We start from the raw sequence: 57,671 nt of genomic DNA on the forward strand, positions 1-57,671 counted from the left end.
GCGTATTGTGAGTAAAAACCGGTCTAACTGAGCATCTGGTAACGGAAATGTGCCCGCTGATTCGAGTGGATTTTGCGTTGCTATAACTAAAAAAGGTTCTGGTAATGAATGTGTCTGTTTCGCAATTGTAACAGTACGCTCTTCCATAACCTCAAGTAACGAAGATTGTGTTCTCGGTACAGCTCGATTAATTTCATCCACTAATACGATATTTGCAAAAATCGGTCCTAACCTTGTTTTAAAATCCGATTCCTTTACATGAAAATATTCAAGACCAATAACATCTCCAGGCAAAGTATCCGCTGTAAATTGTATTCTTTGAAATTTAGCGTCCACACTTTTAGCCAAACTTTTCGCTAATGTTGTTTTTCCTGTCCCAGGTACATCTTCTAATAAAATATGTCCCCTTGCTATTAGAGCAATGGCTGCTAGTTCTATCGATTCGTCTTTTCCTATAATAACCTTCGAAATATTATTAGTAATTTTCTTTAATGTACTCATATAGTAATCTACCACCTTTTAATTATCTAAAAATTAAGAATATATTTTTTTCCAAATTATAACATGTAATTCGAAGATGAAATAGAGTGAAAATAAATCTTTTATTTTTTCTTCATTGCACGCAAAAAAGCACCTATTGTCGTATATTGACAATGAGGTGCTTAACTCAATCCAACAGCCTTCTTTCCCTCTAATTTTTAGTAACAATACATCCTTTTTTCTGCCACGCATGCATTGTTTTGAATTAACTAGTAAAATGCATTCTAATATTACATATAATAAAAACCATTTCGATTTGTTCGTTATAGAACTTCCTCTACATCAACACTCTCAATCTTCACTTCATACATATTTGGGATGTTTGCTTCTTTTGGTACCCATGCATAATAATTTTGATCATTCTCTAACATAAATTGAACTAACTTTGTTTCTGAAACATTCCAGAAATTTTTAAGATTATCAATGTAGTCTTCTAAATCTTCTTTATAGTCCAATTGTAATATATAATCTCTTACCGTCAGGGCAAACACAATTAAACTTCCTAATAGATTTTTTTGCTCATTTTCTTCTTCATACTCTTGTGGTAAAAACCATACTTGACCTATTCCTATCATTTTTTTGTATTTTTCATAAAAACTACTATCATCCATATTCTCATAATCATGTATTAATTCATTGACCAATGAATGCCATTTTGGAGGAATAATATTTTCCAATGCAGGATTATGTTCAATTCCTTCTACTATATCCTCGATTTCTTCTGTCTCATCTTCATAGTGATATTCACTTAGGTCTATATGCTTAAATTTCATTTCATTTTTATAATGTGCCAAATCATAAGGATAGTGATTATTATCTTTTAAACATGTATCATCAAGTTCCAAAATTTTCGCAAGCGCCGCTGTTTCAAAACTCCAATATCCTACATATTCAGGTTCTTTATGCGCATTTTTCCATTCATAATCATAATGGCCTCTAAACCATTCTTTCTCCATATATGTTTGTAATCTTTTAGATGCTTCTTTTTTATCTGTTTGTGCAAGTTCTATAATCTCTCTCGTTTTTGCATATGGATTTTCTTTATAATATCTATTCGTCACTTTTGTGTATCCGATATCACTAGCGTATAAGAGGAAATCAATTACTGCGTCATTCATATTTTCCTTCTCAACTAGCTTAGCTAAACTTACAAGATTCTTTTTCTCCGTCTCTAATAAAATCCCTAGAGATATCATCCAAATTAGATTTAAATATCCAACTTCTTTTTTTCCTATATGCTTCAAATTAATAAGAGCGTTGTCAAAATCTCCTTCTATTGTATGGATAGCTTCTCCTAGGGAATATTTTGCATTAACATTATCCAAATCGTATATAAAATTTGACTGATAGAATTCTTCTATGATACTTATATTATCATTAGGATACCTTTGAATACCTTTTTTTTCATCTTCTTCTAAACTTTTAATTTCAACTCTATTTTCCTCAATAAACTCTTTATTATATTCTATTACTTCTCTACATTTTTTTTCTATACATAAATGATCTCTCATACCTTTCAATTCCTCCTGGCTTCTAAACTTATGGCCATTCTCCAATAATGTCTCCCTTTGCATCTATTCTATAAGTTTTAACGTTCCCAGTACTATCAACTTTTGATAGTACTCTTTCCACTTCACCTTTTTTCAATGCATTCGTAATTTTTATTGATAATTTCATATCTCCATCAACAGCCTTCAATATCCTACTTTTTCGCGTCTTCGCACCATTCAACCAATCATTTGACATTTGTCGTCCATCTTTAGTTTTCCCCAATTGTGAACTACCAAACTTAGCTTCATCTATAACGTATTTGATCTTTGATTCTGCATTTGCATTTTCGTATAATCCATCAATTCCTTTTACTATTTTATCATTTATGCCAGATGGTGCACTTTTTCCGACTGGCTTTAACTCAAATCCAGCTTCTTTTAAACTTTGATTATTCAATAAATTGTCACTAGATTTTATTTCACCATAATTACCTTTTTGTTTATTTGTAGCTGTTTTTGCATCAAAATTTTCTACATTTGTGTTTTTGCTACTGCTAGGTTTACCGTTAGCCGTATCCTAAGTATCATCCTTAGCCCCTTTAACTCAACCAATTTCTTCCTAAAGCTTTGAAATCTTACTTTGAGTATAGGCTTTCGTGTCTTTACGACTTAGGGTGATTGCCTCTTCAAATATTAACTACTATAATTACAAGTAAATTAAAACAAACTTAAAAGGAATGAATTCTTTACTATACAGAATTCATTCCTCACTAGTTGCTTAAAATATTTATCTAACTCGTTAGTTTCAATTCACATTCAATGTCCCCTAAACATACATTAAATTTAAATTTCCCTCCATATTTTTAAATTCCTAAAAATGATGGAAAGCTAGCATACCCTGCAAGCTTATGCTGAATACCACTCTTCCGTAGAAAAATTATCAGCATTTGAATTTCCTTCTAACTCCCATTCGCTAATAAAATTAATTATTTCTCCTAAAATTAGATTTATATCATGATTTTTTATAATCAAACCTCTATGATTATTCCAAGTCAAATCAATTTCGATATTTATATTCAACTCATCCTCACATTTACTTAAAAAGTCATTCATTACTAAGGTAAAACATAAATTTACAAAATTATCAGAAACCCAAATTACGGATGAATCATCATTAACCTTCTCTATTCTAAATCTTAAATTATTGTATGCAATCCACTTTATATTACCTTGTATTTTTTCTTCTTTCATAATTATTTTCCTCCCATACTATGAAATAATCCTGTCAAGACATCCATTGCTGGATTTGTTTTTAAACTGCCATATATCACATCTTCCCATGAACCATACTTTTTATAAAGTTGTTCAGGTGTAGGTCCTTCTGCCCTGCCATATTCAAGAATATTTCTTTCTTTCATTGCATTCAATCCATCTAAATTATTAGATTTTATATACGTTTCCATTCTTCCTTGATTTCGCTCTTCGACTTTCAATCTAGCAATTTCCTCCATAGATAGCCCATCATTTTGAAGATTTTTAATATCTTGTTCTAGTTGTATTCTTTTTTGTTGTATTTTTTCATGATACTTTATTCTTTCGCTTCTTGCATAAGCAACTTCATCACCATTTGTCCAGTCTACCCCAAACTTATTTAAGGCAGATTCCTTCTTAGGTGAATATCCATATACAGCTTCAGTATTTCCCTCAATCTCCTTTGCTATCTTAGGATTATCTAATGGATTTCGAAGTTTAGAATTTATTTCTCTTCTGGTACCACCAGCCTCGACTATATCATCAAGATAATTGCTTACAGTTTCACCCGTACCCTTACCACCATCTTTAGACTTCGCAAACTTATAATAAGCTTCTATCAATTCACCTTGTGGTATTTTGGTTATAATAGTTCCACCAACATTAGAGAATGCATAGGAAGCCTCTTTCTTAAATGATTGTAACATTTCAAGCGTAGGCTTCAATTCTTTTGCTAGTTTTACTGCATTAGCAAATGTACTTACTCCACTTAATGTCTTTGCGATATGACCGATTTTATTTAGCGCCTTTAACTTATTTACTTCTCCTACATAATATATATACTCTGAAATACTCTACTTAATTTACAGAACCATTCCCAAACACAAAAATAGTGGTAGTTGGATTCTCCAAACTACCACTATTTTTAACCTCTTAATTCATTAAATTCCGTATAAATTAGTTTTTCAACATTACTCATGATACACAATGTTTTAATTTGCTTATTATAGAACTTCCTCTACATCAACACTCTCAATCTTCACTTCATACATATTTGGGATGTTTGCTTCTTTTGGTACCCATGCATAATAATTTTGATCATTCTCTAAAATAAATTGAATTAACTTTGTTTCTGATCCATTCCAGAAATTTTTAAGATTATCAATGTAGTCCTCTAAATCCTCTTTATAATCCAATTGTAATATATAATCTCTTACCGTCAGGGCAAACACAATTAAACTTCCTAATAGATTTTTTTGCTCATTTTCTTCTTCATACTCTTGTGGTAAAAACCATACTTGACCTATTCCTATCGTTTTTTTGTATTTTTCATAAAAACTACTATCATCCATATTCTCATAATCATGTATTAATTCATTGACCAATGAATGCCATCTTGGCGGAATAATATTTTCCAATGTAGGATTATGTTCAATTCCTTCTACTATATCCTCGATTTCTTCTGTCTCATCTTCATAGTGATATTCACTTAGGTCTATATGCTTAAATTTCATTTCATTTTTATAATGTGCCAAATCATATGGATAATGGTTATTACCTTTTAAACTTGTATCATCAAGTCCGAGTATCTTTACTATTGCAGCTGTCTCAAAGCTCCAATACCCCACATATCCAGGTTCTTTATGTGCATTTTTCCATTCATAATCATAATGGCCTTTAAACCATTCTTTCTCCATATACGTTTGCAATCTTTTAGACGCTTCTTTTTTATCTGTTTGTGCAAGTTCTATAATCTCTCTCGTTTTTGCATATGGATTTTCTTTATAATATCTGTTCGTCATGTTTGTGTATCCAATATCACTAGCGCATAAGAGGAAATCAATTACTGCGTCATTCATATTTTCCTTCTCAACTAGCTTAGCTAAACTTACAAGATTCTTTTTCTCCGTCTCTAATAAAATTCCTAGAGATATCATCCAAATTAGATTTAAATATCCAACTTCTCTTTCCCCTATATGCCCCAAATCAATAAGAGCGTTGTCAAAATCTCCTTCTATTGTATGGATAGCTTCTCCTAGGGAATATTTTGCGTTAATATCCTCTAACTCATAATTAAAATTTAATAGATACCTTCCTTCTATAAGACTTTTATTATCTTTAGCCTTTCTTTGAATACCATTCCTTTCATCTTCTTCAAAACTTTTAATCTCCTCTCTATTTTCCTCAATAAACTCTTTATTATATTCTATTCCTTCTCTACATTTTTCTTCTATACATAAAGGATCTCTCATACTATTCAATTCCTCCTAGTGCCTTAAATTATGGCCATTCTCCAATTATGTCTCCCTTTGCATCTATTCTAAATGTTTTCACATTTCCACTACTATCAACCTTTGATAACACTCTCTCAACTTCCTGATCTTGTAATGCTTTCGTAATCTTTGATGCTAATTTTGCATCTCCATCAACAGCCTTCAATATCCTACTTTTTCGGGTCTTCGCACCATTCAACCAATCATTTGACATTTGTCGTCCATCTTTAGTTTTTCCTAATTGTGAACTACCAAACTTTGCTTCATCAATAACATATTTAATATTTGAATTTTGATTTGCATTTTCGTATAATCCATCAATTCCTTTTACTATTTTATCATTTATACCTGTTGGTGCACTTTTTCCGACTGGCTTTAAATCAAATCCAGCTTCTTTTAAACTTTGATTATTCAATAAATTGTCACTAGATTTTATTTCACCATAATTACCTTTTTGCTTATTGGTAGCTGTTTTTGCATCAAAATTATCTACAGTTTTATTTTTGTTACTGCTAGGTTTACCGTTAGCCGCACCTCCACCAGAAGACTGGATTTTTTGAATAGTATCCTTAGTATTTTGAATCGATTTATTCCAAACAAATCCACCATGTACAAAAAGACTTGCCCCAGTAGCTGTTGCTACTATATCTAATGGAATAACAATTGGTGATGCTAACCCACCAGTTCCTACTTCTGCCATGATAGTTAAGAAATTAGATCCGCCTATGAGCGAGATACCTTCAAACATTTCTACAATGGACCCGGCTATTTAATAATTTTGCCCTGTTTTTTTTAATGTTTTTTGACATTGAAAAACATACTATATAGCATCAATTGAAGCCTATGTGCCTGTGAAATGTGAGGTACGAAAGTGCATTCGCTCAAATAATAATTTTCAATTGAAATCAACAAAAGAGACCTCAAATGTGAAGTCTCTTTTGTTGAGTCTTTTTCATCTATAACTTCCTCTTTACTTATTCAATATCAGACAATCTTCCTTATTGAAATATAATAAAATCCTAATAAAAACGCGTTCTTCAAAAAGTTCTTTTTCTGCCCTACGAATCTAGTAAAATGGCTATAAGATATTACAAATTTAAGCTACGCTTAACTTGCACTAATAAATCCATTAATCCATTTCTTTCTGGATTTTTTTCCACTTCTTTTTTCACATGTTCTTCCAAATAATTATAAAAAGTTTCAAAATCCAAATACACTTGTTGTTCAGACTCAACAGCTGGAGAATCTAATTCAACTAACACATGCTTATCATCTAAAGGTGTAGGTAGCTGTGACATATCAAATTCATCTAAATCAGACTGAAAATGAACGAATACTATTTCTTGTCCAAACCCCTCTTTTTTTACAAAAAAACTCAAAGCTCTTTCCAAGTACTTACCGTTTATAAAGTTAAAATATATTGACATCAATTCATCATTTTTCTCTTTATCTTCAATAAATTCAAAATTACTATTCATTTTATCCTCCTATAAATATTGTATCTTGATAATATCAGTCTAGAATTGGGAAAAAGTTAGTTATCTCCCCAGCATCATTTAAATAACCTCTGAACTTCAATCCATTTGAAGCAGTACCTTCAACAAGCCTACCATTTATTGTTCCCTTTTGCATCGCTTCTTTTCCCCACTGATATATCTTATCATCACTAATCATTGCTGGATCGTATATTGTTTTAGGCTCCTTAATATTTTTATACGAAACGGGTTCTGCAATATTTCCAGCCATATCTTTTCTAGGTATTTTGTATTCTATCTCATAAATCCCTTCAATTGAAGAATGTGATTTTTTAGATATAATTAATTCTTCTACATCAACACCCTGATTTTTTAAAGCATTGTAAAATTCATCCATGTTATGTCCACCACTAACCCCTTTCTTAGTGCTTATATTCTCAACATTTTTTAAATGATTTTTAGCATTATCTCCAAATTTAAAGTTATTAGCTTTACCCGTACCCTTAGCAACCCCCGCACTCCCAGACGTTGCTTTCTTCACATCTCCAACCTTTTTTAAATTATGAAGTTTATCAACTATTTTTACACCTTTCCCATATGGAGTCATCATCCCAACTGCTAGGAGTTTTTCACCATAGGTAGCTTCTGGGTCAAAGAGTGTGAAAAGATCACCAAAGAGAAAATCGAATCCAAACTTCGCCACACCGATTAAAAAAGGATTGAGTACTGGCCTTCTACCACCGACTGGCTGGCCAAAAATGTTATGCTCCATTTCATAATCATCGGTTTCAACTTGGAAATCCTCACCTATATTCCCTTTTATTGTACCATTTTTAATTCCTTCAAGGTATTTTTGTGTCGCTTGTATCTCTTCTTTTGTAAATCTATTATTGATAGATTGATTTTCGCTGCTTATTCCTTCAATGTCGTTATACACATTGTGCTCTAAGTCTACACTTTTTCCAATACCATTATCAGATTTCCGTATTTTCTCTTCTATAATTATTTGAATTTGCTTTGCCCATTCCATATTTAACTTTTCACTATGAAACGTCCCACTCACAGGACTAAATCCTTTCCCGCTTTGCACTTCAGCGAGTCCGGCTGTGATGCTAGCCGCTAATTGGAGGGCGGTGCTGTAGTTGTTGCTGGATGAATGATTGAATTCATATAGACGCTCTAGTTTTTCTTCTAGTTTTTTTCTCATTGCAATTAAGACTGCAATAATTGCGTCTACTCCAGGCATTGGTGTAAGTACTTCTATTGCTTCTATACTTACAATGGATTGATTGATTTCTTGTATTTGTTGTCTTATTTCATGTTCGATAACATCTGTTGAAGCAACTTTTGCTTGAAAATCGTTTGGAAATGCTTCGTTTTGGCGAATTAATTCTTCACATAAGCATATGATTCCTTGTGCTAATGGCCGAAATGTTTGGACAAGGTAGGCTTTTGCACTACTGTATGTTTGTCCTTGTAATACTGTGTCTATCGCAAATGCATCAATAGATTGAATGGCTTGTTCCATACTTTGAATCGTAGCATTACATATAGCGTTCATACTTTGAGTTTGACTTTGTACTTCTCCCAAATACATGTTTAAACTCATGTATTGGCCTCCCTTTGTAGTTGCTGCTGTTCATAGGAAAGGTTGTTTTCTTTCTCACTGAGATGCCGTTTTTCTTTAAGCAACGTCTCTTTTTCGTTTTCTAATTCGAATGTAAGTTTTCTTTCATACTGCCCGATCTCTTGCCGCATATTCGTAAAAAAGTGAAATGCTTCTTTGTCACCATACCAAGTTTCTAGTATTCGGTTAAATAAACGATTACTTCTATTTTTCCATTCATGAAAACTAGCCTCAGCTCGTTCTTGATTTTGCAGCGCGATTCGGTTTTCATTTTGTTCTTCAAATATAATTCGTAATTTTTGATTACATTGATTGATTCTCGTTTCAATTCCTTGACTCATCTTTTCTCCCTACCTTTTCCCCTTTACGTAGGTTGTTACATTATTGAAAAGTCTTTTGAAGTCCTGTATCCATTTTCTCAAATTCATTTGCTACGGAATGGATATTATCAATTGTTTGTTGAAAAGCAGTACAAAATTGTTTCGTGATCTGTAAATTTTGTTGATTTGCTTCTTGTGCCTTGAAGTTCACAGATAGTGTAGTACGCGTTGCCTTATTTATAGAGCGACTAGTAGCACTTTGCATTCTATCTGAAGCATTTCTCATTTTCGTTGCAAGTTGCGTTGCCGTATGCAAATTACTTTGAAATTCTCCCATTACTTACTCCCCTCTACCTTTTATTTACAAGAAAATTATAACACGGAAAAATATCCCAATAAACCGAATGTTCGAATTTAACATACAATTCACCACAGTTACTGAGGATACGAGCAACACTTATCAATCAACATAACTGAATCCAAAATGGATTCTACTTATACAAAAAAGATGACTTCAGCCATATGCTAAAGTCATCTTTTTCTACCTTATTATTTTACTAATTCTCCATTATAAGCTTTTATATTAAGCGGAGCAGTTAAAAATTGTGCTGCTTTACTAACGAAAGATGTGAAGTGTTCACTCGTATTATGGCTCGCAACTGCTGCTTCATCTTTCCATACTTCTACCATCGTATAAACACTTTCTTTTTCTGTATCTTTATATAAGTCATAAGATACATTTCCACTTTCTTCTCTTGAACTATGAATAAGCGGACGAATTTCTTCTAAAAATGCTTGTTGTTTCGCTGGATCTACTTGAAATATTGCGTGAATAATAATCATGGTGCTTCCCCTCTCATCTTTCACTTATTGAAGTTCTTTTATAAAATCATTTCCACTCTGCAACTTTTTCAATTGGAAGACGTACTGATTGGTAACCACTGTCAGCAGCTTTTCCGATTGAAATTAACATAACTGGTACGTGACGGTCTTTATCTAGTCCGAAAGCTTCTGCGATTTGATCTTTCTCAAAACCACCAATTGGACAAGTGTCATAGCCGTGAGCACGAGCTGCTAGCATAAATTGCATCGCTACAAGACCACCGTCAATTAATACTGTATCTTTCATTACTTCTGGTGTAACCATAGAGAAGTAAGTTGAAAGTTTTTTCATTTGATCTTCTTTTACTTCTGCTGGCATAAGTCCACGCTCTACTGCTGTACCGTAAATTTCTTCTGCGTTATCAAAGTTGTTTAAGTCACCAAATAAAGCGATCATTGCTGAAGATGTTTCTACTTGAGATTGATTGAATTTCGCAAGTGGCGCAAGTGTTGCTTTCGCTTCGTCACTTTCAATCACTACGAATCTCCATGGTTGCATGTTTACTGAAGATGGTGCAAGTGTTGCTTCTGTAAGAATTTCTGTCATTTCTTCTTTGCTAATTTTCACTGAAGGGTCGTACTTACGAATTGAACGACGTCCTGTTAAAATTTCGTTAAAATCATTTGTTTTTACTGAGTTAGTCATAGTTGTATTCTCCCTTTTTTATAATTCTTTTATATTTTCTTGAATGTGATTTAACATATTTAAAAGATTATCGCGTTCTTCCTCACTTAATCCTTTAAATGCAGATGCTGCAAAACGTTCTTTTTCCTCTTGAAATGCTTGAATTTTATTTCGTCCCTCTTCAGTAAGAGAAACTAACGTAATTCTGTTATCATCTGGATTTTTACGTCTTACAATCATTTCATTGGCCTCAAGCTGCTTTAAATGCCTTGTTATCGCAGCATTATCAATATTCACTTCTTGTTGAAGTGCTTTTTGACTAATTTCACCTACTTCATATAACTGAAGTATAAGCTCTAATCGAGACTGGCTCATACCCGTACACCCTTCAAATTTCGAACTTACTTCTTTATTTAGAAAGTGTAATTTATATAAAATAATCGCTTCTTTTGAGCATGAACTTGTCAAATTAACCCTCCTTTACAATCAAAATAAAAATGTTTGATGTATCAATAGTTGATATGTCAATTAATATAATCTATATCGATTTAGAATGCAAGCATTTTGTTTTTATTTTATTTTTTCCAAATTAAGGCGCTTTGTAGCGTTACAAATAATGTTAATTGCACTATAATAATACTAATTTAAAGAACTGGAGAGTGATTGATAATGCGGCAATATACAAATAGAAATGAGGAATTGAAAATGGAAAATGAAATGAGGATATTCACAAATGACAACAATAAATATAGGGATTGTCGCGCACGTAGACGCTGGCAAGACGAGTTTGACTGAGCGTATTCTTTATGAAACGAATGTGATTAAAGAAATTGGCCGAGTAGATAGTGGTAATACACAAACTGACTCAATGGAATTAGAAAGACAACGCGGAATTACGATTAAAGCATCTGTCGTTTCTTTCTTTATTGATGATGTAAAAGTAAATGTCATTGATACACCTGGACACGCTGATTTTATCGCTGAAGTGGAGCGATCATTCCGCGTTCTAGACGGTGCGATTTTAGTTATCTCTGCCGTTGAAGGTGTGCAAGCACAAACAAAAATTTTAATGCGAACATTACAGAAACTAAACATACCGACTATTTTATTCGTTAATAAAATTGATCGTAGTGGCGCAAACAGTGAAAAAGTTATGAAACAAATAAAAGAGGTTCTTTCAAATGAAGCATTCCCCTTCTACTCTGTTCTAAACGAAGGAACGAAAGAAGCCCGGATCATTGAATACAAATCATATGACGATTGTATGGAACTGTTAGCACCATTTAATGAATCGTTACTTGAATCATATGTAAATAACGAAATAATACCGGACGCACTATTAAGAGAAAAACTAGAACAGCAAATACAGCAAGCGAATGTGTATCCAATCTTTTTCGGTTCAGCAATGACTGGTATGGGCGTAACAGAACTTCTTGAAAAACTTCCGGCTCTCATTCCAGCTCTTACATCGGCACAAGAGGAACCATTATCCGGTGTTGTTTTTAAAATTGAACGTGAACCTTCTGGAGAAAAGGTTGCTTATATAAGAGTTTTTTCAGGTAGCTTACATGTTAGAAAATATGTTAATATACAGCGCAGTAAGTCTCTATTCCATAAAGAAAAGATAAAAAAAATGTGCCTATTTCATAATGGAGATACCGTTCAAACTTCTACCGTTCCTAGCGGTGAGTTTTGTAAAGTGTGGGGGCTGAATGATATTAAAATTGGTGATATTATCGGTGAACGTACGGATTATATAAAAGATATTCACTTTGCCGAACCACAAATGGAAGCTGCCATTGATGCGGTACCTAAAGAGCAAATTCATAATTTATACGCTGTTCTTATGAAACTATGTGAAGAAGATCCGCTCATTAAAGTTTGGAAAGACGATGTTCATAATGAACTATATATTCGCCTTTTCGGTGAGGTACAAAAAGAAGTAATTGAAACAACACTTTATGAGAAATATAATTTGCAGGTTACTTTTTCAAATACGCGAGTTGTATGTATCGAGAAACCAATTGGCGTAGGCAATTCTGTTGAAGTAATGGGTGAAAAAGAGAATCCATTTTACGCAACAATCGGATTCAGAGTTGAACGTGGTGAACTTAATTGCGGTATAACATATAAATTAGGTGTTGAGCTCGGCTCACTACCTTTAGCATTTCATAAAGCGATTGAAGATACGGTATTTCAAACGTTAAAACAAGGATTATATGGATGGGAAGTTACAGATATTATCGTCACGTTAACACATACTGGTTATGCTAGTCCTGTTACAACAGCGAGTGACTTTAGAAATTTGACACCGATCGTATTAATGGATGCTTTAAAGCAAGCTGAAACATATGTATATGAACCAGTAAATGAATTTGAATTAACTGTACCGGAGCACGCAATTAGTACTGCAATGTATAAGCTTGCTGCCGTTCCAGCAACTTTTGCAGAGCCTATATTCAATAACAATTCTTATCAGTTAACAGGATCATTACCTGTTGCGAAAACAGAGAGTTTCAAACGAATACTACATTCATTTACAGAAGGAGAAGGCATATTTACAACGAAGCCAGCTGGTTTCACAAAACTTATGGCTCCCTTCCCTACTCGAAAACGTGTTGATTATAATCCGCTGAATCGTAAGGATTATTTACTTCATGTTTTGAAGGCTTATTAAAGTAAAAGAGGTGCAATTCGCACCTCTTTTGCATGTATTAATAGGTTAGTTTGTCCTAACAACTTCTTTAAGTTTTCCTATTATTTTCGCTATAGCCTCAATTGAATTTTCCGTTTCATATCCCCCAACATTTACAGAATGATTTGCATTTTTGACAACTTCAATCTGTAAATTCGTTTTATATAACTGATCAATTTGATCTGCATTGTATTGGTGATCTTTATCCCCAATAACTAAAAACCCTTCGTGTCGACTATGTAAGATAGAATCAAAAATTGTATCAAACGTCAGTAAAGGTGTAAGTAGTATCATTTTTGACTGCGCGAATTCTTCTCTCTTCATTAAATCATTTGCAATCGGAATTGTTCCGAGTGACTTCCCTAAAAACATAGTCTCGTTGTATTGCTCATCTTTTAATACTTCATTTATTACAGGATTAATATCATCCATCATTACTTTCGTTACTTCTTCCATTGGTTTATTCATTAATTGTCCATCATAAGAATAATGAATATGTACAACATCTATTTTATGTTCAAGCATTAACATCGTTGCGTAATAAAATAACGGCTTATCATAATTGTATCCTGAACCTGAAAACATAAAGCAAACGGTACTAGAGCCTTGTTCGATATGTGTGTAATAAATTACTTTGTCATTTATATGTACCTCTTTTTTAGTTCCCTTCACCATTTTCCCCTCCGAATACATTTACTTTTGTAATACGATATGTTCTGTGTGAACTGATACATCCTTTACTTTCTCTTTTATAAATGCAGGCTGTAAGTTATATGTATGCAGTTCTTCTACTGGCACCCATCTAAACAAATACGTTCTACCCTCTTCTTCCAAAATATATTGATCCGCTCCACTCGCAGGTAACTCAAATAGCTCTACTTCATAATAAAAACTAATTTCATGAAACTTTCGCTCAGAAAGTGTAAAGAAATTTTCTACTGACCATATTAACCTTTTCCTTTTAATAGGAACACCTATCTCTTCCGCAAGTTCTCGTTTTAATGCATCTTCACTATTCTCTAGCATTTTTACTCTACCGCCGGGTACATACCAAAAATCTTCACCGTCACCTTGCAGAATGAGTATTTTATTATCATGTTTACAAATTGCTCCAACGCGGTAATTAAAACATGTTTCCTCAACTTTAAACGTAAGATCCATCCGTAACGCCCCCTTATATAAATATCGAATTATTACAAAACAATTATGTAATTACTGTACAAATAAGGTTACTAAATTTATCCACTCCATTCAATGGTTTTCGAATTTTCTAAACTATTATTTTTCATCATTACAAGTGTATATACATATGTTACAATCATATTGCACACTAGAAAACATTATGGGGGTACGGATGGAAACGTTATTAACCCAGCAAACTGAGAAATCAAATAAGTTTTGGAAAATCGTTGTGAAAGAAAAAGACTATGTTGTGTTTTACGGAAAAATTGGCACAGCTGGCAGTGTGAAAGCGAAAGAGTTTGAAACAGAAGAAGAATGTATGAAAGAAGCTAATAAACTAGTTGCTTCCAAACGTAAAAAAGGATATACAGACCCGTTGCCTGGGGAAGATTACATAAAAGAAAAAACGATAACCGAAGAAGAATTTTGGGAGCTACTTCATCGTGCAAAAACGAAAGGTGAGGACCAAGAAGAACAAATAGAATGGCTTACTTCTCACCTTGCTAAACGTACAGTACATGAAATTGTAGCTTTTGATACGCATATGCATCACCTTTTGAAAGACTCCTATACCTCCCGTTTATGGGCAGCAGCCTATATTATTATGGGTGGCTGTTCAGATGATACTTTCGATTACTTCCGCGGATGGTTATTATATCAAGGAAAAGAGACATACGAAGCTTGTATTGAAGATCCAGAACGATTAATTCCTGTATTAGAAAATTTGAGTGAGTATGACGTTCCAGAGATTGAAGAACTTACTCTACATTTCGGGCAAGAAGTTTACATGGAGAAGACTGAGGATGAAGATGATACTTACTTTACACTATACCATGTCTTAACAAATGAAGAGTTTGAGGAAGTTGATATCGAGTTAGATTGGGATGAAGACGATGAGGAAGGTTTAAAAAAGATGTTTCCTAAGCTATGGGAGATGTACGGAGAAGAACCGATTGAGTGGTAGATTAATTATTCATGAAAAAGTGCCTTGTTTCTTTAGTAACAAGGCACTTTTTTTGATACTATATTTAAATTATCATCTTTCCACTCTCCCACCACTCCATAAAAGTCTTTAAAGAAGGAGCAACCCACGTTCTACTATCATTTTCATGGTTCCATACATATATATCATCTCTTTGTACTTTTCCATTCAAAATGGAATAGCCAAACAAATCACCATTTCCCCCATCAGCAAAAAATAATAAACAGTCAAAAGGCATGTATAAATCCTTAAAATCAACTATATTTCTTATACTCATATTTTCAGTTTTAATTTTTGAAGCAGACCATATAAAGTCACCGTATTCACCTTCTATACCGTTTGTTTCCTGTAATAATTGATATAAATCATTCGGTAACTCCACATGTAAACATTTTTGTATATCAGTAAGTTCATCCTTCGTAGCTGGGTTTTTCAAGCTTAAATTTGATGAGATACTGTGAATGGTGTCTTTCCACATCACCTTTTCCTCCTTATGTGCAATCAAGCATATTCAAAGAACTCCGCTAAATTTATTGATACCATCTTTCTAACAATTCCTTCTCCCTCTCGCCTGAAATACCTGCTTTTAATTCCCATTCTTCCGTACTCTCCATCCACTCATACACATCTGTAACTGTCTCGTCTATTCTTCTAAAAGTAAGTCCTTCATTAACCGCACTTTCGATACAAATAGAAAACCCGCCTCTCCACGGCTTCGTCTCACCATCTAATGGGAAAGTTTCTGGAATCCACAAAGGCATTTCTGTCCAAGGCTGCACATTGTGTTCACTCATAAACGATTCGTCTATCCAAACAAATTCAGCATCGCTATTCGTAACTTTTTTACACGTATTTAATAGCTCTTCCATCGTCAATTCATCATTCGGACCTGTTATATTGAATGTACCTGCTTTATTATTTTCTGCCATGTTGAGTCCAAATCTCGCGACATCTTTTATATCAACTATCTGCACTGGACGATTTTTTCTTCCTGGAACTAACACGTTACCTCCTTTTGCTACACGCTGAATCCAGTATGGAAGTCGATCTGTATAATCGAACATTCCTGAAAGAAGTCCTGCTCTTACGTGTAAAACACGCCCCGGCCAATACTTCTCTGCTTCTTTTTCGCATAATACTTTCAGCGCACCATAATGCTCATAAGGAGATATTTCACCATTCTCTACAGCCTTTATTTGCTCTTCCGTCGGTTCAGGTTGTAATATATAGTCTTCTTTTATGTCATGAGGAATCCAATCTTTATATACGGAAAGGCTTGAGATGAATATATAGTGTTCAATATTATCTTTAAGCACTTCTCCAACATTCCTAATGTGATGTGGAGAAAATCCACATGTGTCTATGACAACATCCCACGTTCGATTTTTTAAACTTGATACATCACCATTTCTGTCACCGATTAAATGTTCCACTTCTGGAAAAATTTCATTGTTTGTTCCACGATTAAATATTGTAACTTCATGCCCTCTTTTCAACGCCTCTTCTACAAAAGCTCTTCCTAAAAATCGTGTACCGCCTAGTATTAGAATCTTCATGGTTCTCCCCCATTCGTGATAAAAAATCTATTCTTTTGTTTAACGATTTTTTGTTGTGAAAAGTTACGGGGAATAATTTAATTTTTTCTACAAGTTCAATATATGTAATTTCGACACTTTTTCTTTCTTAAAAACAATAATATGGAAATATTCATTCTGTCGATTTCCATTTCATATATAATTAAAATATCGGATATTCGATTAACCACTTATACATACTTAGGCAGGTGAAAAATATTAATAAACACATAGTTTATCATTCAACATTATGTATTTATTTTCTTACATCACTTGTATATATCATCTTGCTGAACATAGAAAATGGTCGTAATTATTTGGGGTTTACAATGGTTGTTCCGCTTTTAGCAGTTATTTCATATCAAATGTTATATAAGAAACAAAAAATAGTTCATACACTTGGAATTTCACGTCCAAAATTAAAAGCACTAATTTTCTCCATTTTATTTCCACTACTTCTAGGACTATGCCTTCATTTTTATTTTTATATTTATGATATAAAGTTCTTATATCATCATTGGAATGAGTTAGGATTCCTCTTGCTCGTTGGTCTTACAATTGGATCTTTATCTGCATTATTAGAAGAGATTATATGGCGAGGGAATTTTCATTACTATTTACGAAAAAAATATTCATTTATGCAAACAGCTATTATTATAGCTTTGCTTTGGTCTTCATGGCATTTACCAGTAGCTATCTTTTATAAAAATTATAAGTTTCAGTTTGTAGGAATATTAAGTTATCTCTCTTTATTATTTATATTGTCTTTAATTTTGACGTACACGAGAGAATATGGTGGTTCTGTAATATCACCCGCAATTTTACATGGTATGTTTAATGTATTTTATTTAACAGATGTAGTACAACACAAGTGGGATGCCAGCCTAATAGAATTAATTAAATTTACCTTACTAGCAATTGTGCTGGGCACAATGTATCTTATACTTCACAAAGTTAAAAAATAGTTAAACAGCTAAGAAAAAAGATGTTTCTTCTTTTAGTTGAAAGCAGCTTTAATAGATTATAAAGTACTTCAACACCTTGCAATTATTTAATAATCGTATAGGTGTTGAAATTTTATAATCTTAGTTACATAACTTTGTTAACACAATACTTTTTTCTATCATGGAGAACAAAACAAGTTTAACTAAACCTTTCATTCTTATTTTTATAAAAATAACCATATTAATCTTTTAAATAAGGAAGTATGCACCCTTTAATTAATTCCCATCTATCCCGTGCATTCGGCATAGCTTCAGAAGCAATTACTACAACCAATTCCTTCTCTGGAATACAACAAATCATATTCCCACCATCACCCATTGCACAATACGAATAGACACCCTCTTCTTCTCGTAACCACCATAAGTAACCATATTGATTTGAATTCATCGCTATTGATTCTTTTATCCATGATTTTGATAGAACTTGTTTTCCATTATGAATACCTTCATTCAAATACATCTGTCCAAACTTAGCCATATCCCTAACCGTTAACGTTAGTCCCCAGCCGCCCGTCGAAATACCATTTGGATCGTGAACCCATCCTTTCACATCTTTTCCGAATAAGTCATCAAATCCAAATGCTTTCATATTATAGTTTGGAATTTCTCTCATGCCGAGTGGCTGAAATAAGTATTCATTCGCAAATTCACGCGCATTTTTTCCTATTGCGTTCGTTATGATCGCTGATAGTATATGAGCTCCTGCAGATGAATATTTAAAAGCTCCAATCTCTCCACCGTTCCCCATTCTATGAAGTGTATACTGTACCCAGTCTAGTTGTGTACATAATTCTTCTAACGGTTCCTGCCAGTCTACAAAAGGGTATGGAGCTGTCATTGTAAGTAGGTGTCGCACTGTTACTTCAGATGACTTTACTTTATATTCAGGGAAAAACTCTATTACTTTTTGATCAACACTTTTTATATAGCCCTTATCTATACATATTCCAATTAGCGCAGAGATTATCGTTTTTGTAACTGACGCTACATGAAATGTATCATTTTGTCCGTAATCGTTATAATATTTTTCAAAAATAACATTACCTTTCCGCACTACTAACATACCACTCATATTTTCATATTCTTCTTTTATAATCTGATCTAACTTTTCAGCAGTTTTCATTATTCTTTCCCCTTTAACCTGTAATTAAAAAGGTTCGATAGGTACATATATATCAACTATATGTTTATGCTTTGGATGCTGCTTTGGGTCATTTCTATATACTTCAAAAGGATACGAGTCTCTCGGTTTATATCCGCTATTTGGCAGCCACTCACCATATATAAAGTCCCACGCTCCCTTATATTCATCTTGGAATATTTCAAAATGTCCTACTGTATACTTGCCTGAAGGTATTATCATTATTCCAATATCACTCGTTTCTACTGCGGACGCATCCGGAATTGTTATACATAAACTTGTTCTTAAATGATAGTCCTCAGTAAATTCATGATGATTGTGGTAAATGGTTAATACTTTCGTATCCTCAAATACATGATAGTTTTTCTTCGCCGCGTAACGAAATAATTTTTCTATCATTTCTGGAAAAGCTATAGCTAACTCTTCATATGTACCTGTATGTCTTATGTATGCGACGTTTATATTATCCGCTGTTACAATTTCAACATTTCCTCGAACCTTCTTACATTCATTGTATTGAGGAATTCCCCTTACGTCTTTGCAATTCTTGCTATTATCGTTTCGATATTGAGACGGACTTACGCCGTAATAATTTTTAAATGTTCGGGAAAAAACTGCTGAATCTGTGAATCCGAAGTGATACGCAATATCTGTAATCGTCATGTCTGCGCGATATGTAAGTAAATGTGTTGCCCTTTCTAGTTTCAAGCGATTCACATACCGAGATAATGGCTCATCAACTATTCCTTTAAAAATCCGATGAAAATGATACTTCGAAAATCCTGCTATATCAGCTAGCTCTTCAATGGATAATGAACTGTCTATGTTTGATTCTATATAATCTTGAACCTTATGTATGCGTCTTACATACTCATTTCTACTCTGTTTATTCTCCATACTCTTTATCTCCTCACAACAAAAAGAACCATCCTAGAATACTTTTAGGACGGCTTTCTATTCGTAATAGATTCTTCCATATTCTATTGTTAAATCGATATAATTTCACTATATTTTTTAAATTGATGGTAATGTGGCAGTATCCCGATTTAATTGAAAGAAACAACTATTTTTTTATAGCCCTACGCAAATTAATAATATTATTGGGATTTAGCTCCCATTGTCTCATAAGTTCTTTTTGTCTTGTTTTTAAGTCTTCAAATGGTTCTTCCACTATGTCGATTTTATTAAATTTCCCTTCGAAAACTAAAGCATTTTTTATCTTTTTATATCCACCAAAACCTAAGTCGTCATTTAGTAACCAGACTACTCTCTGTATTTTTGCGAATAAAATACCACCTGTACACATTGGACACGGTTCCAACGTGCTATAAATAGTAAACTTCTCATTTTTTATTTTTGCATCAAACATTGCTTCCCCTGCATTGCGAATAGCGTCTATCTCTGCGTGAGCTGTTATGTCTTTTTGTGGATGCACTCTATTTCTTCCTCTTGCAATGACATTATTATTTCCATCAACAATAACTGCTCCTACTGGATATGTATTTTCTTTTAATGCCTTTTCTGCTTCTTCCAATGCCATCTCCAAAAAATATCTATCTCTTTCAAAATGCATATAAATCCCCTTCTTTTGATGAAATTATTTTACAGAAATTGCTTTTGACATCCCACTCACTTCTATTAAATTAACAAAATAAAAAAGGATATCATTATGTCTGCAACAACAGGGCAAGCATGGTGTTTTGATATAAACTTAATTTAATAGAATTTGTGATACAATCCAATCGCCATTAAGCTAAGAAAAACAAATACCCTAAAACGAGAATTTTTGAGGTATCATAAAATTTTCAAATTTTTAATTCTTGTTTTGACGTTTCTTTTGTATGCTACCTATAACCCCAAATACAATCGCTACTGCTAAACATACGATTGAGAAAGTTTGTAATACGTTTGTCGAAAAATAGCCTACCCCTAACACTACTGCTAAAACAATTCCTGCTACTAACATTCTCCGTTGCTGCATATCCATGCAATCATTCCCCTTTTATCTACACATTTTTCAAAAATAAAACTCTACTCAAGCCATTCCCATCATAATTTGTATGTACCGATACACCCTCTACTTCATCATCCCCAGCCTCAATTCGAAAACCGATTTCTTGATGAAACTGTATCGACTTTTTATTAGTTGGTGACGTAATTGCTTTTACAACTTTACGATTATTTGCACGAGCGACATCAAAGAAATAAGAATACAATGTCGATGCGATTCCTCTTCTTCTATACTTCGGATTTACACCGATAAAATGAACGTATGCTTCATCTTTATATGTTTGTGAAAAAAATCCACATAAGAAACCTAACGTTTCTCCTTCTTCTTCAATGATAAAACTCGTTTCTTGAAAGTGAACGAAAAACAATTTTGGCAACATGGCAGCCATGTCTCTCCCGCCCCACCAATCATTTAAAACAGAATGAATCTTTACATAATCTTCCCCTTGGATGTTTCTTACTCGCATATGTTTCTCCCTCTCACTCACTTCATTTTTTCATAAATTTTAATGACTGTTTCTACTAAAAGGATAAATACCCATATCCCGCAAAATACGAGAACAGACTGGAATATCGATCCAATTATCATAACACCAACTGCACCTGTTATTGAAAAGGATATTCCACCAAACCCTGGATCCTGTATAAATGCTCCAGCAGAAATAGCGATTATAATAGATACTATTAAATAAATCACACTCATTATTTTTAATATTTTTATAGAAAGATACGAAGTTTGTTCTTGCTCCACTTGTGATAATTCGATTTCCCCGCTTTTAATTCCTTTTTGCAAACAGTCCTCACATAGAAATTCTTCCTTAATTTTTTTACCACCGTGCAATGTACCTGTAATTTCTTTACAGCGCGTACACTTTCGATTTATCATTTTGTTATCACTCCAATCTCGTAAGATTATACTTATACAATTTTGTTTTACCTTATTATTCCTTTTATGTATTTTATAGAGAGGTGACGTGTTTTATGATATCTAAACTTACTTTTGGCTATAAAAAGCCTACTGAGCAATATGTATTACGACCTAGTTGTTATGCAATTATTTTCAACTCAACTTCTTCAAAGATTGCTGTTATCCAAAAAGGTGACCGTTACTTTTTACCTGGTGGCGGTATGGAAGGTAATGAAACAAAAGAAGAATGTTTGCACCGTGAACTACTAGAGGAATTAGGATGGGCAATTAAAATTGATCAGTATATCGGTAATGCGGCTCGATATTTTTATGCAGAAAAGGAAGATATATATTATTTAAACGATGGATTTTTTTATATTGCGAATATGGTGCAGAAACAAACTGAAAACTGTGAGGAGGATCATGTTCTAAGGTGGATGTCTCCATTGCATGCTATAAAGCTTCTCATACACGATCATCAAAAATGGGCCGTTGAACAAGCGCTTTTATTACAAAAACAAAAAGGATCTCCTTCTATATGAAAGAGATCCTTTTTACTGTTAACTTACTTTTTTCAAATTGAGAGCTGGCTTTTTGATTCCACCTTTTTTTACAACATATAAACCGATGAAGATAATAAGCCCGCCAACTAGTTGCATCAAATTAATTTGCTCTCCAATTGTTACTGCCGCAAAGATCACTGCAAACAATGGCACAAGATACATATAAACCATTACTTTCGTTGAGCCTATTTTACTAATACCGACATACCACATTGCAAGTCCGAATATGGTCGCAAAGACGATTGAATATGCTAGTGATTCCCAGCTTGGTGTATCTACTGGCCACGTTAGTGTGTTTACGTTGAATAAACAGTATATAACGAGAGGTACAATTCCAATTAAAGTAGACCATGATGTGACTCTCATTGCGGAGTACTTTGTAATAAGAGGTTGTGCTAAAATTGGGTACCATCCCCACGCAATTGCTGCGACTAATCCAATTATATTTCCGAGCCACGCATACTCGTAAGTAGCTCCTCCTGTGTGTCCTGTTAATAAAACGAATGCTGCACCAATAAACGCTACGATTGAACCAATTTGTACTTTCATCGAAAAACGTTCTTGTTTGTGCAATACTGCTAATATCCCTGTAAAAATAGGGGACATCGCAATTAATAATGAGGCGTTCGTTGCTGAAGTATATTTCACGGATAGCATAAACATCGTTTGATACATTGTCGTACCAACGATGCCGACTGCTACTAATCGTAACCAATCTTTTCTTTCAATACGTAATGAGCGTTCCATCATAAAAGTAATAAGTAATAATACCGGTGATGCTACTAAAAATCGTAAACTATTAAATTGAATGGATGACATAAATGCCACGCCATACTTTCCTATTGTATAATTTGCTCCCCATACTAACGCAACTGATACTAGGAGCCATTCCATTTGCCATCGTTTCATCCGAATCTCCCCTTCCATATTTAGCATAGTAAAATTGGCTGGATATAACACCGTCCAATTGGCTGTTTTTTTACCCAGCCAATTTGCTATACTGGATTTATATAAGAGATACGGAGGCGTTTTTTATGGAATGGAAGCTAGATAATGACAGTAAAATCCCTATTTATCAGCAAGTTGTTGACTTTATTGAGAAACGTATTACATACGGAGAACTTCCTCCAGGAAGCTTCCTACCTTCCGAACGGAAATTAGCTACGCAGTTAAATGTAAACCGTAGTACAGTAACGACTGCTTATAATGAGTTACGTGCTATGGGAATTGTAGAAAGTACGACTGGTAAAGGTACACGTGTAAGTACACATATGTGGGGCGTTTCTCCAACATTAACGCCGAACTGGAGAAATTTCGTAGAAGGTGGTACGTTTTTACCAAACTTACCGTTACTTCGCCATATTCGGGCAGAAATACAACAAAATGAAAATATTATAGATTTTGCAAACGGAGAGCTCGGCTGTAATCTTTATCCTCACGATCAACTACAAACGATTTTACGAGAACAACCGTTAACGCATTCATTAAGTTATGATCATCCGCAAGGCTATCTCCCGCTAAGACAAGCGGTCGTAAAATATATGAAAGAATATTTAAAAGTTGAGGCGACTGAACAATCCATTATGATTACATCTGGTGCACAGCAAGCACTTCACCTTATCGTACAATGTTTATTAAATCCCGGTGATGCTGTTGCTTTCGAAAGTCCTTCACACTGTTATTCCCTGCCTCTATTCCAATCAGCAGGTATTCGTATTTTCCCATTACCTGTCGATGAACATGGGATTAATCCAGACGATGTACAGGAGTTATATAGAAAACACCGTATTAAAATGATCTTTTTAAATCCAAATTTCCAAAACCCTACGGGAACGATGCTTCATCCAAACCGTAGAAAAACACTGTTATCACTTTGCGCAGATTTACGAATTGCAATCGTTGAAGATGATCCATCCAGCTTGCTGACGCTAGAAAAGAAACAGCCTTGTCCTACTTTGAAATCAATAGATGAAAACGGAACAGTCATTTATGTACATTCTTTATCAAAAATGATTGCGCCAGGATTACGAGTCGGCTGGCTCGTTGCTCCGCAATCTGTAGTAGAAAGATTATCCGACGCACGGCACCAAATGGAATTAGGTATGAGCATATTCCCGCAGTGGCTTATGCAGCAGTTTTTCGAAACTGTACCATTTCAGTCGCATATCGTACCGTTACGAAAACAACTAGCAGAAAAAAGAGACGTTATTGTTCGTGCTCTAAACGAGCAACTTCATGATAAAATCTCTTTTTCAAACCCTACTGGTGGTATTTACATATGGGGAAAATTAAAAGAACCGATAAACGAAAAACAACTCATTATGCAAAGCTTAAAACAAGAAATTGCTTTTATGCCTGGTAGTATTTTCGGCGCGAAAGATGGTTATATTCGTTTATCTTATGGAAAAGTGGATATTGATCAAATTGAGGAAGGTATTTCTCGTTTGCGGGAGGCTATTTTGGTTTGTGGGAAATAAAATAACTTTTTAATACATTTAAAACTTCTTTATTCATTGACTCCAGATAATAAATAAGCAAAAAATAATGAAAAGAAGCTTAATTCCAAAATTAAATTATAAGAAAGCTCCTGATGATTGATACAGGGGCTTTCTTTTCGAAATTTTTCGTTTTTCTTTATCTTTCTTCCCTACTTCTAAGAATGATTCTTATAAATTGTAACTCATTATGATTAATTCACCTTTCCGTCCCATCCTTCTAACCCCATTATCACAAAAACCACATTTTTTATATAAAGATTGTGCAGCTACATTTTTAACGTTTACTGCTAAAATAATTTTATTTATACCTAAGAAGTTATTTCGGACAAAGTCAGGTAATATCTTTAAAGCTTGTTTTGCATATCCTTTCCCTTGATGGTGAAAATCTGTTGAAAATGCTCTTATTAAAATAGATTTTTCATTATTTGTATATGGTTTAACCCCGTCATTTTTATGTAAAATAAAAAACGTTACAAGCTCATTATCTTTCATAGCTAAAATTGAATGCCGATTTGAATCCTCACTCGATAGTTTTACAAGCTTTTTAGGTAAACCTGTATAACAAAGCTGCTCTTCTGACAATGTATATTGATTTATTATATTTCTGAAGTTTTCATTATAAAAATATAACTGCATATAAATATCGCTCTCCTCAATAAATGGTCATTTCTATTTCGTTATCTACAAGTTAAATAATAAAACTCATCCCCTATTTTCTGTAAAATATTCCTCTTTAATATTCTTAACTACACATTTATTATAAATAGAGAAAAGCAACTCTCCATTCTCACAATCTAGCTGTATACTTAATAAATATTATGGGATTTGAAGTTTTTATCTCCACATTCTCACCCTCAAATATATACATTTGTTTATTTTCGATATCAATAAACGCCATAAGTCCATTCTCATTATATGCTTCTGAATATTCACCATCTATTTTTATTCTTTCAAAAGAAGAAAAAGGAGAATGTACTACTTGATATTCGGAAAGCTTCATTATTCGCTTTTCTTCCGGTACGTGCACAATTTTCGGATCATCATCAGATAAATATTCTAGCCCAATTTTATTCGGCGCAACAAAAATTAATAAATGCAATGGTTCTGTTTCATTATTTTTATAGCCATGTATATGGTTCTTCCACCCAAACACTATCTCTCCTTTTGATGCACGAATCATTATTTTATTTGAAATATAATAATCCAAATGACCTGACAACACAACCGCACAATCTTCTCCAAATGGATGGCTATGAGGTGGTATGCCTTCATGCGATTGAAAAATCACTTCATACACCCAATACTTATCATCATTCGTTTTATGAATAAGATCATTTTTTGATATATTAATAGTTGTTTGTGATAAATCGAAACTCCTCATTCGGCCCTCCTGATTAATTTCAGACTTACTTATCTTTTGAAACCATTGCATAGAGCAGTAACATGAAATGATCCTCTAATTTAAAATACATTTTATTTATATATATTCTATTGCTATTTTATCCAAATAAACACTATTAAAAATCAATCCGCAGAATGAAATTCAAATAAAACTTCCTAATACTTTCGTATTAAGAAATTTTCAAATCACTACATATAACCACTTATTAAAATCTATAGTATATTCGTTATTTAGTTCAAAATATTCGTTCATTTTATACAAATACATATGTATTAAATTGTGGAAGATATTACTTGTTTGACAAAACCTAAATCTACCATTATTATCAACACGAACCTAGTTATAGGAGTGATAAAGATGAAAATTTACGTTGATGCAGATGCTTGCCCTGTAAAAGATGTAATTATTTTTGAGGCTACGAATGCAGAAATCCCTGTAACGCTCGTTACTAGCTTTTCTCATTATTCTAATGCTCAGCAACCTAAAGGTGTGGAAACAATTTATGTTGATTCCGGAGCAGATGCTGCCGATTACCGAATTATGCAATTAGCAAAAAAAGAAGATTTAATCGTAACGCAAGATTACGGTCTTGCTTCGCTTGCATTAGCAAAAGGCTGTATCGTTCTACACCATAAAGGCTATAAGTATACGAATGATAACATTGAACAATTGTTACAAACACGATATTTAAGTGCAATGGTTCGAAAAAGTGGTAAACGTACAAAGGGACCGAAACCATTTACAGCAGAAGATAAAGAGAAATTTAGAGCGCTCTTTAAAAGTATGATCGCTCTTTAAAAATGAATCGTCTATTTGCAAGGAAAACTTCGCAACACAAAGAAGAGAATATCGTAATGAACATTCTCTTCTTGAGGTTTACCCGTTTAAAATGAAGGTAAATTATCTAAGTTATTTTCCTTTATTCCATCAGGTTCACTACGTATAATATCTCTGCCATACTTATGAAATACGTCCACATGAGCTAACTTCCCTGATTTTGCTTCACTAAGAGCAGTCATATAATCTAACTCTCTCCCGCTACTTGTTTTAAAAGCAATCAAATCACCTTCATCATTTTTACGAACAGCAACAATTTGTTCTGCTCCTGAAGTAACTTCCTGAGCTATTTCAAATTGAGCTTGCTCTTCCCCTTGATGTAAATAATCATTATATACTTTTTCAAAGTCTTTTTTGTCCATTAAACTCACCTCCAAAACATTTTATTAGTATGGTTGGGAGGTGTTGGTTTTATGTAATTTGCTCTAAACTTTAGTATTTTCAAATGAAAACATAGTACCCTCACTATTTGATTGTAAAGTGTATTTTATGTCGAACATCTTTGATATATCTTCAATATTTTTCAAACCAAGTCCTGTACCTTTACTATTTATATCAAACCCAATCCCATTATCTCTAAAAGAAACAATATTTTCGTCTATATTAATTTTGAGTTTTTTAGCTTTTGAATGTTTAAGGACATTTTGAAAAATATTATCAAATAACCTTTGAATCCATAACTCATTACTATTCCATATCAACTCTTTATCTTGTGGATTATATACTAATTCAATTTTATGAATGCTATACAAATAGCTCCATTTTTTAATCATATTTTCTATTAAATTATGTATATTAACTTCATCATTCACAATATAAGTATTCTCTAAGGTTTCTGTAGATTGAATATTAAATTCGTTAGTTAAATCACTTATATATTGTATCTGCTCATACATTGATTCAAGTACTGGTGCTTGTTCCTTGTACTCACCTTCTAAATAATATAATTGTAATCTGACCGCTGTTAAGGGTGTATTAATATCATGCCGTAATTTATTTAATAGTTCCTTTTTTATTTGTTCCTGTTGTTGTAGTTCTAATTCTCGATAAGTTGTTCTTTCTATAAGCAAGTTCACTGATTTAATCAGCTCTCCCATTTCATCATCGCTTTTAACATTTATTATATTAGGGATTTTTTTATCACTAGCTAAATCTCGAATCGTTTGACTTAATACATTAATTTTATTTAATACTGTGTTAATCGATTTTGAAAATACAAAAGCTAATATTAATAGTGATAATAAAAATATGATTAACATCGTAGGATATGCATAGGATTCGTGAAAAGGAATGTTCTGATTTTTAGTTTTAAAGACAACATTATAAATAACTGATACTAAGATACTAATTGATAACAATAACAGTGGTACGCTAATAATAGCGGAGAATAATAGTAACTGATATTTTTTCTTTAAATTCATTTCTTCATATAGGTATTTAATCTATACCCTTCTCCATATATGTTCTGAATAATATCACCTGTTTTATCATCAATTTTGGTTCTAATTTTCTTTATATGTACGTTCATGATATTTTGATTTCTATCTTCGAGTTGCCATAGGTAATCATAGAAGTGTTCTTTAGATAAAACTCTATCTCTATTTTCATATAAATAAAAGAATATTTTACGTTCAATTGCTGTAAAAGCAACTTCATTACGCAAATCATTAATAAAAACTCTTTTATATTCTGCATCTATAAATAAATGGTTAATTTGCGTGAACGTACCATATTGATTATCTAACATTTTCTGAATCCTTAACAACAACTCTCTAGGGTCAAAAGGTTTTATCATGTATTCTTCTCCAATGGTCAAACCTTTTAGTTTACTATCCATATCATTCCTTGCTGATAGAAATATAATTGGAATATTTAATCCTAGATTTTTTATTTTCTTTGTAATTTGATAACCATCTTCGCCTGGTAACATAACATCCATTACGACTAAATCTATTTCATGAATTATATCAAGAACTTTCCTTCCCTCTTTCTCCCAACACACACTATACTTCTCACGCTGTAAAATTTTTTGTAATAAATCTCCTATAATCAAATCGTCTTCAACAATTAATATATTATATACTTTCATTATGTAAGCCTTTCATCGCTAAAGTTACAATTGTTTAGTTCTTCACTACTTTATTCTTAATAAAATCCATAGCAATTTTGTATATTTCATCAGGAGCATATAAATAAATACTATGTGTACCTTCAATTATTTTTACATCAGCTATTAATAACTTGCTAGCAAACTCCTTATAATCTTCGTTTTTTTGCTTTGTATACTTCGAATCTTTATATTGCCTAGCAATCGCATCTATAAATAACATAGGTGTTTCTTTTGGGATCGATAAAGAATTTGATTTTTTACCGTTAGTGTAGCTTTGTAAAAGTTCTTGCTTCATATCATCATTAAAAGCCCTCTTATACGTAAGCGCTTTATAAATATCTTTTTCCTGTTCGTTTAAAAAGGATTGACGAATGACTTCGGGATTATAAGTAATAGAGGGAGCTAATCTCTGAAAACCAATTTCCGTTAAAATATTCATCCCTTTTATTTTTAATGAATCAACCATACCTATTTTATTAGTCACATACTGTTTAGGTAAACCAATATCTAACGCAATAATCCCTTTTACTTCACTTGGATATTTTTGTGCCCAATAAATAGCCTCTATACCCGATAGAGAGTGTGGTACTAAAATGTAAGGTGGTTTATTTCCACTTCGAATAAGCGCTTCTCTCGTTTGTTCTAATATCGTATCAATATCTCTATCATCTTGAAAAACATCACTGTATCCATAACCAGCTCTCTCAATTACAGAAATCTTGTTTTCTTTCGAAAATTTACTATATAGGCCTTTCAATTCATAAACAGGAGCGGCAATTCCAGATCCGGCCATAAATACAAACGTATCCTCCCCGCTCCCCTCATTATAAACATTCACTTTTTTATTATTGAAATTAACAAGTTCGCCTTCATTCTTCATTAATTTCGATTCCATTTTTAATTGATAGTTATGATATATAAATACAACGCCTGTTCCAAAGAAAATCATACTAACACTCATTAAAAATATTATTTTCACTGCCTTTAATAATTTTTTCATTTGACACCCCTTTCAACCTATAACGAAAGGGTACAATATAAAAATAAATTTCTAATAAATTTTCAAAAATAATATCTATTCATTGTTTCTAAGAATGGACCATTTTTAATACCTACGCAAATCCTTCAAAGTTTCCAATATATCATCTGTAAAGGCTGTACTACCCTCTGTCTCTAAAGCTCTGAAATATAAACTTCTTAAGAAAGCTCTAATATTTTGTACTAAAATATCATATTGAGGATGCGGGATGTCTTCAACAATTGCTATGCTATGTAGCCAATTGCTCCACTCTTCTTCAGTTAAAAGATTTTGGTTACGTAACGACATAATTGGTGCTACTAATCTCTCATCCTCAAAGTGAATGTATACGTAGTCATGTAAGCGTACCTTCTGACGAACAGCTGCAAGAATCGCATACGAAAATTCACGATTTTGGATTGTACGTGCTAACGCATCAAGCGCATCTGCTGCATGTGCAGTAGAGTGTGCCCAGCCTTTTCCTTCTACGTAACCTCTTACATCTTCTTCTAAATATACATATTCCAGCACTTGTTCTGCTACACTGTACAGTTGTTCTTCGGATAACAACGGTTCCCTTTCATGAACAGATAAAATAAGTGGTGGAATTAATACGGAGAATGCACGTTTAAATACAGAGTCTGTTCCCTTTTCACCAATTTTATAAAATAAATAATCAGGACTAATTGCTTGTAGCATTAACCCTCGTAATTCTTTTTGTCTAAACACATCATTTGTAATCCATGTATGAAGCGTACTATAAATTAAATCATCACGTAATTCAGCGTCAGGTGATCCGATATAATCTAGCATCCACTGCGCATATGGATATGCATCTACGTCTTCTGGTACAGCATAATTATTATTTTTAATTTGTAGTAGTTCTTCTTTTAGTTCTAGTACTTCATTCATTCTATTCCCTGTCCCCTTTTTACGTTTTTTTATTGCCTTATCCCCCGTTTTTTACTTTCTAAAGTTAATTTAATTATAAGAGAATTATAACTATAAATAAAAGGCTATACATATAATTTTGATTATGTATTACTTTCGCTCTTGAAATATAACTTCTGGATTTGCTAAATCACTATTCCGAAATACAACATCCGCATAACTTTTTGGATTATGCTCATCTATATACATCTTACAGGCAGCATGATATCTGTTTAAAAACATCTTCTCTGCTTCTTCATAACTTCCAAAAGCTTCTGTCTCCCGCTTTGCACCACGTTTTCTCGCAATCTCAAAATCTGTATCTACAAAGATTTTGTAATCAAATAAATGCGTAACGTCTTTTTTCAATAGAAACGTTCCATCTACTATTAATATCATATTTTGCGTGGCCAATAGTGGCTCATTATGTACAGGCATATCCGTTATTAAGTTATGAGAAATCGTTTCATATTGTAAATTTCCGTTAGGTCCTAAAGGCATTAATAATCTTTCTTTGAAAGCTGTATAATCGTGTGCATCTTCATAATACCCTCTTGCAGATTCTTTTCCTTTTGTATAGCGAATCACTCTTGGATTATGAAAATCATCAATGCTGGCGCGTGTTACTGGTAATCCTCGTTTTTTTATTTTTTCCGCTAGTTCGTTTGCAAATGTTGTTTTTCCTGAGGCTGTAATACCGCTTACTCCAACTCTTATTGGATGGGTTAAGTTTAGCTTTACAATATGATCTGCAATTTCTTTGATTCTTTGTTTTCGGTTCATGATATCTCCCTTTATAATTAGTTGACATAATATAATTATAGATAATAATTCATGTCACTATTTGTCAGTAAATTGATATCCTTTCTCGAATCGCTGATATCTCGAAAAAATCATTGATATATTTTAAGTTATGATAGATATATTTGAAAAATCGTTGATATATTATTAGCTTACTTTCCCTTAAACCCCCGATATAAAGCAGTCCGTAATTCTTGTTTGTATTCTTCAATTTCTGGCATTTCGAGTTCTTCTGCTAGTCTGATAGCTAATTCAATATCATACGGTACTCGTACAAGTTGAATAGAAAAGCTCGCTGCTTCTTTTTCATTGTAAGTTCCTTCAAATATTAAATAGGAAGCTTGTGTTATTTCAAGTGGGTTTCCTACGCTACCGGCATTACATAACGTTTTCCCTCTGAAATTTTGAACGAATGCTTGGTGAACGTCACCGTAACAAACGACATCTGGTTTTCTTTCCCCTTCTATATTTTCCGTCAGATCACTATTTTCGAACATACTAATACGTTCTTCTCTTGAAGCGTGTGGTTGAATTCTTTCATATAAACTTCTCGGTGAAGCGTGAAACATACGAATGAATTTCCCACTCATATAAAACTCGATTGAAAATGGTAAGTTTCTTAAATAGTCATTTTGTTCTTCCGATAATTGTTTTTGATGCCATTTCAATGCTTCAAATTCAGTCGGCTTTGTAATAAAATCATCCCAGTTTCCCATTACGACTACTTCACATTCTTTACGAATGATTTCAACTGCTTCACTGGAATGAGGTCCTTTTCCTACTAAATCTCCAAGGCAAATAATGCGCTCGATTCCTCTTAATTTAATATCATTCAACACGGATTCTAATGCTTGAATATTACCGTGAATATCTGAAATTACTGCTATTTTATCCATATAAATTACTCCTTTATTTATTAAATTCGCTTGATTGATACCATTTTGGAATATAAGATGAAAAATGATTATGATCTTCTAAAATTCCATTTAATCTTTCCTTCATATCATCTACTAAATGCGGTGTACTTCGATTCGTCCAAACGATATCCGCTGGGAATGTCATCGCGACGTACAATGTATACAGTTTCCAAAAATGAAGCGATGGTTCGCCTCCGAAATAACCGTGAACTTGTCCAACCGCAAATGGTTTACTTATTCTTATAGTAAAAATCGCTACGTTATAAAAATCGTGTATTGGATCACCAAAATCATATCCACCAAAATCGATAACGATAAATTCCTTATTATGAATCATGCTATTTGCTGGATGGAAGTCATCATGTAAAAATCTTATTGGACGATTTCCCAATAAATCTTTATGATTTTCTACAAAGGTTAATACTGGCTTCAAATCCAGAAAATTCACCTCGTAATCTGTTAGTGCCTCTATGTATCTTTCGTATTTATTCCATCTAGATGTTTCCCATTTATTACTTGCACTTTCTCTTTCAATTGAGTGAATCCTCTTTAATACTTCCCCTGCTTTTCTTCCTGCATTATACTGTTCTTCCACCGATAACTTCTTTAAACCTTCTTCACCATTTATACCTCGGGTCCATTCAAATACTTGAACACATTTATTTAATTTCTCAATTATTATGAAATGAATTAACTTGGGTGTTGGAATATGTAATGACTCTAATTGTTTCATATACGTATATTCTTCTTGTTTACGTTCAAAATGAACAGCATCACATACTTTTACAAAATAGGTTTCTTGATTCTTTAATTCAATTTTATACTTCTCTTCATGTGAAAAACCTTTTGAAATAGCTGTACACGTTGCAATACGAGGCCATTCTAGTATTCTCTCTATCTCTCTAAGCATTTCTTCCACAACGTTCACCTCTATCAATATATGTACAAACTCCCTAACACTTCATGCTCTCGTTTATTTCCCCCTTTAAACTCTACTGCAAATGGATATTCGCCATGATTCTTTATGTATTCTTGCACTAGACCTTCTCCAACCGGTTCACAAAACTGTACTTGAATGTCACCAAACGATACACTTTGACACTCAGCATTCCATTTTTCATTTTTCACAACTAAGCTTGTAGATAGCTCCATTACTTCTTTCCATTTCCGTACTGTTTCTCGAACATTTTTTACTGCGTAATGAATCGTTTCAATTTGTTGCACTTTGTTTTTATGTTCAGTAATCGTCCCACTGTTACGTAAATCGTTTCTTCTTTCTTCGTCCGTTTCATTCCACTGTATAAAGAAAGGTAATTTCGGTCCGTTCTCTTCTTGCTTAACGAATAACATTTTCCATTCTAAAAGTCGGCCATCTTTTCTCATACGTTTCCCTTCAAATGGCCCTATCGTATGTAAGCCGTACTTATTAAAGTTAACTGCTAGCTCCTCAATTGCATCTGTTCGGATCGCGATTTGTAGCATTCCTTCTCCATTTTGTAGTTTCACCACTGTTTCTTGTACTAATGGATTTTCTGCTTCTTTCGCTTTTTCTTCATGTTGAACTGCTAAAAATTCTATATATGATAAATCAAAATAACTTAAACTATTCCAAGTACCCCAATTCTTATGCTCTCCGCCTAATACAGTATGAAATCCAAGTTCCTGCATTTGTTTTGCCGCTTCCTCCGGTGTACCATGAACTGCGTGAACGAGATGATCAAATCGTAACATGTCTTTCTCCCCTTTCTCTCCATCCTTTTATTGTATATTTTATTTTTCTTTCATTCAATTCAAAAACTTTAAAACCTAGTTGATTTATACGATTAATATGTATTATAATGAAACAAATTTAATTATTGCTGATTGGAAAAACCAAAGGCACTTTTCTCATACGGGAAAAGTGTCTTTTTCATTTATTATTACAGGGGGATTATTTATGCAGAAATTAATTGTCTTTGCTATTATTGGATTTTTCGCTCAATTGATCGATGGAGCACTTGGAATGGCGTATGGAGTAACGTCTTCCTCTTTATTATTAATGTTTGGTATTGCACCAGCTGTTGCATCTGCATCAGTTCATTTAGCTGAAGTCGTTACAACTGCAGCTTCCGGCGCATCTCATATCAAATTTGGAAACGTTGATAAATATACAGTTTCCAGGCTTACATTACCTGGGGCAATCGGCGCATTTGTTGGGGCATGTTTTTTAAGTAATTTGCCCGGAGATGTAATCAAACCATACATTTCCGTATTTTTATTTACTTTAGGGGTTTATATTTTATTACGATTCATCATTCAAAAACAAATTGTCACTTCAAATAAACGTATGTCTGCAAAACAACTTGTGCCGCTTGGTTTATTCGCTGGATTCGTTGATTCAACTGGTGGCGGTGGTTGGGGGCCCATTACGACACCTGTTCTTCTAGCAAGAGGAAATGAAGCTAGAAAAGTTATTGGATCTGTAGATACGAGTGAATTTCCTGTTTCACTCGCTGCAACAATCGGCTTTTTCATTTCACTTGGCTGGGAACAAGTAAGCTGGGTTTGGGTATTTGCCTTAATGCTCGGCGGTATTGTCGCAGCTCCAATTGCTGCATGGTTAGTCCGCATCGTTCCACCCCATTTACTTGGCGTATTAGTTGGTGGTCTTATTATCTTTACAAATATTCGTACACTGCTTACTACATTTAAAGTGGATCCAACTGTTATTTCACTTTCTTACGTTGCAGTTGGTCTTGTCGTTATTATTTCTATTTTCATTGCTGTTCGAAATCATTCCAATCGTCCTAACGCATCAACGGCTGAGTATCCAAATGATCAGAAGCAAATGCTACCATAACTATAAAAAAATACCGCTCAATTTAGAGCGGTATTTTTTATTTTTCTATTTTCCAATTAATCATCGTTTCTGTAGCATTTACTCTCTTCATATGTAACTTTTCTAAAACACGCATCGAACTATAGTTATCTATGAGTGTCTCTGCAATTATTGTTTCTACCTCTCCTGTTTTGAAAGCCCAATCGATTAGTTCTCTTACAGCTTCTGTTGCATAGCCCTGATTCCAATATTTCTCAATGAATCCATAGCCAATTTCTACTGTTTGATCCTCTTTTGGTTTCCCTTTAAACCCAATATCACCTAAAACGCTATCATCTTCTTTCCGAAGAACATACCACGCCCCCCATGGTAATAAAGCCGAATCTTGTTTTACATTCTCTACATGCCCTACAATATGCGGACCGCTATTATATCCTTGCTCGTTAGCGACTTGAATACTCTCTTCTGTACACGGCACTATATAGAGCCTTTCTGTTTCTAATTTCATTTTGATTTCCCCTTTTTGCTTAAACGTTACTTTAATTATAACAAATAATATGACTTTATCATGAATGTCGAATTATATTTTTCTGAATTTTCTTTTTATTTAGAGGGTTTTTCAATATTTTTTGCGAAACATTTGTATAACAATTTTTTCTTTGCTTATTGCTACATAATAGTAGGTTCGGGTGGAGTTTTGCAAGCGTTTCCTATACAATAACCGATATTTTTTGACTTTTCCTAACAAAATATCTTGCAATATATTCAGAAAGTCATTACAATTGCCATATATTAAAAATCTTAGCAATATATAAATCCTCATCAATCCGATGAGGTAGAGGTTGCGACTTTTAATAGTAAAACGGACGAGACACAGAGAATGTCACTGACTCCGTTTGAAAGGAAAAGTTGCCGAAGTTTATATTTCTTCTCTGGAAATATGAGCTGGGGCTGTCTCCGAAAGGAACAGAACTGTCACGTTTACAAAATTACCGTGTAAACGTGGGGTGCTATCTTAACGGAAGGGTATGATGGGGTGGTTATTTGTGAAACGTTCCGCCAAATTCCTTTGGCGGTTTTTTGTATTTTTCTCCCCCGCTCCTTCCTAACCTACAAGAAAAGGAGTGTTGAACATGAATAGCGCAACAAATCAATCTACCTCTAAAACGCAAACTACACAAGGACAAGGTGAATTAAAACGCGGATTAAAATCGCGTCACCTTACGATGATTTCTCTCGGTGGTACAATCGGTACCGGACTATTTCTTGCCAGCGGTGGTGTCATTCATTCAGCTGGTCCTGGCGGTGCACTAATCGCATACGCCGCAATTGGAATTATGGTATATTTCTTAATGACAAGCTTAGCTGAACTTGCAGCTTACATGCCTGTTACTGGATCTTTTAGTACGTATGCAACAAAATTTGTTGATCCATCACTTGGTTTTGCACTTGGATGGAACTATTGGTATAACTGGGCGATTACAATTGCGGCAGAACTAGCGGCCGTAACATTAATTATGAAATTTTGGTTCCCAGATACCCCTTCTCTTATTTGGAGCGGATTATGTTTAGCTATTATTTTCCTTTTAAACTATTTATCTGTTAAAGGGTTTGGTGAATCTGAATATTGGTTCGCACTTATTAAAGTAGTTACAATTATTATCTTTTTAATTGTCGGCTTTATGATGATTTTCGGAATTATGGGGGGCGAAACTGTTGGCTTCAAAAACTTCACTGTTGCTGATGCACCATTTAACGGTGGTATCATGGCAATTATCGGTGTATTTATGGCAGCTGGTTTCTCCTTCCAAGGAACTGAATTACTTGGGGTAGCTGCTGGTGAAACTTCTGATCCAGAGCGTAATATTCCGAAAGCAATTCGTTCGATCTTTTGGCGTATTCTTTTATTCTATATTCTTGCGATTCTCGTTATCGGTTTATTAATTCCTTATACAACTGAAAGTCTTGCCGCAAGTGATGTAACAGTAAGTCCATTTACACTTATTTTCGAAAAAGCGGGCGTTGCCTTTGCTGCTTCTGTTATGAACGCTGTTATTTTAACTGCTGTACTATCTGCTGGTAACTCTGGTATGTATGCATCAACTCGTATGCTTTGGGATTTAGCTCGCCAAGGAAAAGCACCAAAGTTTCTTGGTAAATTAGATAGCCGCGGTGTACCTGTTAACGCGTTAATCGTAACGTCAATTGTTGGTAGTATTGCTTTCATTGCTTCTTTATTCGGTGACGGAGTTGTATACATTTGGTTATTAAACGCATCCGGAATGTCTGGTTTTATCGCATGGGTCGGAATTGCAATTAGTCATTACCGTTTCCGTAAAGCATATATCGCACAAGGAAAAGATTTAAATGACTTACCATATAGAGCAAAATGGTTCCCATTCGGTCCACTCTTCGCATTTACTCTTTGTATTATCGTAATTTTAGGACAAAACTATGGCGCATTTATGGGTGAATCAATCGATTGGAACGGCGTACTTGTTTCTTACATCGGTTTACCACTCTTCTTAGTACTATGGTTAGGATATAAATTTACGAAAAAAACGAAAGTGATTCCACTTGATAAATGTGAACTAAAATAAAGTGAAACGAGCAAACAAATTTGTTTGCTCGTTTTTTGTTGCAAACCTCTTTGCTTCCCTATTGCTCCTGTTTTTGCAATAATAAAGGAAATATAAATAAAGGTTGGGATACAATGAACATTCGCATTACTGATGAAGCGAAAGCAGCTATACATAGATTAGAACTTGAAGATAAAAAGATCGTTCGCATTAGAGGAACAATGACGAACTCTTGTAGTATTTTCGTTGATGTCGATTTAATTTTGGATACATATAACGCAGATGATGTTGTATATGAAGATGCAGATCTTATCGTACAAATGGATTCATTCACGAAAGACTACACTGGTGATACAGTGAAGCTTGATTATAAGACGACTGGTTTTAGTATTACGACTCCGAGTGAGACGTTAGTTTATGGTTTGTCGATTAAAAAATAAAAATTGTTTTCATTTGACCACCGAGGTGAAAAAATGGGTAATTATGTTCCGTTAAAATTTTTATTTAGCGAAGAATTAGCAGAAAAAATAGCTGATTCTATTTGTAAATACGATCCGAATTTCTCTAAAAAAAACTTTGTATCCTCTGTAACATGTAAAGTTGAAGGTTTAGGGTTAAAACAACGTATTGAAGTAATAGCAGATGAATTACATAATGCATTACAAAAAGATTTTAATGAAGCAATACATATATTACTAAAAACATTAGGCCCAGAAAATACAACAGAAGTAGGCACATTTACAAACGGATATATGTACATGCCTCTTGCAAAATACATTGAAAAATATGGACTTAACGACTTTGAAACCTCATTCAACGCCATGTATGAAATAACAAAAAGGAATACTGCTGAATATGCCATTCGGCCTTTTCTTCAAACATACCATGAAGACACACTAAACATATTACAAAAGTGGATTCATGATAAAAACAGCCACATTAGAAGATTAGTTTCTGAAGGTACGAGACCAAGACTTCCTTGGGCTAAAAAAACAGGAGCTCTAAAAGGTGATTTTAAGTACAATTTACAGCTTCTTGAACCATTAATGAATGACCCTTCTAAATATGTTCAAAAATCTGTAGCCAATCATATTAACGATATTACGAAAGAAGATAAAGAACTCGTTTTTCAGTGGTTACAGCAATTACGTGATAAACAGCATCCTATTAATCCTTGGATTATAAAACATGGGCTAAGAACAGTAATAAAAAGTGGTACTTTACCAAAAAATTTTTCTTTTTAAGTATTTTAAACAAAACCGCTTATGCTTCAAAAATGAAGCATAAGCGGTTTTCCTTTTGAATACAGAAATAACAAACATAAAAAGTACTTTAAATTTCTTCTTTATATCATTATTTTACTAACTCTTCTATGTTATTACTTTCCTTAATTTTTTCGGATGATAGCCAGAGTGAATAACTTGTTCCATCCTTGTTCCTTAAATATATGTTAAATTCCTTATTATATAGTTCTTCTTTAAGAATAGTGACTACCTTTCTCAAATCATCTATTACATATGGATCATTTCTATATTTTATCTCACTGTCATTGAAAACTAAAGTCAATTCATACTCTAGACAATTGCCGTCTTTCGGGTGTGGACAAGTAATATCCTCAATTATAAAACGATCATTTTGAATTTCATTTAACCTTACGCCTACTTTTGTTTCAGTTTGAATCAAATATGTCCAATAACCGCTTACTGTGTTTTTCATTGTTAAAAGCAGTTCTTCTTTCGTTATAGCTTTTTGCACATTTTGAAAAGGGAAACCTATAGATTCACCATTATAATCCTCAATTTCAAGTGTTGTTATCTTTCTATTACTCTTCTGAATGAATTGAATTAGAGCATATAAACGATCTAATTCTTTTGATTCAAATTGACTGTAATCAATCTTGTCACTCGTTTTTAAAGTTAATAATAACTTATCCGTTGGTTTCTCCTCTATATCATCATCCACTATATATTGAAAAACATTTTTATTTTCAGGTTCCACGTAACCTAATTTTTTAATTTCTTCTAGCATTAGTTTAAATTTCTTATATTCCTCATATGTTTTTTTCCGTATTGATATTCATCACCTTTTATTCTTGAATATAGGAAGCCATCTACCTCTACTCTAAATTGAATATTTTTGTTATTTTTTGCTTGAACAGTATGATATGTATGCCCCATATTCCCTTCGTTTATAGCACCCCAATGTGTTACAATCACATCAATTCCGTGCTTTTTTTTCACATATTTTTTCACCTGATCGTCATCTTTATAATTACACCCACTTAAACATAAGAAACATAACAATACTAACATTACATTTTTCATTCTTTTCATATAGCACCTTGCCCTCTTTTTTCATAAACAAAATATTCCATATATAAAGAATACTAAATCGCTGAATGTTTTCAAAGAATTAAAATATTTTTACACTCGGTTTATATATCTATTTCTTTTATTAATGGCTCTAATAAGTTTTAATATTGATAATCGAATATAATAAAAAGAAACCTAAATTTAAGGTTTCCCATTTTTACCAACAATTTAAATTTTAATAGATATTTTTTAGCCAAGTAATAATTCGTAGTACCTGAAACGACTCAAACCAAGTAATGAAAAACAGGAGAACAAAGAAAGAGATAAGTGATATGAATTTTAATCTTCCATCTTCACGTCTAGCAATCGCTATAATACTCAGAACCACTCCAATTAAAAAAGAAATATACCCTAATAGGATAATAGGCTCAGAATAGCTATCTATTATCCTATTTAATCCAAATAATAACATTCCAAAAGTCATCAATGTTATTGAAAATACACTAAATTTTTTCATAATTCAACCTCCAATATAATTTTACTATTTTATGGAGAGAATAATTTTTTTATGCGTATGGATGAACAATTACACTATAAAATTAGATAACTCAATTTATTTTTTCATTAAACAACTGCCTTCTTTTATACCCTCAAAGGATTTTCACTCAATTAACCCGAATATATAAATAACAATTCTCACAAGGAGTAACTTTATATGAATCTATTCGAACACGAAACATAAAACCGTTCCACTTTAATAAGAGGTCCTCCCTTTTTCTTTTCTCATCATATCATCCATTAAAAAAATAGGAGGACATAATTATGAAACGTGATCCATTATTTTTAACTTTATTAGAAAGTGCAAATACACATTTTAACGGCTGGGATTTTTCTTTCATTTCAGAAACAGGTCGAATGAAGAGCGAGCCTTTATCGTGGTCATACGGCAGTACTGCTTTTCAGCTTATGCAACGTGCAGAATCAATGCTCGATATGGGTACTGGCGGCGGAGAGTTTTTATCTATGTTACAACCGTTCCCGTCAACTATATTCGCTACTGAGGGCTACGCTCCAAATGTGCCAATTGCTCGAAAGAAATTAGAGTCTTTAGGGGTTACCGTTGTAGAAGTGACCGATGATACTGCTTTGCCATTTCAAGATGGTCAATTTAATTTAATTATAAATCAACATGAATCGTATGCTGCTTCTGAGGTAAACAGAATTCTTTCTCCAAGTGGCGTTTTTCTTACACAACAAGTTGGCAGTCTTGATTGCGCGGAACTTAATGAGCAGTTTGGCTCACCACTAAATAGCGAATTTGCAAGTTGGTCTCTCGAAACCGCATGCAGTGAGTTAAAGCAAAATGGATTTACTATCTTAGATGCAAAAGAGGAATTCCCTTTCCAACGCTTTTATGATATTGGCGCTATCGTCTATTATTTAAAAGCAATTCCGTGGCAAGTTCCTGATTTTACTGTCGAAAGGTACTTTGAGGAGTTATATCGTATACATGAGATTATTTTGCAAAATGGATATTTTGATGTGAAACAACATCGTTTTATGATTAAGGCGATTTGTAGCTAACAAAAAGAGGTGGCAAAGCCACCTCCTTTTTGCTCCGTTTACATATGTTCTCTACTCTTTCATAATAAGAAAAGTTATATCATGCATATTACAATTATGACCAATGAATTGTATTTCTGAAACATATAATCAACTCGCATATAGGATGAGAGCAAAAACGTGATTTTTCACTTTCCTCTTCTATTGAGAAATGAGTTGTTTTTCATATCGCTTGTTCGCATCATCTTCTGTCAAACATGCAGTTGTGTAATGAATAATATTCCGGTTATCATACGTAAACGTATGTTCTAACTTATTTTCTTCTGTTAATACTGTCGGTAAGTATTTTGGTAAATTGCTAACTACTCCTCTATTATCACCATCTAATATCCAATCAATTTCTTTCCATTCTAATAGACCTTCAGCCGTACGTAATGGTATATTCATTTGCATTCCATCTGGCAAATCAGCAACGAACACATACATTCCTTCACTAGCCTGGGGCTCATCTTTACCTTTAAAACCAACAGTCCCTTTATACGTTACACTTGAAAGTTCTATGCCCGTTTCCTCAAATGTTTCTCTAATTATTCCTTCGTATGGCGTTTCATTATCTTCTATTTTTCCTCCAACACCATTCCACATCCCCATATTCGGCTTTTTATTTCTATTTAATAGCAGTATTTTATCGCTTTTTCTAATAAAGCAAATTGTGTATTTGTACATACGATCATTTCCTTTCATTTTCCACATGAGTTATTTGGCTTATTTTCAAGTAAAAACACTCGCCTTACAATTCCTTACTACATAATATATAGTACAACTTTCATGCGTAAACACTTTACGTCAAACGAGAGAATCCTTTTTAGAAAGGAGAATTTAAAATCGATACTATAAGCAATGAATTTCTAAACCAATATTACAACAGCCTCGTATGGTTAAACGATACACACTGGTTCGGGGTTCCAATCTGTAAACTTCCCTCTGATCTCTTTTTGTATCAAGAAATTATTTATGAATTAAAGCCCGATTTAATTATTGAATGCGGGACTTTTCACGGTGGTAGTGCACTGTATTTAGCTTCTATGTTAGATTTAATTGGAAAAGGTCACGTACTTACTATCGATATAACTCCGCAGCCAAATCGACCATCACATAATCGGATTACGTATTTAACAGCATCTTCTGTTTCTGTACAGGCCGTCCAAACAATAGTAAGCATGCGCAAACCTGATGATGTGGTTTTAGTTATTTTAGATTCTGATCATAGTAAAGAGCATGTATCCAAAGAACTATTACTATATAAATCTATCGTCACTACTGGCAGTTATATGATTGTAGAAGATACCTCCATTAATGGACATCCGCTTCTTCCCGATTGGGGGCCTGGCCCGATGGAGGCTGTGGATGAGTTTTTAACTAAAAATAATAACTTCATAATCGACGAGTCTAAACATAAATTTTTCATATCATTTAATCCAAAAGGTTTTTTAAAGAAAATAAAGTGAAACTTTAATAAGTGGGGTTTTGCTCCTCTCCCACTTATTCTATTATTTTCATTTTTGAAAAAGGATAATATACAAATTCCACCTTGCCAATTATGTTATCTTCTTCAATATATCCTAAGCCATTTCGACTATCTCTACTTACTTCGCGGTTATCTCCCATTACAAATAACTTATTTGGCGGAATTTTTGTCTTTTGAAAATTATAAAACACTTGTGTGTTGTTAAATAAATCTTTGTTTGTATATGGTTCTTCTTGCTTTTTATCGTTCACATATACCTTTCCGTTCGTTATGTTAATTACATCACCAGGAAGCCCTATTACACGTTTCACATAATATTTCGATTCATCCTCTTCTTTTATAATGACAATTTCTCCGTGTTGTAAATTAGAAAGACGTACTACTGCTTTATTTACAAATACGTAGTCTTCTTCATATAAAGTGGGCTGCATCGATTCCCCTTCCACCTTACATAAAGTAAAAGAATGGTAGCCTATGACTATCACCAATATAAATAGTATGTACTTTCCCCAGCCTCTCTTAATCTCCTTTTTCATATCCATTCCCACCTTATAAAGCGCTTTTTAACTCAAAAAATATATCACTGCACAATATGTTTCCATGCAGTGATACTATTTTTACTGTGCCTTGTTCGGTTGTTCTACTGGAATTGAATTTGCATTTGATCTATTTGTTTTTAACTCAAAATACGCATCCAAAATTTCTTTACCAATCGCAGAATTAATTCCTGATTTATCATCATTCACCCATGGTACAACAACTGAAAAAGCTACTTCCGGATCAGCATCATATGGTGCATAACCGGCAAGAGTTAAATTATAACATTTTTTTCGGTTGTTGTTCTCATCTCTTCCAATATCACTTTCTCCACCATATACTGTCTCAGCTGTTCCTGTTTTTCCCGCTGGTTTATATGGTAGACCTTTAAACGTTCCGGTACCTGTTCCGTCAGCTTCTTGAAAAACTCTTCTAAATCCTTCTTTTACATGATTAATGTACGAAGTGTCCATATCCACTCTATTTAATACAACTGGTTCAATCGACCGAACGACTTTTCCTACATCCTCTGGTCTATTTGGTTGCTCTCTAACTTCTTGTACAATTTGTGGCTTCATTCGGTAACCGCCATTTGCAATGGTTGAAATATATTGTGCAAGCTGCAGCGGCGTATATGTATCATACTGTCCAATCGCGTAATCAAGTAAAAATCCGGGTATGTTATCAGTTCTACCTACTTGACCAATTGATTCATTTGGCAGGTCAATACCAGTCGACACACCTAGGCCAAATTGTCTAAAATAGTAGCGCATTTTATTAAATGTTTCTTGTTTAATGTCTAATGGATTATTTGGGACATAATTAATGCCTGCCATTTTTAAAGCCGTATTAAACATATAAACGTTCGATGACACTTGCAAAGCTCTTAAATCATCAATATCCCCAAATTCTTTCCACGATTTCTTCGGCTTAGAACTTCCTTTAAAATACATTGGTGCATCAAAGAAATGTGTATACGGCTTAATCGCTTCTGTTTGATATCCAGTTAATAAAGTAGCACCTTTTACAGTTGACCCTAACTCATAAGAACTTGTCATCGTTCCTAATGCATAATCTTCTATTTGCATACCGCCATCTTTATTTACAATTTTCTTTCCTGCCATTGATAAAATTTGACCGTTTTTCGGATTCATCATTACTACGAACGCACGATCCATCATCGGCTCTGCAGCATGAAAGGCTCGTAAATTCTTTTCAAGGCTTCCCTCTACTCTTTTCTGTAAATCCATATCGACTGTTAACATCAAGTTATTTCCACTTTTTCCTTCAGTCACTTTTTCTGTTCGAACAATCTTCCCTGCTTTATCCATAATATTTTTAGACTGTTCTTTCGTTCCGTGTAGTGCATCTTCGTATTGTTTTTCGATGTAACTTTTACCAATACGGTCGTTTCGATTATAATCACGAACTAAATAATAATCTAATTGTTCTCTTGGCAACCCTTCATTTTCATTAGAAACGCTACCTAGTATAGAGCGCAGTATTTTATCATTTGGGTATTCACGTTCCCAATCTACTGTTGTATCTATCCCCGGTAAACTTGCCAACCTTTCACTAACGACAGCATATTCATTTTGACTTACATCTTTTTTAACGATTTGCGGCGTCATTTTATATCCCGCATTCATTTTGCTTTTAATGGCTAGTACTTCTAGGTCTTCTTTTGAAAGTTCACTTAATTCTTCTTGTGTAATTCTTTCCCTACGTAACTCTTCAACTTTTTTATCTAATTCTTTCCCTTCTATCTCCTGCTTTCTAAATTTACTCTCATCTTCTTTCGTTACTTTCGCTGCTGCCCGCTTTTCATTTAACTGCATCCAAAAATCCTTTTTATCTGTTTCTGTTAACTTGTCTATGTCCTCTTGCGACATTTCAATTAGCTTAGCTAAATCTCTTGCTACTTGTAAAACTTCTTTCGAGTCTACTCCTCTCATTTTCGTATATGTAACGGTTCGCAATGGTTTATTATTTACAATAACGTGACCTTGCCGATCAAACATTTTCCCTCTAGGAACGGGAGTGCTTACCGTTACATCTTCCTTTTTATTTACTTCATTTCTATACGTTTCTCCATCAATGATTTGTACTTTACCTAATTGAATTATAATAGCTGAAAATAAAAGAAAGACAATAAAAAATAGTACATTTAACCGAAATGGAATATGAGTCTTTTTCTTTTTCGATAGTTTTTTCTGCTCCTTTTTCTGTCTCATTTCGCTCCCTCGCTTCATTCTATTAACATTTCTACGCAAAGTCATTATGTATCAAATTTATTTATATGATATATATAGAATTTTATATTAATTATAAAAGAAATAAAAGATTTAATTTTCAGTTTTTTATTTTTATACCCTATTTATTACCATTCCCTTAATGCACAATAAAATGAATATTATTCTAAAAGAAAAATGGGGCAAATTTATTTTTATACCATTAGTTTACATTTCTTTGTATACTAAAGAAATAAATTCATAAAAGACATTCTTAAGGAGAGAACGAAAATGACAGATTCGTTTATCATACATACTAAAACGCCACATTGTTTAAACTTTATGATCTACATTCAAAATATTTATCTCAATCAAAAAGGAAAAAAAGAAAATTTTCGTTTTCCTTACATAACAAAAACATTACATTTCTCCACTGACTTTAAAACAAATTTCAAAGAATTATGGCTGACTCTTCGTAAGCAAACTGCTAACGACAGATATGATTTACAAATTTTCCACGAGGAGAATCATATATTTTACAAGAAACTTTTTGACGCTAATTTATGTGATGAGGAATCATTTAAAGAATTAATATGTAGCTTTAAAGTATGGTGGACTAGCATAGTAGGTCAGCTTTCAATAGAATGTTCCGTAAGTAATTATAGTGTACAACTTTATAATGACTTAGTTTTATACTTAAAGCAAAACGAAATAGAGCCTTTACAACAGCTACATATTAGCTTACTTTATGACGATTGTGTATTCACTAAAGATAATATTACTTCTTACTCTGCTATTTTACCTATGAAACAATTTTTTATAAATTATAGAGATGTTGTTACTACATTATCAAAATGTTTTCATATGGCTTAAAACAGCGATTACTCAAATAAAAAACTGAGGTATCTACCTCAGTTTTTTCGATAACTTATTTCATTAAAGATACCTCTTCAACAAATTCACCAATTTTATTTTGAAAAACATAATCAAAGTTATATTCCTGTCCTGTTAACTCTTCATTTACTAAAATAGTTGTTGCCCCTACTTCTCTCTTTGCGATTTGTGGGAATGAAGCGACAGGTTGTACTTTTAATGACGTTCCCATAACGAGAAGTACATCTGTTTCATATAAACGTTTCATTGCATTTTGATATTGAGGCAGTGTATCTCCGTATAAAACAACGTCTGGATTTAAAATGAAATTACACTTCTGACAGCGCGGCACTTCATGATCAATCATATACTGTAAATCATATCCCGCTTTACACTTCGGACAATGTGCTGTTTGAAGTGTTCCATGTAAATCAATGACATGTTTACTGCCACCTAATTGATGTAAACCGTCAATATTTTGCGTTAAAATCGTAATATCTTTCCCTTGTTCTTCTAGCTCAGCTAAAAAACGATGTCCACGATTTGGTTTATATTGATGGAACGTATTAATTTGAAAGATTTCTTTATAATGCTTCCAAAATTCTTTCGGACTTCGGTTATAGTACCCTCTTGATAAGTACATCTCCACATTCGCATCAGCATACAATCCATTTGCTGAACGGAAATCTGGGATACCACTTTCCGTACTTGCACCAGCGCCTGTTAATACTGTAATTTTCTTCGCTTTTTCTAAAATTGAACGTACTTCTTCAAATTGTTGCACAAAAATCACCTCTATGTATTTTCCTATTCTTATTATACCAGTTGTTTACAGGAGGTGTTGTACAATTCATTTTACTTAATGCGTTGCGCCCCCAATCTCTACAATATCTACTTCAACTGTCATCGTTACTTCAATTGCCAATTCTATTCCCTTACTAATAGTAGAAAGTGACATACTCGGTTGCCCTGGATAATTACTCGCTTGTTCTGGTAAAAACGGAATATGAATGAATCCGCCTTTTATTTTCTTATCATGTTTCTCTAGTTCATGCATAAGTCCATAGAATAAGTGATTACAAACGAATGTGCCTGCCGTCTGTGAAACAGATGACGGTATGCCCTCTTCGCGAAGTTTTTTTACGATTGCTTTCATCGGAAGTGTAGACCAATACGCAATCGCTCCTTCTTCTACAACCGGTATATCTACCGGCTGATTTCCTTCATTGTCTGCGATTCTTGCATCATCAATATTAATTGCAACACGTTCTATCGTAATATCTGGTCTGCCCCCAGCTTGTCCAATGCATATAATAATTTCCGGCGCTAGTTCTTCTATATACTCTTTTAATACGCTTATTGATTTATGAAATACAGTTGGTACTTGTTTGCTTATTACCTTGTATTCTCCAATTGTTTTTTCATGCAAACCTTTTGCTACTTCCCAAGCTGGATTGATATTTTCTCCGCCAAACGGATCAAACCCTGTTAATAATACTGTTTTCATAGTTTTATCCTCCTAATTAAAAACGATATACAAGGCCGTACATAATAAACATATTTATGATAAAAATTGAAAGAGCAATTGGTACTTGCGCTTTAATAACCGCATTTTTATCCTTTAGCTCTAAAAGCATCGCAGGTACGATATTAAAGTTTGCTGCCATTGGTGTAAGCAGCGTTCCGCAATATCCAGCAAACATACCGAGTGCTGCCATAATTGCTGGGTTTCCGCCGTGCATTTGAACTATTAAAGGTAAGCCAATTCCGCCAGTAATAACAGCAAACGCTGCGAATGCATTTCCCATTACGACTGTAAATAGCATCATGCCTAAACAGTACGCCATAACAGCAACGAACGGATACTCTGTCGGTAATACTTGACCGACTAAATCTGAAACAACTTGTCCAACGCCAGATTTCGCGAAAATACCGCCAAGTGCTGCTAACATTTGTGGTAAAATGACAGCCCAGCCGACAGCTTGTAATAGTCTGCTTCCTTCTTGAACAGGCGTTGTTATTTTTGATTTTGTAATACGCATCGCCGCGACGAATGCGAGTAATGCACCAAGCGCTAACGCTACTAACGTTACTTTATCTGGATCAACAAGAGAGACATTTCCCCATTTAATTTTCCCTAACGTTAACGTACCGATAATTGTAAAAATAGGAATTAATAGTGCAGGCATAAAAATTTTATTTTTTAATTTCTCAGCATGTTTCACACGTTCTTGTACTGGAACTTCTTTTTCCTCTGATTTTGTCACTTTATTTAGCGAGGCTAAAACGACCATAGCGAGCACGATACAGCCCACGTAAAACGAAGGAATTACATTTCCAAATAAAAATGTAACTGCAAACAATGCCCAAAATAAACTAGAACCGAATCTGTTTGGATGTTCACGATCGAATGCGATACGAACAGCGATAAAAGCAACAATTATCCCTAATACATAATAGATTGTATCCATTGTGATGATGTTCATATTAGATTGCCTCCTTCTTTTCTTTTCCTTCTGCCTTCATTGTTTTCTCTATATATTTGTCAAACCTTCTAAATCTAATCCAGCTTACAATAAGTGCAGATATTGCTGTCGGAATGCCCCAAAGTGCCATATCCCATACACCGACATGCATACCTACTGAATCGAAGAATCCTTTCATTAATAAAATAGCACCAGTTGCGATGAAAATATCTTCTCCGAAAAACCAAGCTGTATTTTCCGCAGCAGCTGCGTTTGCTTTAATCTTTTCTCTTAATTTTTCAGGAAGTTTACCGTATTTACCTTGCGCGGCCCCTTCTGCCATCGGTGCAACGAGCGGCCTTACTGTTTGCGCATGCCCACCAATATTAAGCCCTAGTGCTGCTGATGATTCTCTTATCGTAAAATATGACATTAATACTCTTCCAGTTGTTGCTCCTTTTGATTTCGTTATAAGTGCTTCAGCTCTTTCTTTTAAACCGTAACGCTCTAAAATTCCGATTACAGGTAAAGTTAATATAATTGGCATAGACATATATCTATTTTCTATGAAAAATTTACCGAACATGCTGATCACATCATAAAAACTTAATCCTGAAACCATACCAGTAACAATACCTGCAACCATAACTACTAAAAGTGTGTTTAATCTAAATAAAAAGCCCACTGCCACTAATAATATTCCGATTAATTTCACCAATTCCAACACTTCCCCTCATTTTTTATTTCGGTGCACATATAGAAACACCATTATGTTCGAATGTTCTGTATATTCTTTCTGCAAATTGCACTGCTTTTTCCCCATCACCGTGTAAACAAATCGTTTGCGCCTGAACTGCTACTTTCTCTCCATTGATCGAATTTACATGGCCTTCTTTCACCATTTGAAGTACTTGCTTTATCGCTTCGTCTTCATCTTTTATAAGCGCATTTTCTTCTGTACGGCTCGTTAATGTACCATCTTGCTTATATGTACGATCCGCAAAAGCCTCTTGTACGAGAGTTACTTTGTATTTTTCTGCAGCCTGTATAAATGCCACGCTATTTGCTAATCCATAAAGTAATAGACTTGGATTTATACGATAAATTGCCTTTGCGATTGCATCTGCAATTTCCGAATTAGACGCCGCCATATTATATAAGGCACCGTGCGGCTTTACATGATGCATCTTCCCGCCAGCCACTTTTACAAACCCGTCTAATGCGCCGATTTGATATAAAACATAATCGTATACTTCACTTGCTGAAACATTCATGTTTCTTCTACCGAATCCAATTAAATCAGGAAATCCAGGATGCGCCCCTATTGCTACGTTATGCTCCAAAGCTTTTTCAACAGTTTGACGCATAACAGACGGATCACCCGCATGAAAACCGCAAGCAACGTTTATAGAGGAAACGAACGGAAGAATTTCACCATCATTCCCCATCTTATAAGCTCCAAAACTTTCTCCTAAATCACAGTTTAAATCGATTGTAGTCACACTGTTTTCCTCCTAATTTTAACTTCGTAAAGCGATAAATCTCTTTAATAGATTGCTATTTACTTCTTGTTCTATGTACAATTGTTCCGCTTCTTCAAGCGTAATTTTCTCAAAAGAAACATAGTCCCCCGGCTTTAGCTGGGCAAGAAGAGGTAAATCTACTGAAATGATATTTCCCATTCTCGGATAGCCACCTGTCGTTTGCCTATCTACCATTAATATAATCGGCTGTCCACCATTAGGAACTTGAATGGTTCCAAATGTAACAGGACTCGATAAAATCTCTTTTTCTTCAATCCTATTTAAAACTTCTCCCTCAACCCTGTAGCCCATACGGTCAGCATAATTAGATACCTTATACTCTTTCGTAAAAAATGCCTTTCTACTTTCTTCGATAAATTGATCGTATTCAAAGTCAGTTATGACACGAAGCTTAGGATGTTTCTTATACTTTGGTAGTACGCTGTTGCTAATTACCCATTTCGTTTTTATTCGCTCATCTTTTTGTAAGTCTTGAATGAAACGATTCGCCATTTCTGAGTACGTACCAATTTGAAAACAATCTCCTTTTTTCAGCATTCTTCCTTCTATACCACCAATCGCAGCACGTATGTACGTACTTTTGCTTCCCATTGTACGCTCAATATGTATACCACCCGCAAAAGTCACATACGCTCTACAACCACTTTTCACTTTTCCAAAACAAAGCATACTACCTTCTTCCGCTAAAATGGGACGCCATAATGGGATACGTTCTCCATTTAACAACGGTTCCATATCAGCCCCACCAATTGCGAGTAAAGTCGTTTTCTTTATTAACAATTTAGGACCTAAAATCGTCATTTCTAATCCTGCTTCATTCTCTTCATTACCGACTAACATATTGATGAGCCTAAGCGCATTTTTATCCATAGCACCCCCAACAGGTACACCAAACTGTTGATAATAAGATCGCCCTAAATCTTGGACTGTTGTAAACATTCCTGCATGCAAAACTTCTACATCCATTCTTTAGCCCCCTCAAGAGATACATACTCTTCCTTCGTTATCGGGATAAATCGTAAATACATACCACTTTGAATATATGTTGGTATTTCTTCTTTCGGATTAAATAGAGTAATAGGTGTTCGGCCGATAATATTCCATCCTCCTGGTGTTTCAAGCGGATATATACCTGTTTGATTTCCGCCAATACCTACTGAACCAGGAGAGATTTGTAACCGTGGTGTTTCTTTTCTAGGTGTTTCTAATTCTTTTGATAGTCCTCCTAAATACGGGAACCCTGGTGTAAAACCTAACATATATACAAAATATGTAGTTTCACTATGTATTCGAATCACATCTTCTACTTGTAAACCTTTATAATGTGCAACCTCTTCTAAATCAGGTCCATATTCTCCCCCGTAGCACACTGGTATAGAAATATGTTTCACATCCTGTTTTACTTCTTCTTTATAAGAATCACACAGCTCCTTTATATACTGGCGAACGTAATCATATGATCTTTCACTTCTCTCATTTCTCTTCCATACTTCGTATACATTGTAGTAAACAGCTAATGAAGTAAACGACGGAACACACTCAATCATTCCTGCAAACGGATGTTGTTGCAGTGCTTGAAATAACCGCTGTACTTTCTCATATATACCCATCTTAATTTCTTCACCAAATGTAACAATAATTGCTTGATCCCCTAACGCAGAAAATTTCATCCTACTCCCTCTTTCTATGCCAAAAAGCCGAGTTCTTTCGAAATGCGATGCGCTGTTTCTTTCACCTTCGCAATAAAATATGAAATGTTACTTTCGCTGTACTCAATTGCTAATCCTGAAATACTAATGCCTGCTACAACCGTTCCATCGCTCGCGAAAATGGGTGCTGCTATCGCGGCTGTATGATTTTCTAACTCAGAATAACTAATTGTGTAGCCTTCCTTTTTTGCCATTTGCAACACTTCTAACAATTGTTCCTTATCCACGATTGTTCCATCTGCAAACTGTTTTAAATCCACTTCCTCTATGTATCTCCGTTTCTCTTCCTCAGAGAAATACGATAGTAAAATTCTTGGACATGCACCAGCATAAAGCGGTGCTCTTCTTCCAACCGCCGTATACACGCGTACCGGCTGAACACCCTCCATCTTTTCAACGTAAATTGCGTCATTACCATCTTGAATTATTAAATTAACTGCCTGTCCTAAACTATCTCTAAGTTCTTTCATATAAGGAATTGCTATATTTCTTACTGATAATCGTTGTGAAACAAGTTGACCGAACCGTAAAAATACAACCCCTAAACGATATTTCCCCTTTTCGTTTTTTTGTAAAAACGCCATCTCTTCTAACGAGCCAATTAAACGATAAACAGATGTTTTCGGCATATTTGTAAGCCGAACCACCTCAGTTAAACTTAGCTCTTCATGCTCATAAAACAACTCTAAAATATCCATTGTCTTAACTGCCGTTTTATTTATACTCATTCTATCTCCCTTTCGTTCCAAATTACGGAACTTAAATTCCATTTTTCGAAACAAACATATAATTTAAAATTATAAAATATTCTTTCAATTCAATCAATAGATTTTAAGCAAATAAAAAAGCATGGAAGAATATCTCTCCCATACTTCACCACACTTTATAACGCTCTTACTTGTTTCAACGGCCAGAAAACAGCTTGTCCTTTTCCGACAATTTCATCTTCTGAAATAAAGCCGAACATGCGACCATCCTTAGAAACTTCACGATTATCCCCTAAAACAAATACTTGGCCTTCTGGCACTTTCGTTTTCCCTGTGATTTGTTCTAACGTAAAGTCTGGAGTTAATACACGGCCTACTGCTTTTTCTTTAAACTGTTTTAAATATGGTTCTTCCATCGCTTTTCCGTTTACATATAAAACATCATTTTTATACTCAACTGTATCGCCTGGCAAACCAATTACTCGTTTTACTAAATCGTATCCTTCTTTTCCGTGGAAGACGATAATATCAAAGCGATCTAATCCACTTATACTATAACCAATCTTATTCACGAGAACTCGTTCGTTATTTTCTAAAGTGGGCATCATCGATTCACCTTGTACTAAAGAAGGTGTAAATAAAACACCGCGAATAATAGCAATTAATACAAGGGTAAACCCTATCGTTTTAGCCCATGAGAATAATTCTTTCTTCGTATTTTCCTTCATCGTTTCTCCTCTTTCTTAAGCACTTATTTTATTATTTCAACTAATTCTTTTACTAAATTAGGATCTATTTCAGAAAAACATGATTTTCCTTCTCTTACCGCTGTACCGACATGCGCCTGCGTGATTCCAGTTTCATCTAGCAATCGCTTTATATTTTCTTTCGTCACGCCAGCTCCAGCTACAAGCTGAATTTGACCATCGCTTACCTTTTGCATTTCTGTAAGCACCGGAATATTCTCTACTATATTTCCTTGTCCACCTGAAGTTAAAACGTGAGTCACTTTATGAAACTTCTTTAAAGTTCTCATCGCTTCTACTGGATTTTCTATATCATCTATCGCACGGTGGTACGTTACATTTATTTCATCTACAACAGATAGTAAGTCCGCTAATTTCTCTTCATCCACTTCATTTCGTTCATTTAATACGCCTAATACTACACCAGCTGCTCCTAACTTCTGTGCAACTATAATATCTTCTTTCATCATTTCAATTTCTTCTTCCGTATATGTAAAAGACTTCGCATGCGGACGAATCATAACATGAATTGGTATACTTACCGCTTCTACCGCTTTTTTTATAAAAGCATAACTCGGTGTTAAACCACCTTCTGTATAAGATGAAATTAATTCAATCCGCTTCCCGCCAGCGCTTTCAATTCGTTTTACATCTTCTAAACATGTTGCAATAACCTCTAGCATGAGATGACCTCTTTTCGTGCTTTTTTCTTATTATAACATTAGTAAAAATAAGAAGCCTAGCTTTCTCCTTTAAAACTTAAAAAAGAAGAATGAAAAGAAAGATTTTTTTATTGGCAACAATTATTGGTAACATCCTATTATTCATGTACACTCCTACCATAATGAAAAAACCCGTCATTTTGACGGACTTTTCTAATTTCAAGCTTTTCTTTCCTCAGTTTTCATATCAATGCCTAATTGATCTTCCAATAACTTTACACCTTTCTTTGTAAGATGGACAGCTCGGTTCTTATCCATTTTCGTAATCCATCCCTGTTCAAAAAGCAGTTTTGCAATTGCAGACCCTAACCAACCAGAAATATGATAACGCCGTTCACTCCAATCAAGGCAAGGTTTTGCAAATACCCTCCTTTTTGTATCTGCCTCATCAACATTTATTCCAAAATTCAGAAACCACCGCTTACCTTGTTCTGTTACAATGTATTCTCCATCCTCTAAAATTATAAATTGCCTATCTAGTAATTTTTCAGTTATCTCTACACCGAGTTTGCCTGCAAGATGATCATAACAAGTTCGAGCATAACGAATTTGTTTTAGTTGACTTGATTGTTTTAAAGAGCGAACTTGAACTGTTGGTGCGATTGTCCCTAACTTTTCAAGCACTTCTGCAACTTCTTGATTAGCAAGTCGATAGTAACGATGTCTACCATGTTGTTCAACTGTAAGTAAATTCCCTTCTACTAATTTAGAAAGATGAGAACTAATTGTTGGATGTGACACTTTTGCCATATAAGCCAATTCACTAGCGGGTAGTGCCTGATTATTCATTAGACAATCTAATATGATTGCTCTTGTAGGTTCAGCAATTAGTTTAGCTATATATGAGATATTCGGATATACATTCATATTTCGATGATACCCTAACTATTAAATTGATACAATTATTTTAAGTTTAATAGTAAAGGAGAATTTATTATGAATGCAATTGATCTTAGTATATTAAATTTGAAAGAAACGAGAAGGCGCTCAGAAAAGTTATGGAATTCTCTTCCTAATAATTTTCTTAATTGGAAGCCTGATCCTGAGGCTATGTCCTTTGGTGAGATGATTCGTCATGTGTGGAGTTCAACTTTTTACTACCATATGATTATAAAAAACAACGGTTCAATAAACGACATATGTATCCCGTATGATGACGAGCCGATTACTTGTGTAAAAAAAGAAATTGAATTGGCACAATCATACTTTACTGACTTCATAGAATATGTTCAATCAATAAGCATAGCCGAGCTAGATTCAAGACTTATTGATAGAAGCGATGTTGGCTATCAACGATATTTAGGCGATATGCTATTACGAATTGCCTATCATGATGCGGTCCATGCAGGTCAATTTTTACAATATTTACGAATGGTTAACTTAGAAAGACCATTAATTTGGGATTAAATACGAAAAATGTTTATACAACCTCCAAACTGGCATTACAATAAGAATTTTTCAACAAGAAACAATCAAAAAACCATGATAATCATTTATATTAAAAACCTACATCTCAACTAAGTACTTCATACACATAAAAAGCACGGGTTTGATTACTAATCAAACCCGTGCTTTCAAAATAACTATAGTATCCATAAACAATAAAATGTAAGCTTTAAAAACTACGACCGAAACGCCGCATCCGCCAACATAGACAATGTTGCATCATCCATCGGTGGATTATGCAGTCCTGCTCTGACGTTTAAATAGTAACGATGGAGCGGATTTTTTTCTGATAAACTTTTTGCCCCTACGATGCGCATCGATTTATCCACTATAGATATCGCCGCATTTGTTACAGCATATTTCACAGCTGCTAATTCTGCTTGCAGTGATAGTTTATCTTCTGCCTCATCGTACTTTTTCGCAATTTGATATAAAAAGACACGAGCTTGCATAAGCTCGAGTTCTAATTCTCCAACTAATCTTCTAACATTCGGCAATAAACTAATAGAATGGTTTAAACTGTTTGGCTTGTATGATTCCGCAAATTGAACTGCATAATTTCTTGCTGATTGTGCAATTCCTAAATAACATGCTGGTATATGTAGCAACCAGCCAACACCCTTTTGTTTTACTTTCCCACCTTTTATATCTGTAAAAAAGCGACTTTCTATCTCTACATTTTGTAAGACAAGGTCGTGGCTAGCAGTCCCTCGCATTGCAACGCTATCCCACGTTTCTTCAATAGATACACCGAGTGTATTTCTTGGAATAACAAACTCACCAACTTCTTCTTGGCCTTCCATACTTGCTGAAATAATAAAATAATCAAGTACTGGC

General features: G+C 33.9%; 64 protein-coding genes, 4 pseudogenes and 1 riboswitch (2 of these 69 cut by a window edge). Of the genes and pseudogenes, 14 read left to right on the forward strand and 54 right to left on the reverse strand.

Annotated features, from left to right (window positions below; all coding sequences use genetic code 11):
* The 14 genes and pseudogenes from EBQ15_RS07710 to EBQ15_RS07775 form a co-directional block, all read right to left on the reverse strand.
* Window positions 1-501, reverse strand: the 5' portion of a protein-coding gene (locus EBQ15_RS07710) for an AAA family ATPase (RefSeq protein ID WP_000105669.1). It extends 432 nt beyond the left edge of the window; 501 of the gene's 933 nt are visible here — the first part of the coding sequence; it begins with the start codon at window positions 499-501; its stop codon lies off the left edge, out of view.
* A 302-nt stretch (window positions 502-803) separates the two neighbouring features.
* Window positions 804-2,051, reverse strand: a complete 1,248-nt coding sequence (locus EBQ15_RS07715; protein WP_115735430.1) for a PoNi-like cognate immunity protein — start codon at window positions 2,049-2,051, stop codon at window positions 804-806.
* A 28-nt stretch (window positions 2,052-2,079) separates the two neighbouring features.
* A pseudogene (locus EBQ15_RS07720) lies at window positions 2,080-2,607 on the reverse strand (hypothetical protein); the annotation flags it as partial.
* 329 nt (window positions 2,608-2,936) lie between these two features.
* Window positions 2,937-3,281, reverse strand: a complete 345-nt coding sequence (locus tag EBQ15_RS07725) for a hypothetical protein (RefSeq protein ID WP_000656836.1) — start codon at window positions 3,279-3,281, stop codon at window positions 2,937-2,939.
* Between the two features lie 2 nt (window positions 3,282-3,283).
* Window positions 3,284-4,090, reverse strand: a pseudogene (locus EBQ15_RS07730) (T7SS effector LXG polymorphic toxin); the annotation flags it as partial.
* 195 nt (window positions 4,091-4,285) lie between these two features.
* Window positions 4,286-5,533, reverse strand: a complete 1,248-nt coding sequence (locus tag EBQ15_RS07735) for a PoNi-like cognate immunity protein (protein WP_033693036.1) — start codon at window positions 5,531-5,533, stop codon at window positions 4,286-4,288.
* Between the two features lie 28 nt (window positions 5,534-5,561).
* Window positions 5,562-6,323: pseudogene (locus EBQ15_RS07740) on the reverse strand (hypothetical protein); the annotation flags it as partial.
* A gap of 319 nt (window positions 6,324-6,642) precedes the next feature.
* On the reverse strand, window positions 6,643-7,032 hold the full coding sequence (locus tag EBQ15_RS07745) for a hypothetical protein (protein ID WP_001087574.1): 390 nt from the start codon (window positions 7,030-7,032) through the stop codon (window positions 6,643-6,645).
* Window positions 7,033-7,066: 34 nt separating this feature from the next.
* Complete coding sequence (locus EBQ15_RS07750) at window positions 7,067-8,638, reverse strand: EndoU domain-containing protein (RefSeq protein ID WP_000056107.1); 1,572 nt, start codon at window positions 8,636-8,638, stop codon at window positions 7,067-7,069.
* The gene (locus EBQ15_RS07755) at window positions 8,635-8,997 is read right to left on the reverse strand and encodes a DUF3958 family protein (RefSeq protein ID WP_000077521.1); all 363 of its coding nucleotides are present in this window, start codon (window positions 8,995-8,997) and stop codon (window positions 8,635-8,637) included. The genes EBQ15_RS07750 and EBQ15_RS07755 overlap by 4 nt, the downstream gene beginning before the upstream one ends.
* Window positions 8,998-9,037: 40 nt before the next feature.
* Complete coding sequence (locus tag EBQ15_RS07760; protein WP_000503639.1) at window positions 9,038-9,313, reverse strand: TIGR04197 family type VII secretion effector; 276 nt, start codon at window positions 9,311-9,313, stop codon at window positions 9,038-9,040.
* A gap of 212 nt (window positions 9,314-9,525) precedes the next feature.
* Window positions 9,526-9,819, reverse strand: coding sequence for a putative quinol monooxygenase (locus tag EBQ15_RS07765; RefSeq protein ID WP_000583807.1), 294 nt, complete (start codon window positions 9,817-9,819; stop codon window positions 9,526-9,528).
* A gap of 46 nt (window positions 9,820-9,865) precedes the next feature.
* A complete protein-coding gene (locus EBQ15_RS07770; RefSeq protein ID WP_000185395.1) occupies window positions 9,866-10,504 on the reverse strand; it encodes a nitroreductase family protein in 639 nt (212 codons plus the stop codon).
* Between the two features lie 18 nt (window positions 10,505-10,522).
* Window positions 10,523-10,951, reverse strand: coding sequence for a MarR family winged helix-turn-helix transcriptional regulator (locus EBQ15_RS07775; protein WP_000204172.1), 429 nt, complete (start codon window positions 10,949-10,951; stop codon window positions 10,523-10,525).
* 265 nt (window positions 10,952-11,216) lie between these two features.
* On the opposite strand from EBQ15_RS07775, the gene EBQ15_RS07785 reads away from it, so the two are divergent.
* Window positions 11,217-13,160, forward strand: a complete 1,944-nt coding sequence (locus EBQ15_RS07785) for an elongation factor G (RefSeq protein ID WP_000207807.1) — start codon at window positions 11,217-11,219, stop codon at window positions 13,158-13,160.
* A 45-nt stretch (window positions 13,161-13,205) separates the two neighbouring features.
* Here EBQ15_RS07785 and EBQ15_RS07790 read toward each other — a convergent pair whose 3' ends face one another.
* Both EBQ15_RS07790 and EBQ15_RS07795 read right to left on the reverse strand, forming a co-directional pair.
* Window positions 13,206-13,871 (reverse strand): hypothetical protein, encoded by a 666-nt coding sequence (locus EBQ15_RS07790; RefSeq protein ID WP_002000094.1) that lies wholly within the window; start codon window positions 13,869-13,871, stop codon window positions 13,206-13,208.
* Window positions 13,872-14,339, reverse strand: a complete 468-nt coding sequence (locus EBQ15_RS07795) for an NUDIX hydrolase (RefSeq protein WP_000366229.1) — start codon at window positions 14,337-14,339, stop codon at window positions 13,872-13,874.
* Window positions 14,340-14,532: 193 nt separating this feature from the next.
* Between EBQ15_RS07795 and EBQ15_RS07800 the strand changes: the two genes are divergently transcribed.
* On the forward strand, window positions 14,533-15,324 hold the full coding sequence (locus tag EBQ15_RS07800) for a DUF4240 domain-containing protein (protein WP_000449212.1): 792 nt from the start codon (window positions 14,533-14,535) through the stop codon (window positions 15,322-15,324).
* 64 nt (window positions 15,325-15,388) lie between these two features.
* On the opposite strand, the gene EBQ15_RS07805 is transcribed toward EBQ15_RS07800, so the two are convergent.
* Window positions 15,389-15,820, reverse strand: a complete 432-nt coding sequence (locus tag EBQ15_RS07805; RefSeq protein ID WP_000265339.1) for an SMI1/KNR4 family protein — start codon at window positions 15,818-15,820, stop codon at window positions 15,389-15,391.
* 52 nt (window positions 15,821-15,872) lie between these two features.
* Window positions 15,873-16,898, reverse strand: coding sequence for an SDR family oxidoreductase (locus EBQ15_RS07810; RefSeq protein WP_000697702.1), 1,026 nt, complete (start codon window positions 16,896-16,898; stop codon window positions 15,873-15,875).
* 227 nt (window positions 16,899-17,125) lie between these two features.
* On the opposite strand from EBQ15_RS07810, the gene EBQ15_RS07815 reads away from it, so the two are divergent.
* The gene (locus EBQ15_RS07815) at window positions 17,126-17,881 is read left to right on the forward strand and encodes a CPBP family intramembrane glutamic endopeptidase (RefSeq protein ID WP_002000090.1); all 756 of its coding nucleotides are present in this window, start codon (window positions 17,126-17,128) and stop codon (window positions 17,879-17,881) included.
* 220 nt (window positions 17,882-18,101) lie between these two features.
* On the opposite strand, the gene EBQ15_RS07820 is transcribed toward EBQ15_RS07815, so the two are convergent.
* The 6 genes from EBQ15_RS07820 to EBQ15_RS07840 form a co-directional block, all read right to left on the reverse strand.
* On the reverse strand, window positions 18,102-19,043 hold the full coding sequence (locus tag EBQ15_RS07820; protein WP_000844661.1) for a serine hydrolase domain-containing protein: 942 nt from the start codon (window positions 19,041-19,043) through the stop codon (window positions 18,102-18,104).
* A 24-nt stretch (window positions 19,044-19,067) separates the two neighbouring features.
* Window positions 19,068-19,958, reverse strand: a complete 891-nt coding sequence (locus EBQ15_RS07825; protein WP_000428664.1) for an AraC family transcriptional regulator — start codon at window positions 19,956-19,958, stop codon at window positions 19,068-19,070.
* Between the two features lie 166 nt (window positions 19,959-20,124).
* A complete protein-coding gene (locus EBQ15_RS07830) occupies window positions 20,125-20,634 on the reverse strand; it encodes a nucleoside deaminase (protein WP_000545359.1) in 510 nt (169 codons plus the stop codon).
* Between the two features lie 240 nt (window positions 20,635-20,874).
* On the reverse strand, window positions 20,875-21,048 hold the full coding sequence (locus EBQ15_RS31075; RefSeq protein ID WP_000367555.1) for a hypothetical protein: 174 nt from the start codon (window positions 21,046-21,048) through the stop codon (window positions 20,875-20,877).
* 19 nt (window positions 21,049-21,067) lie between these two features.
* Window positions 21,068-21,538 carry a GNAT family N-acetyltransferase gene (locus tag EBQ15_RS07835; RefSeq protein WP_001266058.1) on the reverse strand — a complete coding sequence of 157 codons (471 nt, stop codon included), beginning with the start codon at window positions 21,536-21,538 and terminating at the stop codon, window positions 21,068-21,070.
* A 17-nt stretch (window positions 21,539-21,555) separates the two neighbouring features.
* On the reverse strand, window positions 21,556-21,957 hold the full coding sequence (locus EBQ15_RS07840) for a DUF3980 domain-containing protein (RefSeq protein WP_000610505.1): 402 nt from the start codon (window positions 21,955-21,957) through the stop codon (window positions 21,556-21,558).
* A gap of 95 nt (window positions 21,958-22,052) precedes the next feature.
* On the opposite strand from EBQ15_RS07840, the gene EBQ15_RS07845 reads away from it, so the two are divergent.
* Window positions 22,053-22,520, forward strand: coding sequence for an NUDIX hydrolase (locus EBQ15_RS07845; RefSeq protein WP_000624028.1), 468 nt, complete (start codon window positions 22,053-22,055; stop codon window positions 22,518-22,520).
* Between the two features lie 18 nt (window positions 22,521-22,538).
* Here the strand turns inward: EBQ15_RS07845 and EBQ15_RS07850 are convergent, their stop codons facing one another.
* A complete protein-coding gene (locus tag EBQ15_RS07850) occupies window positions 22,539-23,450 on the reverse strand; it encodes a DMT family transporter (protein WP_000832957.1) in 912 nt (303 codons plus the stop codon).
* Between the two features lie 125 nt (window positions 23,451-23,575).
* On the opposite strand from EBQ15_RS07850, the gene pdxR reads away from it, so the two are divergent.
* Window positions 23,576-25,018 (forward strand): MocR-like pyridoxine biosynthesis transcription factor PdxR, encoded by a 1,443-nt coding sequence (gene pdxR / locus EBQ15_RS07855; protein ID WP_000454889.1) that lies wholly within the window; start codon window positions 23,576-23,578, stop codon window positions 25,016-25,018.
* Between the two features lie 189 nt (window positions 25,019-25,207).
* Here the strand turns inward: pdxR and EBQ15_RS07860 are convergent, their stop codons facing one another.
* Both EBQ15_RS07860 and EBQ15_RS07865 read right to left on the reverse strand, forming a co-directional pair.
* Window positions 25,208-25,675: a GNAT family N-acetyltransferase gene (locus EBQ15_RS07860; RefSeq protein WP_001177780.1), complete on the reverse strand. Its 468-nt coding sequence runs from the start codon at window positions 25,673-25,675 to the stop codon at window positions 25,208-25,210.
* A 151-nt stretch (window positions 25,676-25,826) separates the two neighbouring features.
* Entirely contained in the window at window positions 25,827-26,420 is a 594-nt protein-coding gene (locus EBQ15_RS07865; protein WP_001255979.1) for a cupin domain-containing protein, read from the reverse strand.
* A gap of 378 nt (window positions 26,421-26,798) precedes the next feature.
* On the opposite strand from EBQ15_RS07865, the gene EBQ15_RS07870 reads away from it, so the two are divergent.
* Window positions 26,799-27,239, forward strand: coding sequence for a YaiI/YqxD family protein (locus tag EBQ15_RS07870; protein WP_000708768.1), 441 nt, complete (start codon window positions 26,799-26,801; stop codon window positions 27,237-27,239).
* An 86-nt stretch (window positions 27,240-27,325) separates the two neighbouring features.
* On the opposite strand, the gene EBQ15_RS07875 is transcribed toward EBQ15_RS07870, so the two are convergent.
* The 9 genes from EBQ15_RS07875 to EBQ15_RS07915 form a co-directional block, all read right to left on the reverse strand.
* Window positions 27,326-27,640 carry a DUF3892 domain-containing protein gene (locus tag EBQ15_RS07875; RefSeq protein ID WP_000358163.1) on the reverse strand — a complete coding sequence of 105 codons (315 nt, stop codon included), beginning with the start codon at window positions 27,638-27,640 and terminating at the stop codon, window positions 27,326-27,328.
* 63 nt (window positions 27,641-27,703) lie between these two features.
* Window positions 27,704-28,699: a sensor histidine kinase gene (locus tag EBQ15_RS07880; protein WP_001049597.1), complete on the reverse strand. Its 996-nt coding sequence runs from the start codon at window positions 28,697-28,699 to the stop codon at window positions 27,704-27,706.
* A complete protein-coding gene (locus tag EBQ15_RS07885; protein ID WP_000870368.1) occupies window positions 28,696-29,367 on the reverse strand; it encodes a response regulator transcription factor in 672 nt (223 codons plus the stop codon). Before EBQ15_RS07885 ends, EBQ15_RS07880 begins: the two co-directional genes overlap by 4 nt.
* 34 nt (window positions 29,368-29,401) lie before the next feature.
* Window positions 29,402-30,388, reverse strand: coding sequence for an alpha/beta fold hydrolase (locus EBQ15_RS07890; RefSeq protein ID WP_000734816.1), 987 nt, complete (start codon window positions 30,386-30,388; stop codon window positions 29,402-29,404).
* 105 nt (window positions 30,389-30,493) lie between these two features.
* The gene (locus EBQ15_RS07895) at window positions 30,494-31,318 is read right to left on the reverse strand and encodes a DUF2785 domain-containing protein (RefSeq protein WP_001006671.1); all 825 of its coding nucleotides are present in this window, start codon (window positions 31,316-31,318) and stop codon (window positions 30,494-30,496) included.
* A gap of 129 nt (window positions 31,319-31,447) precedes the next feature.
* Window positions 31,448-32,119: a nucleoside/nucleotide kinase family protein gene (locus EBQ15_RS07900; protein ID WP_001080554.1), complete on the reverse strand. Its 672-nt coding sequence runs from the start codon at window positions 32,117-32,119 to the stop codon at window positions 31,448-31,450.
* 170 nt (window positions 32,120-32,289) lie between these two features.
* Window positions 32,290-33,033 carry a metallophosphoesterase family protein gene (locus tag EBQ15_RS07905; protein ID WP_000357661.1) on the reverse strand — a complete coding sequence of 248 codons (744 nt, stop codon included), beginning with the start codon at window positions 33,031-33,033 and terminating at the stop codon, window positions 32,290-32,292.
* 13 nt (window positions 33,034-33,046) lie between these two features.
* The gene (locus EBQ15_RS07910) at window positions 33,047-33,973 is read right to left on the reverse strand and encodes an aminoglycoside phosphotransferase family protein (protein WP_001986396.1); all 927 of its coding nucleotides are present in this window, start codon (window positions 33,971-33,973) and stop codon (window positions 33,047-33,049) included.
* Between the two features lie 14 nt (window positions 33,974-33,987).
* On the reverse strand, window positions 33,988-34,785 hold the full coding sequence (locus tag EBQ15_RS07915) for a VOC family protein (protein ID WP_000943342.1): 798 nt from the start codon (window positions 34,783-34,785) through the stop codon (window positions 33,988-33,990).
* 205 nt (window positions 34,786-34,990) lie between these two features.
* Between EBQ15_RS07915 and EBQ15_RS07920 the strand changes: the two genes are divergently transcribed.
* A complete protein-coding gene (locus tag EBQ15_RS07920; protein WP_001170721.1) occupies window positions 34,991-35,893 on the forward strand; it encodes a sulfite exporter TauE/SafE family protein in 903 nt (300 codons plus the stop codon).
* 37 nt (window positions 35,894-35,930) lie between these two features.
* On the opposite strand, the gene EBQ15_RS07925 is transcribed toward EBQ15_RS07920, so the two are convergent.
* Window positions 35,931-36,380, reverse strand: coding sequence for a GNAT family N-acetyltransferase (locus EBQ15_RS07925; RefSeq protein ID WP_000764633.1), 450 nt, complete (start codon window positions 36,378-36,380; stop codon window positions 35,931-35,933).
* A gap of 320 nt (window positions 36,381-36,700) precedes the next feature.
* Window positions 36,701-36,893, forward strand: a riboswitch (Lysine riboswitch).
* A gap of 112 nt (window positions 36,894-37,005) precedes the next feature.
* Here EBQ15_RS07925 and EBQ15_RS07930 point away from each other — a divergent pair.
* The 3 genes from EBQ15_RS07930 to EBQ15_RS07945 all read left to right on the forward strand — a co-directional run bounded on the left by EBQ15_RS07930 (window position 37,006) and on the right by EBQ15_RS07945 (window position 39,695).
* Complete coding sequence (locus EBQ15_RS07930) at window positions 37,006-38,472, forward strand: amino acid permease (RefSeq protein WP_001083387.1); 1,467 nt, start codon at window positions 37,006-37,008, stop codon at window positions 38,470-38,472.
* Between the two features lie 113 nt (window positions 38,473-38,585).
* Window positions 38,586-38,891 (forward strand): iron-sulfur cluster biosynthesis family protein, encoded by a 306-nt coding sequence (locus EBQ15_RS07940; RefSeq protein ID WP_001026166.1) that lies wholly within the window; start codon window positions 38,586-38,588, stop codon window positions 38,889-38,891.
* 33 nt (window positions 38,892-38,924) lie between these two features.
* Window positions 38,925-39,695, forward strand: coding sequence for a DNA alkylation repair protein (locus EBQ15_RS07945; RefSeq protein WP_000528937.1), 771 nt, complete (start codon window positions 38,925-38,927; stop codon window positions 39,693-39,695).
* A gap of 109 nt (window positions 39,696-39,804) precedes the next feature.
* Here the strand turns inward: EBQ15_RS07945 and EBQ15_RS07950 are convergent.
* Window positions 39,805-40,784 (reverse strand): annotated as a pseudogene (locus EBQ15_RS07950) (hypothetical protein).
* A 214-nt stretch (window positions 40,785-40,998) separates the two neighbouring features.
* Window positions 40,999-41,280, reverse strand: a complete 282-nt coding sequence (locus tag EBQ15_RS07955; RefSeq protein WP_000714730.1) for a hypothetical protein — start codon at window positions 41,278-41,280, stop codon at window positions 40,999-41,001.
* 305 nt (window positions 41,281-41,585) lie between these two features.
* On the opposite strand from EBQ15_RS07955, the gene EBQ15_RS07960 reads away from it, so the two are divergent.
* A complete protein-coding gene (locus tag EBQ15_RS07960; protein ID WP_000817564.1) occupies window positions 41,586-42,347 on the forward strand; it encodes a class I SAM-dependent methyltransferase in 762 nt (253 codons plus the stop codon).
* Between the two features lie 180 nt (window positions 42,348-42,527).
* Here EBQ15_RS07960 and EBQ15_RS07965 read toward each other — a convergent pair whose 3' ends face one another.
* A complete protein-coding gene (locus EBQ15_RS07965; protein WP_033683900.1) occupies window positions 42,528-43,052 on the reverse strand; it encodes an NUDIX hydrolase in 525 nt (174 codons plus the stop codon).
* A 158-nt stretch (window positions 43,053-43,210) separates the two neighbouring features.
* Between EBQ15_RS07965 and EBQ15_RS07975 the strand changes: the two genes are divergently transcribed.
* Window positions 43,211-43,834, forward strand: coding sequence for a cephalosporin hydroxylase family protein (locus EBQ15_RS07975; protein WP_080119249.1), 624 nt, complete (start codon window positions 43,211-43,213; stop codon window positions 43,832-43,834).
* Window positions 43,835-43,868: 34 nt separating this feature from the next.
* Here the strand turns inward: EBQ15_RS07975 and lepB (EBQ15_RS07980) are convergent, their stop codons facing one another.
* A complete protein-coding gene (gene lepB / locus EBQ15_RS07980; protein WP_033682956.1) occupies window positions 43,869-44,390 on the reverse strand; it encodes a signal peptidase I in 522 nt (173 codons plus the stop codon).
* Window positions 44,391-44,471: 81 nt separating this feature from the next.
* Window positions 44,472-46,625: a peptidoglycan D,D-transpeptidase FtsI family protein gene (locus EBQ15_RS07985; protein ID WP_001249180.1), complete on the reverse strand. Its 2,154-nt coding sequence runs from the start codon at window positions 46,623-46,625 to the stop codon at window positions 44,472-44,474.
* 288 nt (window positions 46,626-46,913) lie between these two features.
* Between EBQ15_RS07985 and EBQ15_RS07990 the strand changes: the two genes are divergently transcribed.
* Entirely contained in the window at window positions 46,914-47,495 is a 582-nt protein-coding gene (locus EBQ15_RS07990) for a hypothetical protein (protein WP_000132263.1), read from the forward strand.
* Window positions 47,496-47,550: 55 nt separating this feature from the next.
* Here the strand turns inward: EBQ15_RS07990 and EBQ15_RS07995 are convergent, their stop codons facing one another.
* The 11 genes from EBQ15_RS07995 to EBQ15_RS08045 all read right to left on the reverse strand — a co-directional run bounded on the left by EBQ15_RS07995 (window position 47,551) and on the right by EBQ15_RS08045 (window position 56,255).
* Entirely contained in the window at window positions 47,551-48,279 is a 729-nt protein-coding gene (locus EBQ15_RS07995) for an NAD-dependent protein deacylase (RefSeq protein ID WP_001183800.1), read from the reverse strand.
* A gap of 75 nt (window positions 48,280-48,354) precedes the next feature.
* Window positions 48,355-49,002: a pyroglutamyl-peptidase I gene (gene pcp, locus EBQ15_RS08000; protein ID WP_000859713.1), complete on the reverse strand. Its 648-nt coding sequence runs from the start codon at window positions 49,000-49,002 to the stop codon at window positions 48,355-48,357.
* Window positions 49,003-49,018: 16 nt separating this feature from the next.
* Window positions 49,019-49,981, reverse strand: a complete 963-nt coding sequence (locus EBQ15_RS08005) for a DUF979 domain-containing protein (RefSeq protein ID WP_001021658.1) — start codon at window positions 49,979-49,981, stop codon at window positions 49,019-49,021.
* Window position 49,982: 1 nt separating this feature from the next.
* Complete coding sequence (locus tag EBQ15_RS08010; protein ID WP_000239811.1) at window positions 49,983-50,678, reverse strand: DUF969 domain-containing protein; 696 nt, start codon at window positions 50,676-50,678, stop codon at window positions 49,983-49,985.
* Window positions 50,679-50,700: 22 nt separating this feature from the next.
* Complete coding sequence (pxpA, locus tag EBQ15_RS08015; protein WP_000207353.1) at window positions 50,701-51,462, reverse strand: 5-oxoprolinase subunit PxpA; 762 nt, start codon at window positions 51,460-51,462, stop codon at window positions 50,701-50,703.
* An 18-nt stretch (window positions 51,463-51,480) separates the two neighbouring features.
* Window positions 51,481-52,470, reverse strand: coding sequence for a 5-oxoprolinase subunit C family protein (locus tag EBQ15_RS08020; protein WP_000382252.1), 990 nt, complete (start codon window positions 52,468-52,470; stop codon window positions 51,481-51,483).
* A complete protein-coding gene (gene pxpB / locus EBQ15_RS08025) occupies window positions 52,461-53,174 on the reverse strand; it encodes a 5-oxoprolinase subunit PxpB (protein WP_000672278.1) in 714 nt (237 codons plus the stop codon). The genes EBQ15_RS08020 and pxpB overlap by 10 nt, the downstream gene beginning before the upstream one ends.
* 14 nt (window positions 53,175-53,188) lie before the next feature.
* Window positions 53,189-53,941 carry an IclR family transcriptional regulator gene (locus tag EBQ15_RS08030; protein WP_000026393.1) on the reverse strand — a complete coding sequence of 251 codons (753 nt, stop codon included), beginning with the start codon at window positions 53,939-53,941 and terminating at the stop codon, window positions 53,189-53,191.
* 155 nt (window positions 53,942-54,096) lie between these two features.
* Window positions 54,097-54,648, reverse strand: coding sequence for a signal peptidase I (gene lepB, locus EBQ15_RS08035; RefSeq protein ID WP_000662490.1), 552 nt, complete (start codon window positions 54,646-54,648; stop codon window positions 54,097-54,099).
* Window positions 54,649-54,671: 23 nt separating this feature from the next.
* Window positions 54,672-55,349 carry a copper homeostasis protein CutC gene (locus tag EBQ15_RS08040; RefSeq protein ID WP_000895108.1) on the reverse strand — a complete coding sequence of 226 codons (678 nt, stop codon included), beginning with the start codon at window positions 55,347-55,349 and terminating at the stop codon, window positions 54,672-54,674.
* A gap of 198 nt (window positions 55,350-55,547) precedes the next feature.
* Window positions 55,548-56,255 carry an ArsR/SmtB family transcription factor gene (locus tag EBQ15_RS08045; protein WP_001103811.1) on the reverse strand — a complete coding sequence of 236 codons (708 nt, stop codon included), beginning with the start codon at window positions 56,253-56,255 and terminating at the stop codon, window positions 55,548-55,550.
* A gap of 69 nt (window positions 56,256-56,324) precedes the next feature.
* Here EBQ15_RS08045 and EBQ15_RS08050 point away from each other — a divergent pair, with 69 nt between their 5' ends.
* Entirely contained in the window at window positions 56,325-56,795 is a 471-nt protein-coding gene (locus EBQ15_RS08050; RefSeq protein WP_000991281.1) for a DinB family protein, read from the forward strand.
* 215 nt (window positions 56,796-57,010) lie between these two features.
* On the opposite strand, the gene EBQ15_RS08055 is transcribed toward EBQ15_RS08050, so the two are convergent.
* Window positions 57,011-57,671: the 3' portion of an acyl-CoA dehydrogenase family protein gene (locus EBQ15_RS08055; RefSeq protein ID WP_001218341.1), read on the reverse strand. 488 nt of this gene lie beyond the right edge of the window; 661 of the gene's 1,149 nt are visible here — the last part of the coding sequence; the start codon falls outside the window, past its right edge — the gene reads right to left on this strand; the stop codon is at window positions 57,011-57,013.

Origin of the sequence: Bacillus sp. 2D03 (genome assembly GCF_003946765.1) — a bacterium.
GTDB lineage: Bacteria > Bacillota > Bacilli > Bacillales > Bacillaceae_G > Bacillus_A > Bacillus_A cereus.

Bases quoted from the DNA above. Each gene is read 5' to 3' on its own strand.
- EBQ15_RS07850 (WP_000832957.1), bottom strand. From the start codon at position 23,450: ATGAAACGATGGCAAATGGAATGGCTCCTAGTATCAGTTGCGTTAGTA.
- EBQ15_RS07735 (WP_033693036.1), bottom strand. From the start codon at position 5,533: ATGAGAGATCCTTTATGTATAGAAGAAAAATGTAGAGAAGGAATAGAA.
- EBQ15_RS07825 (WP_000428664.1), bottom strand. From the start codon at position 19,958: ATGGAGAATAAACAGAGTAGAAATGAGTATGTAAGACGCATACATAAG.
- EBQ15_RS07875 (WP_000358163.1), bottom strand. From the start codon at position 27,640: ATGGACAAAAAAGACTTTGAAAAAGTATATAATGATTATTTACATCAA.
- EBQ15_RS07890 (WP_000734816.1), bottom strand. From the start codon at position 30,388: ATGAAAAAATTATTAAAGGCAGTGAAAATAATATTTTTAATGAGTGTT.
- EBQ15_RS07880 (WP_001049597.1), bottom strand. From the start codon at position 28,699: ATGAATTTAAAGAAAAAATATCAGTTACTATTATTCTCCGCTATTATT.
- EBQ15_RS08040 (WP_000895108.1), bottom strand. From the start codon at position 55,349: ATGCTAGAGGTTATTGCAACATGTTTAGAAGATGTAAAACGAATTGAA.
- EBQ15_RS07895 (WP_001006671.1), bottom strand. From the start codon at position 31,318: ATGAATGAAGTACTAGAACTAAAAGAAGAACTACTACAAATTAAAAAT.
- EBQ15_RS07870 (WP_000708768.1), top strand. From the start codon at position 26,799: ATGAAAATTTACGTTGATGCAGATGCTTGCCCTGTAAAAGATGTAATT.
- EBQ15_RS07990 (WP_000132263.1), top strand. From the start codon at position 46,914: ATGACAGATTCGTTTATCATACATACTAAAACGCCACATTGTTTAAAC.
- EBQ15_RS08045 (WP_001103811.1), bottom strand. From the start codon at position 56,255: ATGAATGTATATCCGAATATCTCATATATAGCTAAACTAATTGCTGAA.
- lepB (WP_033682956.1), bottom strand. From the start codon at position 44,390: ATGAAAAAGGAGATTAAGAGAGGCTGGGGAAAGTACATACTATTTATA.
- EBQ15_RS07835 (WP_001266058.1), bottom strand. From the start codon at position 21,538: ATGCGAGTAAGAAACATCCAAGGGGAAGATTATGTAAAGATTCATTCT.
- EBQ15_RS07920 (WP_001170721.1), top strand. From the start codon at position 34,991: ATGCAGAAATTAATTGTCTTTGCTATTATTGGATTTTTCGCTCAATTG.
- pcp (WP_000859713.1), bottom strand. From the start codon at position 49,002: ATGAAAACAGTATTATTAACAGGGTTTGATCCGTTTGGCGGAGAAAAT.
- lepB (WP_000662490.1), bottom strand. From the start codon at position 54,648: ATGAAGGAAAATACGAAGAAAGAATTATTCTCATGGGCTAAAACGATA.
- EBQ15_RS07955 (WP_000714730.1), bottom strand. From the start codon at position 41,280: ATGAAAAAATTTAGTGTATTTTCAATAACATTGATGACTTTTGGAATG.
- EBQ15_RS07795 (WP_000366229.1), bottom strand. From the start codon at position 14,339: ATGGATCTTACGTTTAAAGTTGAGGAAACATGTTTTAATTACCGCGTT.
- EBQ15_RS08020 (WP_000382252.1), bottom strand. From the start codon at position 52,470: ATGGATGTAGAAGTTTTGCATGCAGGAATGTTTACAACAGTCCAAGAT.
- EBQ15_RS07725 (WP_000656836.1), bottom strand. From the start codon at position 3,281: ATGAAAGAAGAAAAAATACAAGGTAATATAAAGTGGATTGCATACAAT.
- EBQ15_RS07755 (WP_000077521.1), bottom strand. From the start codon at position 8,997: ATGAGTCAAGGAATTGAAACGAGAATCAATCAATGTAATCAAAAATTA.
- EBQ15_RS07960 (WP_000817564.1), top strand. From the start codon at position 41,586: ATGAAACGTGATCCATTATTTTTAACTTTATTAGAAAGTGCAAATACA.
- EBQ15_RS08030 (WP_000026393.1), bottom strand. From the start codon at position 53,941: ATGAGTATAAATAAAACGGCAGTTAAGACAATGGATATTTTAGAGTTG.
- EBQ15_RS07810 (WP_000697702.1), bottom strand. From the start codon at position 16,898: ATGAAGATTCTAATACTAGGCGGTACACGATTTTTAGGAAGAGCTTTT.
- EBQ15_RS08050 (WP_000991281.1), top strand. From the start codon at position 56,325: ATGAATGCAATTGATCTTAGTATATTAAATTTGAAAGAAACGAGAAGG.
- EBQ15_RS07965 (WP_033683900.1), bottom strand. From the start codon at position 43,052: ATGTACAAATACACAATTTGCTTTATTAGAAAAAGCGATAAAATACTG.
- EBQ15_RS08005 (WP_001021658.1), bottom strand. From the start codon at position 49,981: ATGAACATCATCACAATGGATACAATCTATTATGTATTAGGGATAATT.
- EBQ15_RS07930 (WP_001083387.1), top strand. From the start codon at position 37,006: ATGAATAGCGCAACAAATCAATCTACCTCTAAAACGCAAACTACACAA.
- EBQ15_RS07885 (WP_000870368.1), bottom strand. From the start codon at position 29,367: ATGAAAGTATATAATATATTAATTGTTGAAGACGATTTGATTATAGGA.
- EBQ15_RS07845 (WP_000624028.1), top strand. From the start codon at position 22,053: ATGATATCTAAACTTACTTTTGGCTATAAAAAGCCTACTGAGCAATAT.
- EBQ15_RS07925 (WP_000764633.1), bottom strand. From the start codon at position 36,380: ATGAAATTAGAAACAGAAAGGCTCTATATAGTGCCGTGTACAGAAGAG.
- EBQ15_RS07820 (WP_000844661.1), bottom strand. From the start codon at position 19,043: ATGAAAACTGCTGAAAAGTTAGATCAGATTATAAAAGAAGAATATGAA.
- EBQ15_RS07865 (WP_001255979.1), bottom strand. From the start codon at position 26,420: ATGAGGAGTTTCGATTTATCACAAACAACTATTAATATATCAAAAAAT.
- EBQ15_RS07985 (WP_001249180.1), bottom strand. From the start codon at position 46,625: ATGAGACAGAAAAAGGAGCAGAAAAAACTATCGAAAAAGAAAAAGACT.
- EBQ15_RS07770 (WP_000185395.1), bottom strand. From the start codon at position 10,504: ATGACTAACTCAGTAAAAACAAATGATTTTAACGAAATTTTAACAGGA.
- EBQ15_RS07805 (WP_000265339.1), bottom strand. From the start codon at position 15,820: ATGTGGAAAGACACCATTCACAGTATCTCATCAAATTTAAGCTTGAAA.
- EBQ15_RS07900 (WP_001080554.1), bottom strand. From the start codon at position 32,119: ATGAACCGAAAACAAAGAATCAAAGAAATTGCAGATCATATTGTAAAG.
- EBQ15_RS07945 (WP_000528937.1), top strand. From the start codon at position 38,925: ATGGGTAATTATGTTCCGTTAAAATTTTTATTTAGCGAAGAATTAGCA.
- pxpB (WP_000672278.1), bottom strand. From the start codon at position 53,174: ATGAAATTTTCTGCGTTAGGGGATCAAGCAATTATTGTTACATTTGGT.
- EBQ15_RS07765 (WP_000583807.1), bottom strand. From the start codon at position 9,819: ATGATTATTATTCACGCAATATTTCAAGTAGATCCAGCGAAACAACAA.
- EBQ15_RS07940 (WP_001026166.1), top strand. From the start codon at position 38,586: ATGAACATTCGCATTACTGATGAAGCGAAAGCAGCTATACATAGATTA.
- EBQ15_RS07750 (WP_000056107.1), bottom strand. From the start codon at position 8,638: ATGAGTTTAAACATGTATTTGGGAGAAGTACAAAGTCAAACTCAAAGT.
- EBQ15_RS07905 (WP_000357661.1), bottom strand. From the start codon at position 33,033: ATGGATAAAATAGCAGTAATTTCAGATATTCACGGTAATATTCAAGCA.
- EBQ15_RS07745 (WP_001087574.1), bottom strand. From the start codon at position 7,032: ATGAATAGTAATTTTGAATTTATTGAAGATAAAGAGAAAAATGATGAA.
- EBQ15_RS07790 (WP_002000094.1), bottom strand. From the start codon at position 13,871: ATGTATTCGGAGGGGAAAATGGTGAAGGGAACTAAAAAAGAGGTACAT.
- EBQ15_RS07800 (WP_000449212.1), top strand. From the start codon at position 14,533: ATGGAAACGTTATTAACCCAGCAAACTGAGAAATCAAATAAGTTTTGG.
- EBQ15_RS07830 (WP_000545359.1), bottom strand. From the start codon at position 20,634: ATGCATTTTGAAAGAGATAGATATTTTTTGGAGATGGCATTGGAAGAA.
- EBQ15_RS31075 (WP_000367555.1), bottom strand. From the start codon at position 21,048: ATGGATATGCAGCAACGGAGAATGTTAGTAGCAGGAATTGTTTTAGCA.
- EBQ15_RS07785 (WP_000207807.1), top strand. From the start codon at position 11,217: ATGACAACAATAAATATAGGGATTGTCGCGCACGTAGACGCTGGCAAG.
- EBQ15_RS07915 (WP_000943342.1), bottom strand. From the start codon at position 34,785: ATGTTACGATTTGATCATCTCGTTCACGCAGTTCATGGTACACCGGAG.
- EBQ15_RS07760 (WP_000503639.1), bottom strand. From the start codon at position 9,313: ATGGGAGAATTTCAAAGTAATTTGCATACGGCAACGCAACTTGCAACG.
- EBQ15_RS07715 (WP_115735430.1), bottom strand. From the start codon at position 2,051: ATGAGAGATCATTTATGTATAGAAAAAAAATGTAGAGAAGTAATAGAA.
- pdxR (WP_000454889.1), top strand. From the start codon at position 23,576: ATGGAATGGAAGCTAGATAATGACAGTAAAATCCCTATTTATCAGCAA.
- EBQ15_RS07860 (WP_001177780.1), bottom strand. From the start codon at position 25,675: ATGCAGTTATATTTTTATAATGAAAACTTCAGAAATATAATAAATCAA.
- EBQ15_RS07840 (WP_000610505.1), bottom strand. From the start codon at position 21,957: ATGATAAATCGAAAGTGTACGCGCTGTAAAGAAATTACAGGTACATTG.